The following is a 56153-nucleotide window of genomic DNA, read 5'->3' as shown; positions in this document are numbered from 1 at the left end:
GGACAGTTGGTGGATCAAATGATCGGTATAAATCAAAAGCCTATACTTCAAGCAAAAATTTCGAACCTCCTTGTAAAATAATTATAAGGAAAGATGAGCAGGAATAATCGACTTGTCTTAGGGGATATGAGGGGAGTCAATCCGTGTGGTTGGCTCTCCTTTTATATGCAGAGGGCTAAGCTCTTACCAATTTGAAAATAAGGGTGGGGATATTATGAATACAGTACCTTCAAAGCCATCCATTAAAGACCGACTATATCAGCAATATGCCCGTATTGGAAAGGGGTTGTCCAGCGATAAGCGACTTGAAATCCTGGATTTACTTTCGAATGGTCCAAAATCTGTTGAGAAATTGGCTTACGAAACCGAGATGAGTGTAGCCAACGTATCGAGACATTTGCAAATATTGCGGGATTCGCGGCTTGTAAAATGCAGAAAAAGCGGCACCTATGCCATCTATAGTCTGGAAGATCCAGTGGTGGCTAAATTTTTACTGGCTTTATGGGATCTCTGTGAGAATCGGTTATCCGACATTCCCCGAATCAAAGAAGACTTATTACAACAGTATGAAGGGGTTCATACGATTTCAAAAAAAGACTTATTGCAGAGAATGGCTGAAAACTCGATTATTGTATTGGATCTTCGTCCTAAAGACGAATACGAAGCAGGACATATTGAGGGAGCGATATCTGTTCCGCTAGAAGAGCTTGATGCGTATTTGCAAAATCTGCCACAGCGTATTGAACTTGCAGCTTATTGCCGGGGTCCCTATTGTGTGAATACCGCAGAGGCGGTTGAACACATACAGACGAGGGGATTTACCGCTTTTCGAATAGATGAAGGAGTACAGGAATGGAGTGTAACATGAATAAAAAAGATCCTGTTGTCATTATCGGTGCAGGCTTAAGTGGTCTTCGAGCAGCTTCACTACTTACCGCTCGAGGGATTCCGTGCCGAGTTCTAGAAGCAAAAGAGCGTACTGGAGGGAGAGTCTTAAGTCAGGAAATAACAGGAAAGTCCGAGCTTGGAAAATTTGACCTTGGCCCCACATGGTTCTGGCCTCAATATGAACCCGCAATTACGGAACTCGTGAATGAACTCGGTCTAGAAACGTTTACGCAATATAATCAGGGGCTCTTCGTTTCAGAACGATCACGACATGAGCCGCCCCAGCGCTATATGTTACCAGAAGGAGCTATGGAAAGCTCAGCCAGATTTGTAGGCGGCGTTCAGACACTCATAGATGCCATAGAAGCAACTTTACCTAAAGGAACCATAGAGCTTAATACAAAAGTGACCTCAATTCATACGGAAATGGACGAATCTCTTCTTATAAAAGTTCAAGGAAAAAAGGAAACCCTTCGAGCAGATGCCATTATTATAGCTCTACCACCACGAATTGTGGCCCGACATATCACCTTCGATCCGAAATTGTCGTCTGAGCTCATGATGAGCTTAATGAGTAAGCCGACATGGATGGCGGCGCAGGCAAAAGTCGTAGCCATCTATGAACGTCCATTTTGGCGTGAACAAGGCCTCTCCGGATTTGCAACTAGTTGGGTAGGTCCTTTACAGGAAATTCACGATGCATCTCCGATTACTGGCTCGGGCGCGCTCTTCGGCTTCTTTGGAACATCTGCAAAGCAGCGTATGGAAATGGGAGAGGAAGGGGTCTTGAAACTGGTTCGGGAGCAATTGATCCGACTTTTTGGACCACTTGCAGAAAATAACACAGCCTTACTGTATAAAGACTGGTCGAGTGACCCGGAAACGGCCGTTGATGAAGATGCCGAGCCCATTCAGAACTATCCAAGTTATGGACTACCAACGGGGTTGCAAAGCGAGTACGGAAAAATCTTTTTTGCAGGTACGGAAACCTCTCATATACAAGGTGGGCATCTTGAAGGTGCTCTTCAATCAACTGAACGAGCTGTGTATGAACTCATAAAACGCTTTAAGTCTAAGCATTGACTAGAGAAAAGTCTTTCATTATAATTCAATCAATTGATTGAATATAATAATTGTAAGAGGGGGATGGGAACGATGTATAAATCGGTTATTGTAGGCACAGGTCCCGCCGGACTAACCGCAGCTATCTATTTGGCTCGAGCTAACATGAACCCACTTGTTATTGAGGGACCAGAGCCAGGCGGACAATTAACGACAACGACTGAAATTGAGAATTATCCCGGCTTCTCCAAAGGGGTTTTAGGCCCGGAATTAATGGAGTTGATGCGAAAACAAGCTGAACGCTTTGGGGCAAGATTTTGTGCCGGTTGGGTTAATAAAGTGGACCTCTCCGTTCGACCTTTTAAACTTCAATTAGAAGGAAATAGTGGAATTGAAGCTGAATCGCTTATTATTTCTACAGGTGCCAGTGCCAAATATCTCGGAATACCTAATGAAAAACTAAATATTGGCCGAGGTGTCAGCACCTGTGCTACATGTGATGGTTTCTTTTTTAGAGATAAGGAATTAATCGTGGTGGGCGGGGGAGACACCGCTTTAGAAGAAGCTAATTTTCTAACGCGATTTGCATCTAAAGTGATTGTCGTTCATCGGCGTAATGAGTTAAGGGCCTCCCAAATTATGCAAGATCGGGCGCGGGCAAATCTAAAAATTGAGTGGGCACTGAACAAAACACCGACGGAAGTGATGGCTGGAGAGCGTGGGGTAATCGGTTTGAGGGTCCAGAACAACGAGACAGGTGTAGAAGAGTCCATTCATGCTGACGGAATATTTGTCGCTATCGGGCATAAGCCGAATACCGATTTTCTTGATGGGCAGCTCACTACAGATACCAATGGTTATATTGTAACGACTCCAGGTACAACGGAGACTAGCATCCCCGGGGTTTTTGCTTGCGGAGACGTTCAGGACCATCGGTATCGCCAAGCAATTACTGCAGCGGGTAGTGGAGCCATGGCAGCCTTAGATAGTGAAAAGTTTATAGAATCCCTTGACTGAGTTCGGAATTGAATATTAATACACGTATTTCCCCTTTCCGGAGGTGGTAATTTGAAGGAAATCCTAGAACTGACATCACTGAACGAAGTCGAGATATTTATAAATAAAAATAAACTGAGTTTTATTTATATATGGACGCCGGAGTGCACGGTGTGTCACGCTATTCTGCCGAAGCTACGGGAATTGCTTGTTCACTATCCCCATATCCAACTGGGTCTCATAAATGCTAATCAAGTTAAAACGGTAGCTGCTAGATTTTTGACTTTTAGTGTACCTGCCTTACTGTTGTTCTTTGTTCAAAAGGAATATGTAAGAGCGGATCAGTTTGTTCGGTTTGAGCAGTTAAAGGAGCAAATTGAGCAGGTTTACTGTTTTGCATCTTTATAATGAGTCGAAATCATTATAGGACACTACTTAAATTAAAATTGAGGAGTGAATAGTAACATGACTACGCGAACTATCCATATGAATACAGTTTGGTATCAAGATGTAAAAGGCAGCGGGTATATTCAAAGTGAAAAATTAGAAACTCAAATTGCCATACCCGTTTCAAAAGGTGGAAGTGGGAAAGGAGCAGATCCGCAAGAGATACTTATATCTTCAGCCGCTGCATGTTATACCATGACATTGACGTACATGTTTGATTTTAATAAAGTTCCGATTGCTGATTTTTCCATGGATACGGAAGGCCTCCTTACAGAGGGGGGACAACTTAGCATTGTTCACTATCCGCATATTGTTTTATCTTCTGAGGCTGCGCAAGAAGAAATGGCCAGGGTTCAAAAAATGATGGTGGAAGCCGAAGAACAATGTCATGTTGGGCAACTTTTAATTAAAGCGGGTGTTTCAATAGATATTATGGGGAAAGTATCCAAGTGATTTTAGGAAAATAATTTAATGAAGCCATAAAAGGGAATGCCCTGCTAGCGGTATTCCCTTTTATATTAGACAAAGCTGAACTGGCTTTGATGCTCTGATATAACCTGCTATAAGGATAAGGAGGGATTTAATGAAGGGGAAAAACATTCTAATTGTTGAGGATGATCCAAAACTACGTCAGTTGCTTAAAATATATCTCGAAAATGAAGGTTATGAAATTATGCTTGCGGCGGATGGGAAAGAGGGCATGGAGCTCTTTGAAAAGCTAGATCCCTGTTTTGTAATTATGGATTTAATGCTTCCTTATAGAAGCGGGGAAGAACTATGTAAATGGATCCGCTCTGATATGAAAAGCGATATCCCAATCATGATGCTAACAGCTAAGGTGGCTGAAGAGGAACGGATACAGGGCTTGTTAATGGGAGCAGATGATTACGTCATTAAACCATTCAGTCCAAGAGAAGTGGTGGCTAGGGTCGAAACAGTCTTACGCAGAACAGAGAATCGTTGCAGCAAGATTAGTTACAAGGGTCTGACAATCAAACCACTTCGTGGAGAAGTCAAGTTTAACGGAGAACCGATTATGTTAACGATGCACGAATTTAAGTTGCTATATTTTCTAATGAGACATCCCAATCAAATTGTAACAAGAGAACAAATACTTCGGGAGTTGTATCCGAATGAAGAACGTGCTGTTATTGACCGTACAGTTGATGTCCATATCAGTAAGCTTCGGGAAAAAATCGAAACTTTAGAAGGAGCCGCCCGTTTTATTGAAACAATCAGAGGAATGGGGTATCGATTTGAAGCATATTAAACGGTGGGTGTTGTGGCAAGAGCGATTGACGACAAAACTAGTTTTATTAAATGTCTTGGTCATCACCATTGTCATCTGGTTAGCTGGTGTATCGCTCAAGGATCTCGCTTGTCTGGTTGTAGGTAGATATGAATTAGTTGGGGAAGTGAGTAGCGGTTTCTTTAATGCAACTATGGAGGTTTATTTATGGAGAGCAAGTATTTTAGCTTTGCTATCTGCAGTCATCATACACTATGTCATTATTCGTAACATGCTATTTCCCTTAAAGCAGCTTACTAAATCCACGAGACTTATGATAGAAGGACAATATCCGGAACTTGTCCCGGTATACAACGATGAAATCGGCCAATTAACTCGAGATTTTAATGAACTAGCGAAAACGTTACAACGGACGGAGGAAAATCGAAAGCGCCTTCTTGGTGATATTGCTCATGAATTGCGGACTCCTCTGAGTAACTTGAATGGCTACTTGGAGGCCCTGTCCAGTGAGATCTTGGAGGGAAGTCCGCAATTGTATCAATCCTTACTTGAAGAATCTAAATACCTTACCAGTCTTGTCGAACAAATTCATGAATTGACAGTTTGGGAAGCCAAAAAATATAGTGGTCGGGTTTTGCAAAAAGTCAACATCCATGAATTATTGCTCCAGTCACTCCAGTCCTTTCAATTAGAAAGCAAAAAAAGAAGTATTTCTTTTCAGGTCTCCATAGAAGATGAAATGATCCTCGGTGAGGAGGACGGAATCAAGCAGGTTCTAAACAACTTGTTGCAAAATGCGTTCATGTATAGCACAGGGAAGGAGATTGGTATTGAGGGAAGACGTGAGCGGTCTGGTTATCGGCTTACCGTTTCCAATCAAGGGGGGGCAATTCCCGAAGAAGCACGCAACCTGATTTTCGAACGCTTTTATCGTGTTGACCAGTCAAGGCATCGGGAAAAAGGTCGAACTGGCACGGGGCTTGGACTTGCGATTGTGAAAGAAGTTATGAATAGCTTTGGTGGACAAACTGGACTCGATTCAAATGAGGATTTACATCGTTTTTGGGTTCTATTTCCGTTGGCAAAGTAAAAAGGAGTTCATCGTTAAAATCACTTAATCATTTCTTTAAATTGAAGCATTATAGTCTTAGCCAGGGGGTGGCGAGATCCATTGTACAATATCCAGATCGGTACTTATGTATTAAATGGACAACTGATTTCATACTTGATTTTTGGGGCTTCAGGTTGGTTGATGTTACGTTATCATCTTCGAAATATGGTGGAGTGGAGGATGTATTTATCAATTTTATCCAATGCGTTTTGGTTATGGATCATTGTTTGGAAGCTAGGATTCCTGATCCTCCATCCAGCCGAAGTCATTCAACGCCCCATGGCTCTTCTCTATTTTGATGGTGGAGAGCGTGGAGAGTGGATAGCAAGCATGGTAGCTGCATCTTATGTTTGGATAAAAACTAAAAAGTTAAAAAGCTCCATCGTATCATGGGCTGATATTTTAACAAAATATCTACTCGCAGGATGGTCGGCTTATCAACTTACCTTATTTATCATTGGCGGAGATCCAGCGTGGTTTCATGCGTTAAGTGCCATAATATCGGTGGCTCTTCTTTCGCTATCTTCTTTAAGAGTAATAAATTCTAATAAGAGGTTGGTTTACGTAGTCTGGTTCTCCATTGGACATGTCTTGCTGGGATTTTACATTCCTGATCGAACAGTCCTATGGCTGTCTTTTAGTAGCCAACAGTTGTTTTTTTTGCTTATTTCCACTGCTTTAATCGGATGGGGTTGGTTAAAAGAAATAAGGTCAAGAGGAGAGTTTCATGGATAACATTTCAATTTTTGCAGCTTTGGTAGCGGGTATATTATCTTTTTTATCTCCATGTGTTTTTCCACTCATCCCCGCGTACGTATCCCATCTCACCGGTTCATCCATCCAGGATGGTAAGCTAGTTGTACATCGAGGGAAGCTAATGGTTCTGTCCGTGTTTTTTATTGTTGGTTTCAGTCTTGTGTTCATTGCCATGGGTGCATCTGCAACTTTCATCGGCCGCTTTTTTGCAGAAAAACATGATTTAGTTCAAAAAATCAGCGGCATTTTAATTATTGCTTTTGGCCTTCAAATGGCCGGGATATTAAATATCAGGTGGTTATCGCAAGGGAAATCCTGGGATATAGGATCAAGAAGAAGTCATGGAGTAATTCGCTCGCTTCTTACTGGTGTAGCATTTGGTGCCGGTTGGAGTCCTTGTATTGGACTGGCATTATCTTCGATTCTGCTTCTGGCGGGATCTGCTGATACGGTGTGGAACGGAATTGGTCTACTAACGGTGTATTCGCTAGGCATGGGCTTGCCGTTTTTGTTGATATCATGGTTGTTAACCAACTCCCTCAAGCTGATGAAGAAAATGAATAGATGGATCCCTACTTTATCCAAACTGAATGGGTGGCTTCTTATCGGACTAGGATTTTTGTTGTTCACCGGACAATTACAGAAAATTAGCGCTTGGCTAGCGCAATACACCTTTTGGGAGATTACTATTTAGCGAGAGGAGATCCATTCGATGAAAAAAAATATTTTTGCTGTACTCATTTTAATCGGGCTGATTGGCTATGGCATATACGATTATTTGAAAGAATCACCTTCAGAAGCCACTCAAATAACGGTTTTGGATTCGGAAGTAGAAGTGGGCATACAAAAGGGGCAACTGGCACCGGATTTTACCCTTGTAGACTTACAGGGGAAGCTGGTCAAGCTATCTGATTATAAGGGAAAGAAGGTACTGCTCAATTTCTGGGCGACTTGGTGTCCACCATGTCGAGTGGAAATGCCCTATATGCAACAAATCTATGATGATTATCAATCGAAAGATGTAGTGATTCTTGGAGTGAATTTGACATATACAGAGGATCATCCTGATGATGTGGCGGTTTTTTTGAATGAAGAACCGTTTACATTTCCTATCGTTTTAGATGAGGATGGAGAGGCCATGATGGAATATCAGGTCTTTGCCTATCCTACGACCTATTTACTGGATTCCAACGGAGTGATACAGGAAAAAATTGTGGGAGCGATGAACTATGAGACCATGGAGAAATATATTTCCAAAGTAGAATAGGAGGGAGAGAAAATGAGAAAAAGAGTACAAAAAATTCTCTTGTTCACTCTAAGCGCTTGCTCTTTAGGGAGAACCATGGGAACTGTATTAAGAGAAGTGAAAGCGCAACAAGAAGACATCGAGTTAGAAGTGATATTTATCGATGTGCAGATCGAGATGACAAATCGGAATCGTGTGAAGAAAAATCCGACCACTCTGTTTGTGAGTGCTGCGGGAGAGGAACTTTATCGTTTGGAAGGGTTTCATGAAACCGAAGAAATTCTATTTCAGTTAGAAAGCTGCAAGAAGCAAGAAGGAGACTTAGTAGAGACTTATGAGGAGAATCAAGCCATTCAAGAACGTTACACCGTGTATCTGTATCAAGGGAAACAATTGGTACCCGTTGAAATCTGGCATGAAAACCGGACAGGAATTCTCTCGCCGAGAATTAATGCTATACAGGGGCTGCTTCAAGCTTATAAGGAGGGCTATTCAAACCCGTTTCCTAAAGCTTCTGAACTTGTACTAGTTCAGTTTAATGGAGATTTGGGGAGGGTCACGATCAAGATTCAAGGGGAAGTAACACAAGAAGGGGAAATTGAAAAAATGAAACAGTCCTTAAAGATGACGCTGTCTCATTTTGATATTCTTGATATTATACTTATTCTAGGCGATTAATAGAATCAATAAATTTAAGGGGAAAAACCATGACAGAAAATACAGCAGTGAGAAATAGGAGCATTGTCGAGGCGATAGGATATGTTGAATCGCCAGAGAAGCAGCGCAAATTATACAAAAAAACGATGATAGTAGTAATTACTTCCCAAATTTTTGGCGGAGCAGGACTGGCAGCGGGCATTACGGTTGGAGCCCTGCTTGCCCAGGATATGCTTGGGACTGAAGGTTATGCCGGAGCTCCTTCAGCATTATTTACATTAGGGTCTGCTGGTGCAGCGCTAATGGTTGGCCAACTTTCTCAGCGATTTGGGCGCCGGGTTGGGTTAACGTTTGGATTTCTTGTTGGGAGCCTAGGGGCCATAGGAGTAGTGCTTGCAGCTATTTTAAATAACATTCTTTTGCTTTTTCTTTCGCTATTGATCTATGGAGCTGGTACGGCCACAAACTTACAGGCCCGATATGCGGGTACAGATTTGGCATTACCATCACAACGTGCAAAAGCTGTTAGTATGGCTATGGTTTTCACCACATTCGGAGCAGTAGCTGGACCCAATCTCGTGGATGTTACTGGACAAATTGCGACTTCCCTCGGTGCTCCAGCATTGTCGGGGCCATTTATGTTGGGAGCAGTAGCATATATTCTAGCTGGACTGGTTCTCTTTACCTTCTTGCGTCCTGATCCATTTATCATATCCAAGGCAATTGCGAAAGAGCAACGAAAAATGGACGCTCATAACGGTAATCAAAGTGGTACAGATCAATCAGTTAGTTATAGCAATAAGGTTAATAAACCCGGTCTCATCGTCGGTGCTACGGTAATGGTATTGACCCAAATCGTGATGATTTCAATTATGACGATGACTCCCGTTCATATGACACATCATGGTCACGAGTTAGGCGTTGTAGGAATGGTTATCGGCATTCATGTTGCAGCTATGTATCTTCCCTCGCTTGTAACTGGTATTTTAGTGGATAAATATGGTCGTACGCCTATAGCTTATGCATCAGGTGTTACGCTCTTACTAGCGGGTTTACTTGCTGCATTTGCTCCTGCTGACTCAACATTTTTCCTGGTTTTGGCACTTGCGCTCCTTGGATTAGGCTGGAATTTTGGTTTGATTAGTGGAACGGCAGCAATTATTGATGCAACGCCCTTACATGTTCGAGCAAAGACACAAGGGACAGTGGATGTACTGATTGCTTTAGCTGGAGCCTCTGGAGGCGCATTGTCGGGAATAATTGTAGCCCAATCGAGTTTTTCTGTACTTTCATTGGTCGGTGGAATTCTGTCATTGCTACTTATTCCAGTCATTCTGTGGTCCCAAATAAGGCAGAAAGAATAAATCTATATTAATATGATGGGCTCGAAATGCATTTGTATTTCGAGCTTGTGGTTTATAGAGAAACCTGCTGATAGCCTGATTACCTGATTATGTTTTAAAAAATGAATTAATTATTTCTTGAAAATTAAGTGGTAGGCTTATATAACCTATATAACTGCAATCTATTAAGCACTAATTCATCAACAAATTTAAATCATTTACGTTCTATTTTTACCCAATAGGCCCCCCTGCCTCAACCAGCCAAAGTTGGCATTCATAAAACAAGGATAACAGTCTACTAGCGTCCATTAAAGCATAAAAAAGGTGACAACGGACAGAACGACCGAGGTGATTAACATAGCAATCAGTGGTCTTAAGGCCCTTGAACGTAGGTCCCGCAAATTTACATTCAATCCTAAACCGACCATCGCAGTCGATAGAATGAAGGTGGTCAGCGTAGAGATGCCGTCCATTACGCTCTGGGAAACGGGGATAGACCTTCCGAGACAATAGCTACCAAACAGGCTCATTAGGACAAATCCGATTAAGAACCAAGGGAATTCGACCTTTGTGCCGCTGTCATCTGGATTTTTCCGTTTCATCCAGAAGATTAAAATAAAGCATAAAGGGATCAGCAGCAGTACCCGGCCAAGCTTGGCCAGCAATCCAATCGCCAGCGCGTCTTCACCGGCGGGAGCTCCTGCTAGAGCAACATGAGCGATCTCGTGGAGGCTGATTCCGCTCCATATGCCATATTGGAGGGAGGATAGTGGCAGAATTGGGCGGAGAACCGTGTAAGCTATAGAAAAGACAGTACCTACCAGCGCAATAATACCTACTCCGACTGCGGTATCCTCATCGTTGGCTTTCAGGATTGGAGATACCGAGGCAATGGCAGCAGCACCGCAGACACCGGTACCTACTCCGAGAAGCAGGGACAAGGACGGTTCAGCCTTGAAAAGCTTGCCAATCCAAACCGTCGCTAGTATGGCGAAAGCTATAACGGCTGCATCCTTTAACAGCAAATTTAGCCCTTGATGTAAAACAGTGTCAATGTTTAGCTTCAATCCAAATAGAATGATGGCGAAGCGAAGCAGACGCTTTGAGGAGAATTGAATCCCGGCACGCAATGCCTCCGGATAGCCGAATAGTTGTCGATAAACGACGGCGAGTACAATTGCGCAGGCCAGCGGGCCAATATGGTCAAACCCGGGAGCCTGTGACAATACCAGACCGACTGTGGCCATAGCGGCGGTGAACAGTATGCCTACCAGCCATAGAATCGCTGTGGATCGGGGGTGCTTATCTGGATTAGGCAGGCTCTTTTTTGTGCTTTTTTCCATAGTTATTGATTGTGTCTTCATGTCATCACCTCAGGTTGAATTCGCATATTCATTTTACTCCCTGATTAATGGATAAGAAAAATAATAATATATAATAGAAGTCATAAGTATTATCATATGAACAATACGCTAGTTTTTAATTAATATAAAAAAGGGCGGGGATGAGAGTGACCCAAGGGATGGATCCGTATCTGGAAATATTTATTAAGGTTGTAGAAAAGAGAAGCTTTACAAAGGCCGCGGAGGAGCTACATATGACGCAGCCTGCGGTCAGTCAGCATATCAGGACACTGGAGCAGTCTCTGGGGGTTAGACTACTAGAACGAAGCAATAAATACGTACGAATGAATAAAGCTGGGGAGATCGTATTTCACCATGCAAAGGAAATCCTTGCGCTTTATGCAAGAATGCAGTATTTGGTGGAGGATCTGTCTAATCATGCCAGCGGACCGTTGACGATTGGCGCAAGCTATACTTTTGGAGAATATATTTTGCCACATGTGGTTGCTCGACTAAAGGAAGCTCACCCGCAAATCAGCCCCACTATCATTATTCATAACACGAAGGAAATCACCGAGCTTGTGCTAGCCAGCCAATTAGATATTGGTATTGTTGAGGGGGCGTTTAGCGGTCATCGGGTGTATTCGGAGGTTGTTTCGGAGGACCATATGGTTATCGTAGCTTCACCACGGCACCCATTACTAAGAACACCTAAGGAACTGCAGCCTTCAAAACTGGTAAAGGAGACCTGGATTTTACGTGAGGAAGGTTCCGGTACACGGCAAGCAGCAGAACACTTTTTTATAAGGCATGGCATTGTACCGCAGGCGGTCATGGAGTTTGGCAGCACACAGGTAATCAAGGAGTCGGTTGAGGCTGGGCTAGGAATCAGCTTACTATCTAAATGGACGATTGCCAAAGAACTGGCCGGAGGACATATTGGAGTACTCCGCGTAAAAGGATTGCCGTTTAAGCGGAATTTCTCGATTCTAACCAGCTCGTCTTACCAGACCAAGGCGCTTGAGATATTTATCGAAACATTAAAGCGATATTTAAAGCAGACGCAAGACAGGACTTGACGTAAAATGATCATCAAGAATCACGGTTTATTGCAGAGGCTCCTTCTACTCAGTTGCCTTGGAGGCAGCAGAATACATGCAGGAGAGGAGCTTCATAGCTTACTGCATTGTTGAGAGGCATGATTCCGAGATGATTGGGTAAACAGGGGATTGACAGCTGCTGGCTCTATAGGAGTTGGCAGAAGCAACAGCATGCACGCAGGAGTAGAATCAAGAGAAGGAGGCTCGGGGCATGATTGAGATTGATTGCTTGGGAGAGGTTTGTCCTGTGCCAGTAATGATGCTTCGGAAGCATCAGCGGGCTATTCATTGCGGTGAGAAGGTACTACTGGTTACCGATCATAGCTGTGCGAGAACTTCGATAGCAGAATACTGTCGGCAGGCTGGCCTGCATTGCTTGGCCCAGGAAGTGATTAACGGTGTATGGGAAATTCTTATTGAGGCGTGATCTTGGATTCTGAGCGTTAGCACAGTGTATCAACCAGCGTTTGTTCAATATATTGAATCAGTTGAAGCAGATCTTTGCTGCTTCGTGGAGGCTGCTGCTTCTTCACCATATGAATATCGTTATATACGTGAAAATTATGAATACGAATGGGCTTGAGCTGTTTATTATACAGCTCTTTTTTTATAGACATATAGGGAAGGAAAGCTGCGCCATGCCCTCTAGCTGCGGCAAGCTTCACGGCCTCGATGGAATCGAGACTGTACACGAAGCTGAGCATAGGCGAGCTCGTCAGAGCTTGAGCCAGCGAGTCCTGTACGCAACTAAGCTGCGGTGATCCGATCAAAGGATAACGCACAAGCTCCTCGACATGAATCTCAAGAGGGGCAGGCTTCGAGCCACCGGAGACGAGGATGACCTCATCGGAGAATACCTTATGTGACACAAGCCCACTGCTGACGGACGGTCCAGAAATAAAGCCAATCTCTGCTTCCTCCAGCAAAATATGCTCCTCGATAAGCGGACTGATTGCTTCATTCAGTGAGATGTCGCAATAAGGAAAACGATTTTTGGTTTCATATAAAGTACATGGTAGCGCATAATTGCATACCTCCGGAATGGCATAGATGGACAACTGCTGCTGTCTCGGCTTGATATGCCCGATCTCAGTAACCATATCCTCATATAGTTTGCAGATTTGTGCAGCATATCTCTGTGCGATTTCGCCTGCCTCCGTAAGCTGCGCTCCTTTGTTGCTTCTCTGTAAAAGCTCGACACCCAGCGCAGTCTCCCAGGACTTTAATTGCTGACTAAGCGCAGATTGCGTAATATGCGATTTCTGAGCTGCCTTGGAAATGCTATGGAGCCTGGAAATATCAAGAAATAATTTAAGCGTTTCCAGATTCACTGTGATTCCCTCCTTTAAGGCTATCTATCTAAACTTGATCATAACCTCTCTTCAACCAGACTGCTATAAGAAAAACTTATGTAGCATCATAAAAGGCAATAACTACAGCTTTAAAAATCATGTTACTATTTTCACATAATCATATTACTTCTAACTCTGGAGGTGTTCAAGTATGGAGCAAACGGGCAGTCTTCAAGCGAAGTCCACTCGTGTCCGGGCGCCAAGAAAGCCGAAGAAAAGCCAACTGCCTATCGGTCTTGTAGCTACAGCTATTGTGATTGGCTTCGGCTTTTACCTGAATCAGTACAACAGTAAGATGGTGATCTATCTGCTGTTCGGTCTGGCCTTTGGCGTGGTACTGCAGCGGGCGAGGTTCTGTTTCACCGCATCTATGCGCGATCCATGGATTACGGGCAGCACATCGATTACTCGAGCTGTACTAGTTGCCTGTTCCCTTGCGACAATTGGTTTTGCCGGGATTAAATACGCTGCCTTTGCTTCTGGGGGCGAGATTCCGGGAATGGGTAACGTTGGCCAGATCAGTCTGGCGCTAGCATTGGGAGCCGTTTTGTTTGGCATCGGCATGGTTATTGCCGGGGGCTGCGCCTCGGGAACGCTGATGCGTGTAGGTGAGGGGTTCACCATGCAGATGATTTCGCTGGTCTTTTTTGTAATTGGGTCTCTCTGGGGAGCGCATGATATGGGCTGGTGGCGCGCAGCAGTGATCAAGGATGCTCCGGCGGTATTTTTACCTGATGTGTTTGGCTGGCTGGGTGCGTTACTGGTGCAATTTCTTATTATTGTGTTGCTGTACATCGCTTCTGTCAAATGGCAGCAGAAGAAAATGGGAAGTATCGAGTAAGCACGTAGTGGATAAAACGAACAGTGTTTATTCAGTTTTAAGTGAAAAAAATCACAAACAAATCATAAGAAAAGGTGGTTGTTAAAATGATGGAGTATACGTTGGATTGCATGGGTGAGGCATGTCCGGTGCCTTTGATGAGAACAGAGAAGAAGATGGAAGAACTGAAGGTAGGTGATGTGCTGGTCGTATCGATCGATCACAGCTGCGCCATGAAGAATGTGCCGGAGTGGGCTAGAAAGCAAGGCCATAATGTGGAGATTGAAGAAATTGATGACGGCGAATGGGAAGTTGTAATTGAGAAGACGAAGTAGCCTCCTTAGAGGGGATGAAGATGGGAGGAATGAACAAGTGAATGCATTTTGGTTAAAGATATCCTCTAATCGTTTCTATAAGCAATTGCTGAAGGAGCCGCTTACTTATGTGACTGGTGCGGTGCTGCTGGCGGTGCTTTCAATTGCCCATCTGGCGGTATTTTCCAATGGATGGGGAGTCACCAGCACGTTTGCGGACTGGGGGGCTTGGACATATCAGCTATTTGGCGGGGATGTGAGTCAGTGGGCGTATTTCAGTTCGGAGAAATCCCAGCACAAGCTGGCAGCTGGCTTCTTGAACGATGGCGGCTCGGTCCGCAATCTTGGTATTATTCTAGGAGCTCTGCTCGCCACCCTGTACGCCTCGGAGTTCAAGATCAAGAAAATTCGCTCAGGCAAGCAGGTGTTTGCCGCAGTGCTTGGTGGACTATTGATGGGTTATGGAGCAAGACTGGCGAATGGCTGTAATATCGGAGCGCTGTTTACCGCTATATCTTCGCTGTCACTGTCCGGCTGGGTTTTCTGGCTGTTCTTGCTGGTAGGAGCTTTTATTGGCAGTAAATTGCTGGCTAAATTTTTTATGTAGAACAGAGGGGAGCTTAAGAGGTGGAGAAACGTACGGAACGCTATGATGTCGTAATTATTGGCGGCGGAGCAGCCGGATTAACGGCAGGTATTTATTGCGGACGCGCCAAACTGAAGACGCTGCTTCTGGAGAAAACGTTGGTGGGCGGGCTAGCTACCTACACGAATGAAATTGAGAATTATCCCGGATTCCCTGATGGGGCGACCGGAACGGAGCTGATGGGCCTGTTCCAAAAGCAAGCCAAGCGGTTCGGCGTTGATTTTAAGATGACCGATGTCAAGGCAGTTTCCCTAGTGGGGGAGGTTAAGGTCGTTGAAACCTTTCGCATCCGCTATGAGTGTAAGGCAGTCATTATTGCCAGTGGAGGAAAGCCGCGGCTGACAGGGGCAAGGAACGAGGAGCGCTTCCTGTACGACCAGGGAATCTCTTTCTGTGCGACCTGCGATGCGGCTGCGAATACCGGTAAGACGATTATGGTTATTGGCAGCGGGGATGCCGCTATCGAGGAAGGTATGTTCCTGACGAAGTTTGCAGACAAGGTGCTTGTCTCAGTCATGCATGACGAAGGCAAAATGGATTGCCATGAAATAGCGAGAAATCAGGCGCTGGACAATCCCAAGATGGAATTTCTGTGGAATACAGTCGTCGACTCCTTCGAGGGAGATGAACGGTTAGAGACTGTGGTACTCAACAATCTGAAAACCGGAGAGAAGCAGCAGGTCGAGGTAGATACTTGCTTCCTGTTCATTGGTTATCTTCCTAATACGGAGATTTTCAGGGATAAGGTCGAGCTTAATCCAGCCGGCTATGTCCGCGTGAATGAGAAGATGGAGACGAATGTGCCTGGTGTATTTGGTGCTGGTGATGTGTGTGACAAGTTGCTGAAGCAGGTGGCTACAGCGGTGGGTGATGGAGCTATAGCAGGCTATGGCGCGGAGAAATATATATCGGAGAGCGAAATTTACGAGAATCAGATTTTGAATCACAGCCAGCCCTCGCTGGTCTATGTGTGGAATGCTGCCGAGCCGAAATGCCGTGAGCTACTCCCGATGATCGAGCGGTTCGAACAAGCGCATGGGGGGCAAGTGAGAGTCACTAAGGTCGACGTCTACAAGTCGCCCGGCCTGGCCTGCCGATTGGGGATAGAAAGAGTGCCTGCTGTGGTCTGGCTCAATGACGCTCACATCCAGCAGGTGATTACGGAGGATATCGATGAAGAGAGACTGGAGCTCTTTCTGACTTAGAGTAGTTTTAAATCGTTATTAAAAATGAGGAAAATCGTACAAATCCGTTTTGCAAAATCAAGTCGGATTTCTTGTGCGATTTTTTCGTTATTCCAAGCCATCAAGGTTTGACTTTGAATCCGAAATCGAGTAGTTTGATTTTATACCCCTATGGGTATATTTAGATTATTTTGTAAGGAGGGTATGTTATGAAATGGGTGCTGTTGGCAGCCATCGTAATAGGTATTTACGAGCTTCGGAATTGGTGGCCGGTGAAGGGGCTCAAGTATATAGATTCGTCTAGCCTGGACAAAATGATAGTGGACCAGTTCAAATGGATAGATGTTCGAGATTTCCCGGATTATCAAAAGGGGCATCCGGAGAATGCTATCCATATTTTTGTGGGCAGGTTGCCATTTGTGTGGTCAAGCTACTTGCAACCGAACGATCAGGTTGTCTTGATCGGACGAAATCGGAGAATGATTCGTAAAGCGGCCAGAATTTTGAAGAAACAGGGGATACAGCCGCCTATGTTTGCCTGCGTCTGCCAGTCGAAGGCCGAACTTTCATCAGGCAGTTACAGAAGCTGTTGCCAGACGAACTAAGATGTTGGAGAGGAGCCTTGAAATGATTTACGATCAGCATATACGAGGACGGTTGAACAGGGTAGAAGGGCAAATTCGAGGTGTTCTCAAGATGATGGAGGAAGAAAGATGCTGTAAGGAAGTTGTCGGTCAATTGTCTGCCGTGCGCAGCGCTATTGACAAGACTATGGCATTGGTGGTGGCGGTGAACCTAGAGCAATGTATTAAGAATGAGCAAAGTACCGGTGGAGATACTGGAAAAGTAGTGCAAGAAGCGGTAGAGCTTCTGGTCAAAAGCAGGTGAGACAGAAAGATTTTGGGAGAAGGCCCAGTGCAATATATTTCTAATACACGAACGGTAGAAGAAATGCTATTCAGGACAGTAGCGCTAGGACATATCCCTCACTTGACTCCCAAAGCTATCCTAACTATCAGTTGACGTGAAGCGAGGCTAAATGAGTTCATTTATTGTAGAATTGGTCCCCAATTTCTCCGAAACATCTGTGTTATACTGTTTATCATTTCTTTGTATCAGTCTCAAGTCAAACTGGTTTTACTTCTTTTTGCTCAGTTGACTGCTAAATGGATCTTCGTATTTTTTACATTCAACTTGTTTATCGCTTGATCATGGCCTCTTGCTCACGTATAAACTTCCTTACGGTTGTTTCGTTTAACCCCACTGTACTTACATAGTAGACTTCTGCCCAAAACTTCCGATTCCGTATTTGTACTTTAATTGGGCGTGTTTTGAAGATCATCAATGAACTTTTCCCCTTCAGATAATCCATGAATGACGAGACCGAAATCTTTGGGGGGATCGCCTCTCTGTTTAAAGTATGCACGGGCTTCCTTCCGCGGTTTTTATGAATTAATCCTTGTGCTCCTCCCTCAGCGGTGTATTTCTTTTTTAGTCGAATGATTTGTCGCTCTGTTAGTCCTAGGGCTGTTGCTCCTTCTCTGTTTGTCATATGTCCATCTAGGACCATCTCCACCACAACTACCTTCTTTAATGCTGCTCTTGTCAATGTTAATGTCTCCTGTCCCATAGTGACATTATCTCAGAACAGTTATAGGGTGACATTATCACAGAAGAACAACACATCAAAATTCTTAGGACTGGACATGGAATAAACAATTAAGTATACTATTCGGGTAACACAGCTTCATAACCTCCAAGGGGAGTCGGAATAGGCCGACCGAGAGTGTATCCCTAAGATACTTACCCTTTGACCTGATCTGGATAATGCCAGCGTAGGAATCGGAGAACAGCGACAGCCCTTACGGTTGTTTGTCGTTCTCTTTTTTTCTGCAAGCGCCCAGACCAGAGGGCGTTTTTTTGTTGTGCATGGAGCATGAGTTTACGTAAAAATGTTTGGACAAGAAGCGGTGATGACCACAGCTTCATAACCTCCAAGGGGAGTCGGAATAGGCCGATCGAGAGTGTATCCCTAAGATACTTACCCTTTGACCTGATCTGGATAATGCCAGCGTAGGAATCGGAGAGCAGCGACAACCCTTACGGTTGTTTGTCGTTCTCTTTTTTTCTGCAAGCGCCCAGACCAGAGGGCGTTTTTTTGTTGTGCATGGAGCATGAGTTTACGTAAAAATGTATGGACAAGAAACGGTGATGACCACAGCTTCATAACCTCCAAGGGGAGTCGGAATAGGCCGACCGAGAGTGTATCCCTAAGATACTTACCCTTTGACCTGATCTGGATAATGCCAGCGTAGGAATCGGAGAACAGCGACAACCCTCATGGTTGTTTGTCGTTCTCTTTTTTCTGCAAGCGCCCAGATTATTGGGCGTTTTTTTATTGTAATCATCAGGTCTGTTATAACGGTTTTCCAGCTACAAAAATATAAAGCAGGAGAATTGACCGTACTACCATCGGTCGAAGAAATTGGGAGGAGAGATGAAGATGAAATGGTACAAAATGATGTATCTGTTTCTTTTGAGCATTAGCATTCTGACTGTTAGTGCTTGTGGAGACAAGGGGAATCCATCAAATACTGGGAAAGGAACGAAGTTGCGTGATGTAAAGGTGGTACTGGACTGGACGCCTAACACAAATCATACCGGTCTATATGTGGCAGTTAATCAGGGGTTTTATGAGGCAGAGGGGCTTAATGTAGAAATTATACAACCAAGCATTGCTGATTCTACGCCAATGGTGGCTGCTAACGAGGCTCCTTTTGGTGTTACTTTTCAAGAAAGTGTAACTCAAGCACGTACACAGAACGTACCGGTCGTATCCATTGCGGCGGTAATCCAACATAACACCTCAGGATTCGCTGCTCCCACAGATCGAAACATAAAATCTCCAAAGGATTTTGAAGGTAAATCTTATGGGTCTTGGGGTTCCAAGACAGAGGCAGCAGTAATGGAGTCGATTATGGAAGGGGAGGGTGCTGATATTTCCAAAGTGAAAAATATCAACATAGGCAGTACCGACTTTTTTACTGCTGTAAAACGTGACATTGACTTTTCCATGATATTTTATGGATGGATTGGTATCCAGGCCGAGTTGCGCAATGAACCTATAGATATGCTCTATTCAAAGGATTACTCGAAGGCCTTGGACTATTATACCCCTGTACTTATTAGCAATGAGACAACCATTCAGAATGATCCCGATTTAGTCAGGTCCTTCATGAGAGCCACAACCGAAGGGTATTTATATACGATTGAGCATCCGGAAGAAGCAGCCAATATGCTACTCAAAGCAGTTCCTGAATTGGATGAAGAGTTAGTTATCGCCAGTCAAAAATGGCTCAGTCCACGCTTCCAGGATGATGCTCCACGTTGGGGAGAACAGAAGCAAGAGGTTTGGCAAGATTATGCCGATTGGATGTACAATAAACAGCTACTCGATAATCCAATTGATGTTTCCAAAGCTTATACGAATGAATTTTTACCTGAATAATACAAAATTTAGTTAGGAGTGGTTAACAGATATGGCTAGCACTTTACTTAGCATCCAGGTAATTCCCAGCACAAGCAAAGGTGAACATCCCTATACGTATGTGGATCATGCAATTCATGTTATTCAGCAGTCAGGTGTGAAATATGAAGTTAATTCTCTTGAAACGACGATGGAGGGTGAACTGGATGAATTGCTTCAGGTTGTTTCAAAGATTCACTGCAAGCTAGTGGAGGAGGGAAGTCCAAGTATCATTTCCCAAATTAAAATTGCCCACAGTCCTGACGGATTTAGTATAGATAGCCTTACGGAGAAATATCGTTCGTGAACCACTACTGGAAAAGTGTGTGGCCGCCCCTCGTGGCGGCTCTTCTCTTTCTTGCTATTTGGCAAGGGGCGATATCCTTGTTCCACATTGAGAAGTGGATGCTTCCTTCTCCAACAGATATTGCTAAGGAGGCATTACTTGGAGCAGATCGGCTTGGCCTACATACTTGGGCAACGGTCAAGTTGACATTGATGGGCTTCGTAATTGGAACTATCGTTGGACTTCTTGTGGCTATACTTCTGCACCCTATTCCCTTTGTGAAATCTGGATTGTACCCTTTACTTATATTAACTCAAAATATACCAACCATTGCGCTTGCACCACTTCTAATGATTTGGTTTGGCTTTGGGCTTACCCCCAAGTTAATTACTATTGTCCTGGTTTGTTTTTTCCCTGTTGCCGTTGCCGCGATGGATGGCCTAATGCGTACGGATGGTGTCATGATGAATTACATGCGTATGGCCGGAGCCTCACGTAAACAAATTTTTTGGAAACTGGAAGTGCCCTATGCACTTCCAGTCATATTTTCAGGTGTGAAGATTGCGGCTACGTACAGTGTTATGGGGGCTGTGATTGCAGAGTGGCTGGGTTCGGACAAAGGTATCGGGTATTACATGATGATACAGAAATCTACTTTTCGAACAGATCGGATGTTTGTCGCAATCCTGATTGTTGTAGGGATGAGCTTGCTCTTATTTTTTCTGATTGTTTTATTTGAAAAGTTGCTTGTTCGCTGGCATTCAGAAAAGCGATAATTCTATGTCCAATTGAAGGGGTGAGCATTATAAATAAGTCATCTTCCTTACTGTCGGAAAATAGCTTGGACCATTCGGCTGTTAAGTTTCAGCCAGCATTAAAGGTTCAAAATGTACAAGTATCTTTTGATGATCGACGTCAAAGCCTACCGGTGATACAAAATATATCCCTAACTGTAGAACGAGGAGAATTTGTAGCTATTATTGGTCCCTCGGGTTGTGGAAAAAGCACATTATTTCATATCATTGGGGGACTATTGCAACAGCAGCAGGGAGATATATGGATAAATGGGGAGAATGTGACTGGCCAACGGGGCAAGATCAGCTATATGCCCCAATATCCGGCTCTCTTCCCCTGGCGTACCGTTGAAGAGAATGTACTACTTGCAGGAGAAGTAGCGACAGCCGCTTCGGCTAAACCAAGAAAACAAGCAATGGAGGAAACGCGCGAGTGGCTAAATAGCGTGGGGCTTAGTGGATTTGAAAAAGCATATCCGCACATGTTGTCCGGTGGAATGCAGCAGCGTGTTTCCTTTCTGCGTGCTTTACTCAGTCCCCAGGATTTGATGTTGCTTGATGAGCCATTTAGTTCACTGGATGCAATAACTTGGAGAGAGATGCAGAATTGGCTTCTTCATATTTGGGAGCAAACCCGTCGGTCCGTACTACTAATTACACATAATATTGAGGAGGCTCTATTACTTGCTGATCGAATTTATGTATTATCTGATCGTCCGTCTACCGTTTTGCACGAGGTGACAGTTCCATTTGAGCGTTCACGTCATGAGTCTATTGTAGATTTGCCTGCTTTTCTTGAAAGCAAACGTCAAATTACTGACTGGATAAAACCTCAGCCACGTATCGATTTTTCTAGTTAACTTTGATCTAATTATTTACGTATTCAGGAGGGTACATTTATGTCATTTATGGAAGAGACGATTGATCGGGCTAAACCAATATGGGATGCCTGTGTAGAGACACCTTTTTTGCAGGAGTTGAAGGCAGGAACACTCCCAATGGAGAAATTCAAGCGATTTATTGTTCAAGATAGTATTTACCTGAAGCATAATGCTCGTATTTACGGAAACGCGATTTATCAGTCCACCTCATTGCAAGATATTAAAGTTTACTATTCTATGCTTAGCTTTATTAATGAAACAGAAACGTCTGTCCGACTCAGTTATTTGAAGGAATTTGATTTAACAGATGATGACATTCACCATATTAATCCCTTAATAGAAAATCAAAATTGTATCGATTTTATTCTGGAAATTGCAAAAGAGGGCAATGTAAATAAAATGCTAATGGCAGTTATGCCTTGCTTGCTAAGCTATAGTTACATTTTTAGAAAATTAGTCTCTCAAACAGGATTACAGGAAAGTAAGTATTCGAACTTTATTGCTGATTACATTGATGAAAGCTACGCTAATGATTGTGTGTCCTGGTGTGACTTCGTAAACCAGAAATGCAATGCTTTACCAGCGTATGAAAAAGCAGAGTTAGCTCATATTTTTGAAAAGCAAAGCTTATTAGAATTAGAGTTTTGGCACATGGCCTACAGATAACTCACTAAATAAGTAGGGATATTTAGAAGTTGCAAACCGGAGTTTCTTGCACGTGTTATCGTCCATGGAGGTCCACGTTCTCTCCGCTGAAACAATCTAGTACCGCAGACAGATAGAGCTTGCCGTCTAAACAAGGCTGGTTGTTATATCTATTTGTAACAGTCACAGCAGAATACTCTGCACATGGTAATTGCTGTTGTCTTCATAATCTCCGATAAGTAAATCGAGGATAAATGAGTTGCTTTAATGAAAATTTGGTCCCCAGTTGGTCCCCAACTCATCAAAAGTGCTTGTGTTATATTGTTTATTGTTGATCTGTATCAGTCTCAAAACCCTTATATAATAAAGGGGGGGATACTGTAACAATAAAAAAAGCGGGCATCCCTTACGGGACGCCCATCATGGGAGAGGAGAAACCGGACGAAGAGCTTATGGGGAAACGTAAGTCTTCTCCGCGGTTGTCTACGACATTTGGTGATGTCGATAATCCAAGTTTGTCCCGGTGTTTGCATTTTATACCTCATGTCTCCAAAAATTCGATATGATGTTTTTCGTTTTTCATTCCGGGGTGGATTGTGGTACGATATCGACAGGAATTTCAGGTAAATAAAGGTGTGTGAGTAGAGCAATGAGAGTGATTTCGGGCAGCGCCCGAGGCAGAGCGCTGAAGGCAGTCCCTGGTATGGGGACTAGGCCCACGACCGACAAGGTCAAGGAAGCGATTTTCAGTATGATTGGCCCTTATTTTGATGGAGGAGCAGCGCTGGACTTGTTTGCCGGAACGGGTGGACTTGGCATTGAAGCGTTGAGCCGGGGCATGGACAAAGCGGTATTTATTGATAAGGATGCGAAAAGCTTGGAGACGGTTCGTCATAACTTGCAAGTGACCGGTCTGGGGGATCAGGCGGAGGTCTATAAGAACGATGCCGAGCGGGCGCTTAAAGCCCTTGCCAAACGTGAAATATTGTTTGATCTCATCTTCCTGGACCCTCCTTATCGCTTGAAGCATGGGGATGCATTGATGATGCAGATGGACGAGCTAAAGCTGCTGTCTCCGCAGGCGACAGTGGTGCTGGAGTATGAGTCGGACTATGTGTACCCGGCTAGCTTTGGCCCCTTCTTACAGACACGTAAGGCGGAGTATGGGGAGACGACAGTATCCATTTATGCATATGATCCGGAAGCATTCCCCGTTCAAGATGACGAGCAAGGAGGACAAGCAACATGAATGAACAACCAAAGCTGCGAGTGGCGGTATATCCGGGGAGCTTCGATCCCGTTACGAAAGGACATATGGATATTATTCAGCGGGCTTCCAGGCAATTCGATATTTTAGTGGTAGCTGTGCTGAACAATTTGAGTAAAAAGCCCTTATTTACCGTAGAGGAACGTAAAGAGCTATTAAGCCAGGCAACCGCCCATTTGCCGAATGTTGAAGTAGATAGCTTCCGGGACTTGTTGGTCAACTATATGGATTATAAGCAAGGAGATGTCATTGTGCGAGGCATTCGCTCTGTGACGGATTTTGAATACGAACTTCAATTGGCATCGCTTAACCATAAATTGAATAGCAATGTAGAGACGATCTTCATGATGACAAACCCGAAATACTCCTATCTTAGTTCCAGTGTAGTGAAGGAAATTGCCAGCTTCCAAGGAGATGTGAGTGATCTGGTGCCCGCTGAGGTTGAACTGGCGTTGCAGGAGAAATTTGCGAGCAAGCCGGATGAAGATACCGAATAAGTGCCTTAACGTTGGCTGGGTCGCCGCCATAGAAGTGCAATTACGGCAAAACCGAAAGTGAGCAGGGCAAGCATGGATAGTTGCCACTTCATCACCCCGAACGCCAGTTGCCAATCAGGCAGCCAGGAGGCCGGGGCATTACTATCTAAGGATAAAGAACGATTACCGCTAAATGCGGGTACAATTCCTGGCATCCAGTGGATAAATGGCTTCCATAGCAGTAGAGTAAGTACATAGGCATAAATGCCGTGCAGCAGACGGCTGATGAGAAAGGTGCGCTCAGGAATGCCCGCTGGACTTAAGAGGGCACGGACTTGCAAATATGCGCATAATCCGCTCCAGCCCAGCACTACGCCCAGTAAGGCGGCAGCCAAAGCAGGAGCTACGGGGGTCGGAGACAGTTCGGAAAGGGCAAAGGTACCCAGATGAACTTCCAGGCTGCTTTTTACAAGTGAAATGAAAAGAGGCTGGCTTGGCAAAGCAAGAAGAAGGACATGAAGGATTACGGCAAATATAAGCATATAGCCTCCAATAATCATGAGAGTCTGTACTCCGGAGGCCACGGAGTCCCCAAGCAGCTTGCCGAAGCTGCGTCCATCCTCTTGGCGGGCCTGTTCCATGCGCCTAAGGGCAAGACGAAAGAGCGGGGCGCGTTGCTGACCTTGGTGAACCTTACTGTTCTCCAGGCGTTTTGCTTCTGATTGATTGGGCGCTACTTCAAAGCGTTCAGGCCACAACTGATGCAGCGTAATTCCAGCAAGCAGTCCTGCGGCCCAGTGTATAGCCAGCAGGAGCAATCCGTATTCGGGGCGACCGACAAAGCCGGCTCCGACAACTATGACGAGCAGCATAGGACTGCAAAAGTGACTTACCGCCGCGATGCGTTCAGCTTCACGAGTAGACACCTTCCCTTGCTTGTACAGGGTCGCCGCCGCATCGGCTGCTGCCGGAAAACCGGCGGTCATCCCGAGCGCCAGTACCCATCCCGTAGAGCCGGGCAAGCCCAGTAGCCGCCTTGTGAAGGGATCAAGCAGGGTACCTAGCCCATGGGCGAAGCCGCGGGCCAGCAGAATTTTAGAGAGTACCACAAACGGCAATAAGGCGGGAAAGACGATTCGCCACCAAATGGTCAATCCAACTCCGGAGGCCTGAAAGGCTTCGCCTGGAGAATAAACCACGCAAATGACCACTAGTATAGCCAAGAGCCCGGTAACCATCGTGGAGAACGGGCTTTTTGAAAGATTTTGAAGATTTAACATGTACGATTCACCTTCTTAAGTCGTAAGATCCAGGCTGGCGTTAAGCAGCGTGTAGTACATGCTATGCGCAGGTGGCGCAGGAAAGACTAATGGTTTCAGCCAGCCGTAGTCAGTAAGGGGGCAGCAGCATGCGTCAAACAAGATCCGGAGCTATCAAGGCGAGTTTATATATTCTGACAGTGTCGATGTTGATTTATGTTGTCGTCTATATGTCTACGCCGTATATGATTAATCAACCGGGTACGGCAGAGTCAGTGAAGCCGATGGTGAGTATCCAGTCAGGGGATTCCGAGGAGGAAGGGACGTTTATGCTGACAACGGTATCGGTAAGCTATGCCAATCTGTGGATGCTGGCTACGGCCAAGCTTCATCGGCATGCCGAGGTGGTCCGCAAGGAGCCGGATCGCAATGAACGGGAGTATGAAACGCAGCAGCGTTATTTCATGAACAGCTCGCAATCTAGCGCCATTCTGGCTGCTTATAACAAGGCGAACGTGGGCTATAATATCGTGTCGCAATACGTCTTCGTGATTGGCTTGTCCAAAGAGAACAAACCGAAGGGAGACTTTCAATCGGGAGATATTATTCGCGAAGTGGATGGGCAGGAAGTGACTCGCTTTGACCAGCTTGGCAGCTTGTTACAGTCCAAGAAAGCCGGAGACCAAGTGGCTGTGGTGCTGGAGCGAGACGGGAAGCAGATTAAGCAACAAGTTGAGCTGGTACCGATTAAGACCACAGATGGAAGTCAAAGAGCCGGGCTTGGCGTAACGGTTGGTGAACTGCGTAAGGTGCAGCCGACAGACTCTACCAAAGAGGTTACTTTCGTGGATACACGCATTGGTGGGCCGTCAGCAGGCTTGATGTTCACCCTGGAGATTTACAATCAACTCACGGAGGGTGATTTGACCAAAGGACACCGAATTGCGGGAACGGGGACCATTGCTGAAGATGGCACCGTTGGCGAAATTGGAGGCGTGCAATTCAAGATCGTAGCCTCGGAGCGGGAGAAGGCGGAAATATTTTTTGTCCCCGAGGCAAATTATAAAACAGCGAAGGCCAAGGCCGATGAGATTGGTTCAGCTATGAAGCTGGTACCGGTGAAGCATCTGGACGATGCTTTGAATTATTTGGCGTCGTTGCCGGAAAAAGCTTCATAAGCCGTGAGTCTGAATCGGCGGCTGCCGATATTCGCGCAGCAGTTCTTCCATCTGACGCCGAGGCATGGCATTGGCGTAGGCCGCTGCGGCGCGGATATCAAGGTCAAGCTGAGGATGCTCCAGCCCGGCAGCTCTCGTGAGCAGGGGCAGCGTGCCAGAGCGCTTGATTTGCTTCAGCAGCCGCTGTCCGGTGTCGGTAAAGCCGAGCACCCGCAAATAAGCAGGCCCTTGGGCCAGTTGCTCCGGAACTAATGACTCACGTGGATGCTGCATTAAAATATGCAGCAGCATGCGTTGTAGCTTGGTATGGGTGTAGCGTTTGGTCTTGAGTTGTTGCAATAATGCGGCAACAGTGGGCTGTGTAAGCTGGGGCAGCGCTTTTTTGAGGCGATGCTCCAGCCCTTCGGTCACCTCATGCACGGCGCCAAGCTGCTGCGGGGTAGCCAGCAGCAGCTGGTGGAAGAGCGGCGCGGCGAAGCTCTCCCAGGTGACCGGCCCTCGCCCGGCGGCAAATTCACGGGCGAGGATGTCCGCCGTAGCGGGCGGGAGATAGGAGGCGGCGGAGTCGAGACCGCCGTCCGCCAGCAGCCGCCGAACGGCGGTAGCGCTGGCGATATGCGCGTCCTGTGGCGCAATATCGCTGTAGCCTGCGGCCCGGCGCCGTATGGTCACCGGCGCGATGCCGCTCCGAAGCCGCTGCAGCGCGATGAGGTAGTGCAGCCCCAAGCTGTTGTTGGGCTGCTCCAGCAGCGCTCGCGCTGTGGCGGCTTCGTCGCTTGCCGTGCCGTTGCCGGCAAGCGTACGGGCTGCTGCGGCGGCGTAGGCCGCGGGATAGCTCGCCCCGGTGGCGAGCTCCTCGGCGACCGCTGCCTTCAGCGCATCGCTCTCGGCGGCCAGCCGCTTGGCCAGTGGGAGCAGCGCCTCAAGGCTGCCGGCTTCGCTGCCGAAGCACAGATGCGTCGTGACGCCTGTAGCCGCCAGCAGTGAGACTGCGCCGTAGGCGAACCACTCCGCGGGCTGCACGGCATACGCAACCGGTAGCTCGAAGACCACGTCTACGCCCAGACGTAGCGCCATTTCTGTGCGTGCCCATTTATCTACCAGCGCAGGTTCGCCTCGCTGCAGGAAATTACCGCTCATGACGGCGACGATGGCATCTGCACCGGTTAACCGTCTGGCTTCGGCGATATGATGGACATGTCCGTTATGCAGCGGATTGTATTCGACGACCATTCCGACAACGTTCAATGCGTTTCGACTCCTTCGCTTTTCGTTCCATTTTATGAACAACCGCTATAAATATATCATGAAATTGACGAGAAGCAGAAATAAGAGGACCCGTCCTGTTAACGAATTACATGCTTTGTTGTTGACAAAACTTACTTAAAATCGGTATAATAATTTTTGTTTGTTTGGGGTGATGCTGATGTTTATTAATTTACGTCAGGCAATCTCATCCGAAGCTCCGGTGGAGATCCATCAGGCTTTGGATGTAAGCCGTGTCGTTGAAGGTCGCAAGGACATTATCGCAATCAGTCCACTACAGGCTGATCTGCGGGGAGAAGCTCCCGGCGAAGGCGTTGTTCAGGTTAAGGGCACGCTTAAGACGGAGCTGGATATGACCTGTTCTCGTTGTCTTAAGCCTTTGAAACGGGACATTCAAGCGGAGTTTGCAGAAAGCTTCAAGCAAGGCGAACATCCCGAGGTGGACACGCAGGCACAGGAGGAAGACGAAGACTTACACTACGTTCAGGGCGAGAAAGTCGATCTGGTACCGTATGTGGAGGAGACGCTGCTACTGAATCTGCCGTTTGCCGCTGTATGCCAGGAATCCTGCAAGGGACTTTGTCCTCACTGCGGGGCTGATCTGAACGAACAGGAATGCGGCTGCAATAAGGACGTGATTGATCCGCGGCTGGCAGCACTCGGTGATTTCTTCAAAAAGTAAGCAAGTAAACAATGAATATTACAGGTTTAGGTTTGACTTGATAAGGAGGTGGGAACCATGGCAGTACCTCAACGGAGAACGTCCAAGACGCGTCGCGACAAACGCCGCACGCATTTCAAATTGGCTGTGCCGGGCATGGTAAAATGTGAACAATGCGGAGAATTGAAGCTTGCTCACCACGTATGCAAAGTATGCGGAACATACAAATCGAGAGAAATTATCAACCAATAAGCTTGATATCTCGCACTTAAAGTAGCATCTCACTTCGGTGAGATGCTATTTTTTTGCCAGCTTCAGCTTCAGGACTTCATGTAGACGGGCGATTTTGCTTTTCTTTTGCTTCCGGATGATTTATACTAGATTTTAGTACCAGGTTCTAAAGTGATTCTGAACGAAATAGCTGTTAGAATATAATAGAAGCCGGACTGGCCAGGCAGGCTGCCCGGATTTAAATTACATAGACGCAAGACATGAAATCAATAATTTTGATTGTAAACATCTACCGGGAGGGAAGGGATATCCATCGAACGATTGCCGAAGCGGGCGAGACAGCAGCAACTCGTCCAGATGATAGAAGCGAACCCGTTCATTACGGATCAGGAATTAACGCGGCAGCTCAAGGTGAGCATACAAACCATTCGGCTGGATCGAATGGAGCTGGGGATTCCGGAGCTCCGCGAGCGGATGAAGTTGATGGCTGAACGCTCGTATGATCAGGTCCGTTCCTTGCCGTTGCATGAGGTCATCGGGGAGATTGTGGACTTGCAGCTCGACAAGAGCGGAATTTCTATTTTTGAGATTCGTGAAGAACATGTCTTCTCTCGCACGGGCATAGCCCGGGGCCACCATGTGTTTGCCCAGGCCAACTCGCTGGCGGTAGCTGTCATTAATGATGAAGTTGCCTTGACGTTTTCGGCGGATATCCGGTTCGTGCGATCCGTGCACTTGGGTGAGAAATGCATTGCCAAAGCCTACGTCAGGCCGTCTTCCGGCCAGAAGGGCAAAGCCAAGGTCGAGGTATTTACCTACGTGGGTGAAGAGATGGTGTTCCAGGGAAACTTTGTGATCTACCGGTCTACCGGGGAGGAAGGGCAAGAAGGAGGAAGTCAGCATGAGAATCGCGATTGATGCAATGGGGGGCGACCATGCGCCAGGCAGTACGGTTGAAGGCGCGTTGGCAGCAGCCAAGGAATGGACCGACACCGAGATTATTCTGGTTGGCGACGAGCAGGTATTAAAACCCTTGTTGGGAGAGGCTCCCGGCAATTTGCGAGTTCATCATGCCTCCGAGGTTATTGCTGCTGATGATGAGCCGGTCAAGGCGGTGCGGCGCAAGAAGGATGCTTCGATGGTTGTGGCAGGGCGGCTGGTCCGTGAAGGACAGGCGGAGGCCATGATCTCGGCCGGCAACACCGGCGCGCTAATGACGACGGGTCTGCTGGTCGTAGGCCGTCTGGAGGGCATCGAGCGTCCCGCGTTGGCGCCAATGATTCCGACGGTGGATCAGCGTGGTGTGCTGGCACTTGACTTGGGTGCCAACATGGATGCGAGGCCAGAGCATTTGGCCCAGTACGCGCTCATGGGTAGCATCTATCGTCAGAAGGTGCATGGGATATCCACGCCGCGTGTAGGTTTGCTCAATGTGGGCACGGAAGCCATGAAGGGCAATGAGTTGACCAAGGCCGCTTATCCGTTGTTAGAGGCCTTACCGATTGATTTTGTAGGCAATGTGGAGTCACGTGATATTTTAAGCGGGGCTTGCGACGTCATTGTCTGCGACGGCTTCGCCGGGAATATTATGCTGAAGTCGCTGGAGGGAACCGCGGGAACGATGTTCTCCATTTTGAAGCAGGAGTTCTCTAAATCCCTGAAGAATAAACTGGCCGCAGCCGTGTTGATGCCTTCGCTCCGTGGAATCAAGAAGATGATGGACTATAAGGAGCATGGCGGGGCGCCGCTTCTGGGTCTGAATGGATTGGTTGTCAAAGGACATGGTTCCTCGGACGGAGGAGCGATTAAAAATGCGGTTCGCCAGGCCAGATTAGCGTTGCAAAGCCAATTGACGGAGAATATAGCACAGGAAATTAGCAGGAAGTGAGTGACTAAATCAATGAAATTACGTTCGGTAGGAATTATCGGAACCGGTAAATATGTTCCAGAGAAAGTATTGACGAATGCGGATTTAGAGAAAATCGTAGAAACGAACGACGAGTGGATTGTCTCCCGGACGGGAATTAAGGAACGGCATATTGCTGCTCCCGATCAGGCTACATCAGATTTAGCCTACGAGGCAGGGGTTCGTGCCTTGAAGTCGGCCGGCCTTGAAGCAAGTGAGCTTGATTTGATTATTGTGGCAACGATTACGCCGGACTCGGCGTTTCCATCGACGGCATGCATTCTGCAGGATAAGCTGGGTGCCAAAAAAGCTGCCGCATTTGACTTGTCTGCTGCCTGCTCGGGTTTTGTTTACAGCATGGCCGCAGCCAATGGTTTTATTCAAACAGGAATGTACCGTAATGCGCTGGTAATCGGCGCGGATACGTTATCACGAATTACCGATTATACGGACCGTAACACCTGCGTTTTGTTTGGTGATGGCGCTGGCGCTGTCGTGATTGGCGAAGTACCGGAAGGCCGGGGCTTTTTGTCCTTCGATCTTGGTGCAGAGGGTGCTGGCGGTGAATTGCTCAAGATGGAAGCAGGCGGTTCACGGTTGCCAGCCTCGGAAGCTACCGTGGCGGAAGGCAAGCATTTCATTTATATGAATGGCCGCGAAGTGTTCAAGTTTGCAGTGCGAGTGATGGGATCGGCTACCGAAGAAGTGCTTCGCAAGGCTGGAAAGACCAAAGAAGACATCGATTTGTTTGTGCCTCATCAGGCTAATATTCGTATCATTCAATCGGCGATGCAACGCCTGGACTTGCCAGAAGAGAAATGCGTGATTAATGTGGACAAATACGCAAATACTTCTGCCGCTTCGATTCCGCTAGCTCTGGTAGAAGCCGCAGAGGAAGGTCGGATGAAAGCGGGCGACACCCTATTGCTGGTTGGCTTCGGTGGCGGCTTGACCTGGGGAGCTTCCGTACTCGTGTGGTAAGCGAGGCAGATGGAGATATTGATGAATGAGGGAGTGCAATCAATGAGCAAAATAGCTTTTGTTTTTCCCGGACAGGGGTCTCAAAGCGTAGGCATGGGTAAAGATTTGTATGACGCTCGGCCAGAGGCGCGTGAGCGCTTCGAACTGGCGGATAAGCAGCTTGGTTTTCCACTCAGCGAACTTATATTCGGTGGCCCGGAAGCGGAGCTGAAGCAAACTGCCAATACACAGCCTGCGTTGTTGACCACAAGCGTAGCTCTGGCCGAAGCCTTTGCTGCCAAAGGCCTGACACCCGATTATGTGGCGGGACATAGCTTGGGTGAATATAGCGCGTTGACTGTAGCCGGTGTCTTATCCTTCGAGGATGCGGTGTCCATCGTTCGCGCACGTGGTAAGTATATGGAGCAAGCCGTACCGGGAGGACAAGGAGCTATGGCTGCGGTTCTTGGCGGTGAACGTGAAGCGCTGGCCGCTTTATGTGCCGACATTACTGCAGGCGGCGCACTGGTTGAACTGGCCAATGTGAACTGCCCAGGGCAAATCGTGGTATCGGGCAGTAAGGAAGGCATCCAGCAGCTAGTGTCCCGTGTGAAAGAAATCGGGGCTAAACGAGCTATCCCTCTGGAGGTCAGTGGACCGTTTCATTCCTCGCTGATGAAATCGGCCGCAGAGCGATTGCAAGATCGGCTTGCCACTGCTACTTTTCATGATGCATCCGTTCCGGTAGTTGCTAACGTCACGGCTCGTCCTGTTCAGGATGGTGCCAAGATTGCGGAGTTGCTCGTACAACAGGTGTATTCCCCTGTATTATGGGAGGATACCGTCAACTGGCTGATTGCCCAAGGGGTGGATACGTTTGTCGAGATCGGCCCGGGCAGCGTGCTGACGGGACTGATCAAGAAGACCGACAAGTCGGTGCGGTTATTTAATGTAAATCATTTGGATAGCCTGGAACAAACGGCAGCGGCGCTAAAGTAAAAGCTGCAGCCATTCCAAGGCAGGCATCGCCGCAAAGGAGCCTTAGGCTTCATGAATGGCGTGCCGGATTTGTAGACTTCGGATTAACTAGGCGAAAGGAGATGGATTAATGAGCAAACCGCTTCAAGGGAAGACGGCTTTGGTCACGGGCGGCTCTCGTGGAATCGGCCGTAGCATTGCATTAGCATTGGCGGAAGCCGGGGCAGATGTAGTCGTCAACTATGCCGGGAACGAGGAGGCCGCAGCCCGCGTTGTTGCCGAAATCGAGGCGTTTGGCGTAAAAGCTTACGCTGCAAAAGCGCATGTTGGAAGCAATGAGCAGTTCGAGGGTATGGTTAAGTCCATGCTGGAAGCCTGGGGACGGATCGACATTCTGGTGAATAACGCAGGAATTACAAGAGATAATTTAATTATGCGGATGAAGGAAGAAGAGTTCGATCAGGTCATTGAGACGAACCTGAAGGGCGTGTTCAATGGCATTAAGGCCGTCACCCGTCCGATGATGAAGCAACGCTCGGGCCGGATTATCAACATTTCTTCGGTGGTTGGTGTGTTGGGTAACGCGGGTCAAGCCAACTACGTAGCGGCCAAAGCCGGAGTGATTGGTCTGACGAAAGCCTCCGCACGGGAGTTGGCTTCGCGCGGCATTACCGTGAACTGTATCGCCCCCGGATTTATCGAGACGGATATGACGGACGAGCTACCGGAAGAATACCGCCAGAAGCTGCTTGCCGACATCCCGCTGGCCCGTCTGGGACAGCCGGAAGAAATCGCGAATGCCGTATTATTCCTCGCCGGAGACAGCGCGTCCTATATGACTGGGCAAACCCTGCATGTGGATGGCGGAATGGTTATGTAAATCGCGTATTTGGCTTCTATGGCATTTTAACTTCAAATCTCTTATAATACCAAAGAGGAGGTGAACCGGATGTCCGATGTATTGGATCGCGTAAAACGCATTGTTGTGGATCGCCTTGGCGCAGATGAAGCCGAAGTGACACTTGAAGCGTCTTTCAAAGACGACTTGGGTGCGGATTCGCTTGACGTGGTTGAATTGGTCATGGAGCTCGAAGATGAATTCGATCTGGAAATTTCAGACGAAGATGCAGAGAAGATTACGACCGTAGGTGAAGTTGTAAACTACATACAATCTCATACCTAATGTCATTCCAAAGTCCCGTACCTCCTTCATAGCAGGCGGGACTTCTCCTCATCTTGAGGATCTGCGGATTTCATTATTGCATCCATGAATTTGTATAGTACACATAAGTCCAACGAGGTGAGTGTGTTTGAAGCATAGAGTAGTAGTTACAGGTATGGGAGTCGTTACGTCTCTCGGTAAGGATTTGGATACATTTTGGAACAACTTGCTAGAAGGGAAATCCGGCGTATCGTTAGTCGAAGCGTTTGATGTTAGTGATTACCCTACGAAAATTGCAGCCTCGGTGAAAGATTTCAATCCCGAGGATTATATCGAGCGCAAGGAAGCGCGGAAGATGGACCGATTTGTGCAATTTGCTGCAGCAGCGGCAAAGAATGCCATTGAGGATAGTGCGCTTAATATAGCCGAACAAGCTGACCCGGAACGGGTTGGGGTCATGATCGGTTCAGGCATCGGTGGTCTCGGAACCTTTGAAGATCAGCATAGTGCCTTGTTGGAGAAGGGGCCTAAGCGTGTTAGCCCATTCTTTATTCCTATGATGATTGCGAACATGGCCTCCGGGCATGTGTCCATTCTGCATGGAGCTAAGGGTCCGAACACAACTACGGTGACTGCGTGCGCGACCGGAACTCATTCCATTGGAGAGTCTTACCGGCTGATTCAGCGTGGTGATGCCGATGTGATGATTTGCGGCGGCGCGGAAGCAACGATCCGTCCAACGGGTATGGCAGGCTTCTGCTCCATGCGAGCCATGTCCACGCGCAATGACGAGCCGGAGAAGGCCAGTCGTCCGTTTGATACGGAGCGGGATGGCTTTGTCATGGGCGAGGGCGCTGGAGTGCTGATTCTGGAATCGCTCGAGCACGCGCAAAAACGTGGAGCTCAGATTTATGGAGAGGTTATCGGCTACGGTTTAAGCGCGGATGCGCACCATATGACGGAACCTGATCCAAACGGACCGGAGCGTTGCATGAACATGGCCATTCGTGATGCAGGTATTAAGCCAGAGCAAATTGATTACATCAACGCGCATGGCACCTCGACTCCTGTAGGAGACCGCTCGGAGACGACCGCGATCAAGAGAGCGCTTGGCGATCATGCTTACAAGGTAGCCATCAGCTCGACCAAGTCGATGACGGGTCATTTGCTGGGAGCTGCTGGCGGCGTAGAGGGCATTATTTGCGGACTAACGCTTAAGCATGGTGTTATTGCACCTACCATCAATTTGGAGCATCCTGATCCGGAATGCGATTTGGACTATGTTCCAAACGAAGCCAGACGGGCAGATGTTCAAGTGGCCATGTCGAATTCTTTTGGATTTGGCGGGCATAATGCCACAATTATTCTAAAGAAATACGAAGCATAAGGGGTTAGGTCCGGTGAATGGAGATCTGAAGCAGTTACAGCAAAAACTTGAACTGGTATTCCAAAATCGGCAGCTTCTGAAACAGGCCTTCACCCATGCATCATATGTGAACGAGCACCGTTTTAATCAATACGAGGACAACGAGCGCCTGGAGTTTCTGGGCGACGCTGTCCTCGAATTGACCGTTTCGGAGCACTTATATCGGTTATTTCCCGACCGTCCTGAGGGTGAATTGACCAAGTTGCGGGCCGCTATTGTATGCGAGCCGTCACTTGTTAAATTCGCCGAAAGCCTGGAATTCGGCCGGTATGTACTGCTCGGCAAGGGCGAGGAATTAACGGGGGGAAGAACGCGTCCGGCACTGCTTGCGGACGTGTTCGAATCCTTTATCGGTGCATTATACCTGGATCAAGGCCTGGAAGCGGCTACTGCGTTCCTTCATCGTTATGTTTTCCCTCAATTGTCTCTGGACGGCAAGCTGCAAACCAGCGACTTTAAGACGGAGCTTCAGGAACTGACGCAGCATCACGGCATGGGAACTCTGGAGTATCGTATCGTGGAAGAGCGAGGTCCTGCCCATGAACGGGAATTCGTCTCCGAGGTTTGCATGGAAGGCCGCGCGCTGGGCCGAGGCAACGGCAGATCTAAGAAAGAGGCCGAACAACAGGCGGCTGCCGTGGCGCTGGAGTTGCTTAAGAGCTCAGAGCTTGAGAGTTAAGATTAACGACTGTAAAGACCGTTTCGGGATGATGTACTCCATCGTCCGGGGCGGCCTTTTTACTTTTAGAGGTAGTTCAAAAAGTCAGCTTTTGATCACGAAGCGTCTTCTGTGAGTAGATTCGACGTCGAATCTTGAATTCAGCCGGGCCTTCCGTTGCTCACGTAGATCTATCTACGCTCCGCTACTCAGTCCCTGGCTTCATCCAAGCTTCTTGGTGCTGAAAAGCCGACTTTTTGAACCTGTATTATAAAGGTAGTTCAAAAAGTCAGCTTTTGATCACGAAGCGTCTTCTGGGAGTAGAACCGACATCGAATCTTGAACTCACCCGGTACTTCCGTTGCTCACGTACCCATGCTTTCGAAGTCGTTTTCTTACGAAAACGTGTAGCTGCGCTACTCAGTCCCTAGCTTCATCCAATCTTCTTGGTGCTGAAAAGCCGACTTTTTGAAACTCTTATTTATAAAGGTAGTTCAAAAAAAGTCAGCTTTTGAACACGAAACGGGCTAGGGAGTGGATTCTTACAATCAGGAGTTACCTCCTGGCCCCGGGCCTTACTGGATGCCTGTCCAGCAGGGCTTCCGGTATGATACAATACAGGTTAGAGGTGATAGTGAACGTATGTTTCTGAAACGGATAGAGCTAGCGGGCTTCAAATCCTTTGCCGACAAGACGGAGATGGAATTCGTACGCGGCATAACCGCCGTGGTTGGCCCGAACGGCAGCGGAAAAAGTAATATCTCCGATGGCATCCGCTGGGTGCTGGGAGAACAAAGCGCCAAGTCACTACGCGGCGGCAAAATGGAGGATATTATCTTCGCAGGGAGTGACGCGCGTAAAGCGGTCAACTTCAGTGAGGTGTCCTTGACGCTGGATAATAACGATCAGGCGCTGCCGCTTGATTTCAGCGAAGTTACGGTAACCCGCCGGGTTCACCGCAGCGGGGACAGCGAGTATTTTATCAACAAGCAGTCTTGCCGGTTGAAGGATATTACCGAGCTGTTCATGGATACCGGCATCGGGAAGGAAGCTTACTCTATCATCGGGCAGGGGCGAATTGAGGAAATTTTGAGTACGCGTTCGGAGGACCGCCGTGGTATTTTCGAAGAGGCTTCGGGAATCGTAAAATACAAGAGTCGCAAGCGTGATGCGCGTCGTAAGCTAGATGATACCGAACAAAATTTGCTGCGGATCAACGACCTTGTGGTGGAATTGGAAGACCAGATTGGACCGCTGAAGGAGCAGTCCGAGAAGGCACAGAGATATAAGGAATTGCGCGAACAGTTGAAAAATAAAGAGATCTCTCTCTACGTTCATCAAATCGAGCAAATCCACGAGACGTGGAGTGAGGCGAATGCCAAGCTGACCAAGCTCCAGGAAGAGCAGCTTGCTCTATCGACGGTCGTGTCAGCCCATGATGCCAGGCTGGAAAGTGACCGATTGGCGTTACGTCAGGTAGAGGATCAGATCGAGACACTGCAAAGACAACTTCTGGAGTACAGTGAGAGCTACGAGAAGAGTGAGGGCTATGGCGAGGTCTTGAAGGAAAGAGCTCGCAACCTGGCGCAAAACCGTGAGCAGCTTAGCCAATCCTTGGCGGTCAGCGAAGAACGTTATGCCCAGCGTTCACTGGAACTGGAGCAATTGACGGCTCAGTTCGCAGCGGCTGAAGAGCAACTGGGTATGCTTCGTACCGAGCTTGCTGCGGAAGAGGCGAAGCTCATCGGAGTGACCGGCGGAATCAGCCAGGCGCAGGAGGAAGGCTTGAAGGGCCAACTGCTGGATGTCATGAACCAGATGGCGCAATCTCGCAATGAAATCCATTACGCCGACCAGCAGAAAGAAGGCGTGAAGCGCCGGATGGAGCGTGCTGAGGAAGAAGGCGTGAAGTGGACGGATGAGCTTGATCGTCTGAAGGGACAAAAGGTAGAACTGGAAACGGTGCTGGCTAAGCTGGGTGAGGAAATTGCCGAGCTTCGCGGCCGCTACATACGCGAAAGCGAGCATAACCAGTCACTACAGAAGCTGGTCGAAGAGAGCCAGGGTGGCATCCGCAAGTGGGAGCAAAAACGTGAGGCTCTGGTGTCGCGCCGCGATACGATGAAAGAGATGGAGGACGACTACGACGGATTTGTGCTTGGGGTTAAGGAAGTTCTCAAGGCGTCCAAGAAGTCTGCGTTGTCCGGTGTACATGGCGCTGTTGCGGAATTGATTCGGGTGCCAGAGAAGCTGGAGACGGCGGTGGAAACGGCGCTTGGTGCCGCTATGCAGCATATCGTCATGGAGAACGAGGCTGTTTCGCGCCAAGCAATCGCTTTCCTGAAGCAACGGCAACTGGGCCGGGCAACCTTCCTGCCTTTGGATGTCATCCGTCCTCGTCAAATTTCTGCGGCTGACAAGCGCATCTTGGAGGAAGCGGCAGGCTTTGTTGGCATCGGGGCCGAACTGGTGGGCTATGAGCCGAGGTATGAGAGCGTCGTTGGCAGCTTGCTGGGGAATGTCGTATTTGCCAATGATCTGGAGCATGCGAACAAGATGGCAGCCAGGCTGCAATATCGCTTCCGCATTGTGACTCTGGAGGGCGATGTCGTCAACGCCGGTGGCTCGATGACCGGGGGGAGCCAGCATCGTAAGAACAATAATTTGCTGGGACGCAAGCGTCAACTTGATCAGCTTGCGGCAGACATCCGCGAAAGTGAAGAAATGCTGGACAAGCTGCGCAAGGGCCTGACGGATGTACGCAGCCAGCTTGGTAAGTCAGAGAACGAACTGGTCCGGCTGCGTGAAGCCGGAGACGCCAAGCGGGTGGAAGAGCAAGCATGTGCCGGGGACTTGAAGCAGGTGGAGCATGAATGGCGGCATGTGTCGGAGCAGTTTGAGTTGTACGGCCAGGAGAAGGGACATTACCTGAAGGAATTGGAGGACCTCGAAGCAACCAAGAAGGCGGCGCAAGAGCGGCTGGTAGACTTGGAGAAAGAGGAGATATCCGTTCAGCAGTCCATCCGGGCTGCCGAGTTCGCCCGCAAGGCAAGTGAGTCGGCCAAGGAAGAGCTGCAGGATGCCTTGACTGGACTTAAGGTGCGTGAGGGTAAGCTGGATCAGGAATGTCATTCCCTGCGAGAGCAATTACGCCGTTCCGAGTCCGAATTCAAGGTGCAGGAGCGGGAACTAACCCAGAACCGTACGATTTTGCAGTCTATCGAGGCGGATTTGGAGCAAAATGTACAGCAAGGTGTACAGCAACGTGAAGAATTAAATGATTATAAGCTGAAGAAGGAACGGACCAGTGAGCAGCTTGAATTGGAACGGGCTTCTCGTGCCGTCCTGGTCAAGAAGTTGGAGGACGGTGAAAGCGAGACAAAGGACCAGCGAGTTGCGCTGAAAGCTGTGGAGGATCAGTTGCGACAAACGGAGATTCAGGCGAATCGTCTGGATGTGGAGCTGGATAACATTTTGCGCAAGCTGTCTGAGGATTATGAACTTAGCTATGAATTGGCCAAGCAGCGTTATGCTGTGCCAGAGGATGTGCCACAGACTCAAGGCGAGGTTCGGGAGCTGAAACGGCAGATTACGATCCTCGGGGAAGTAAACCTTGGAGCTATCGATGAGTATAATCGTGTCTCCGAGCGCTATCAATTCCTTAGTGAACAGAAGGATGATCTTGTTGAGGCCAAGGCGACGCTTTATCAGGTCATTCGCGAGATGGATGAGGAGATGTCCAAGCGATTCAAAACTACCTTTGATGCCATCCGCCGGGAATTTGTTATTGTGTTCTCCAAGCTGTTCGGTGGTGGCCGGGCCGACTTGATTCTGGTCGATCCCGAGAATTTGCTGGATACTGGTATTGACGTAGTAGCACAGCCTCCAGGCAAGAAGCTGCAAAATCTGCAATTGCTGTCCGGTGGTGAACGTGCGCTGACGGCGATGGCGTTACTGTTTGCCATTTTACAAGTGAAGCCGGTGCCGTTCTGCGTGCTTGATGAAGTTGAAGCGGCGCTGGATGAAGCCAATGTCTCGCGGTTTGCTCAGTACTTACGCGAGTTCTCCGAGCAGACCCAGTTCATTGTGGTAACCCACCGCAAGGGGACGATGGAGGAAGCGGACGTGCTGTATGGCGTGACGATGGAGGAAGGCGGCGTGTCCAAGCTTGTCTCCGTCAAGTTGGAGGATGAAGAAACGGTTGAAATTGCTTAGCTTACATTTATTGGCTGGACAACCTAAGGAGGGCTAACCCTGCATGAGTTTTTTTAAGAAATTGAAGGACAGCATCGCTTCCAGAACGGAATCGGTGACGAAGCAGTTCAGAGATGGACTGGAGAAGAGCCGCAAGGGCTTCGTGGAGAAAGTAACGGAGCTGGTGACCCGGCGCAAGAAAATTGATGATGAATTTTTTGAAGAGCTGGAGGAAATCTTGATTGGTGCGGATGTCGGCGTTAATACCGTGCTGAAGTTGATTGATGAGCTACAGCAGGAGGTCAAGCAGCGGCGTATTGAGGCACCTGCCGAGCTGCAGCCGCTCCTGTCCGAGAAGCTGGTGGATTTGCTACGCGGGGATGAAGATAGCGAAATGCATCTAAGCTCTGATGGCATCAGTGTGATTTTATTTGTAGGCGTCAATGGTGTCGGCAAGACAACGACCATCGGGAAGCTGGCCCATTACTACAAGCAACAGGGCAAGAAGGTAATTCTGGCTGCAGGGGATACTTTCCGGGCGGGTGCCATTGAGCAATTGAAAGTGTGGGGCGACCGGGTAGGGGTGGACGTCATTCGGCAGCAGTCCGGGTCCGATCCAGCGGCGGTGATGTTCGACGCGGTTCAGGCAGCCAAGCAGCGTGGAGCGGATATTTTACTCTGCGATACGGCAGGCCGCTTGCAGAACAAATCCAATCTGATGGAAGAACTGAACAAAATCTTTCGGGTTATTCAGCGGGAAATTCCCGGCGCTCCTCATGAGGTGCTGATGGTGCTGGATGCAACGACTGGGCAAAACGCTTTGAGCCAGGCTAAGCTATTTGGAGAGAAAAGTGGTGTGACCGGACTGGTGCTGACCAAACTGGACGGTACGGCAAAAGGCGGTATTGTCATTGCCATTCGTCAGGAGCTGAGTCTGCCTGTGAAGTTCGTGGGCCTTGGTGAGAAGGTCGAGGATTTGCAGCCGTTTGATTCGGAGCAATTTGTCCATGGCTTGTTTGCCGGACTGATTGCGGAAGAGGAAGAGTCAGAAGAAGCTTGATTCGGTCATTGGGGTAACAAAAAGGGTGACTTTACCGTATATTATAGATATGAGCCTAGATCAATAACATGGCAAGAGGAAAGGAGGCGGAGCGAGATGGCCAATACGCATTCGTTTAACCGCAGGGAAGAAGTGGCTAACGCCATTACTCACGGCATTGGGGCATTGCTAAGTGTAGCTGGGCTGGTGCTGCTGATCGTATTCTCAAGCCTTAAGGGGACGGCATGGCATATTGTCAGCTTTACCATTTACGGGGCCAGCATGTTGCTGCTCTATATGTGCTCCACGCTGGTGCATAGCTTTAAGGAAGGACGGGTCAAGGATTTGTTTGAGATTTTTGACCATTCCTCTATCTACATTTACATTGCCGGTACGTATACCCCATTTTTGCTAGTAGCAGTTCGCGGCCCCTTGGGCTGGAGTTTGTTCGGGATTGTATGGGGGATTGCGCTGGCGGGTGTCATATTTAAAGCCTTCTTCGTGAAGCGATTCCTGGTCCTGTCAACGGTGTTCTACCTGATCATGGGCTGGTTAATCGTGATTGCATGGGGGCCGCTCACCGCTGCTATACCTTTTCAGGGAATGGCTTTACTGGTAGCGGGTGGCATTGCGTATAGTCTGGGCACGATTTTTTATGTGTGGCGTGGCTTCCCTTACCATCATGCCATCTGGCATTTGTTCGTCCTCGCCGGAAGTGTTACCCACTTCTTTGCGATTTTGCTGTATTTGCTGCCGCACTAAGCGAGAAGAACCGCTTATCTAAGGGCTGGAATTGTTCGTGATTTAGCGAGCAGTTTGCCTTTGGAGAGCGGTTTTTGCTATTGTTTGAGACGCCTTCCAACCGAGAAAAATTTCCATACCAAGATGTTAAGGGAAAATACTTGACATCTTTTTCGGGTTTCTGTATTATAGGTGGAGTTGATGCGCTGTAAAGTGTTTTTCCTTGACGGAGGGAGTGCCCATATGAGTCAGGAGAATAGGCTTGAGAAAACGAATCGGATCAACCTTTTGTTCGACTTCTATGAAGCGTTGCTGACTGAGAAGCAGCAGACGTTCTTGAAATATTATTTCCTCGATGATTTCTCGCTGGGGGAAATTGCCGCGGAATTCGAGATTAGCCGTCAGGCCGTCTATGAGCATATCAAACGTGCCGAAGGCATGCTTGAGACGTATGAGGAGAAGCTGGGACTGCTGAAGAAGCATGAGCTTCAGAGCGGTGTGTTAGCCAGGTTACAGCAAATTATTGAAGACAGTGCGATGTCTTCTGTACATAAGGAACAGGCAGGAAATTTGCTTCGCGAGGCGGAGCAATTGTAAGATGGAGCTATGAGCGGAATTGTTACGAATGGAGGTGACGATATATGGCATTCGAAGGTTTGACAAGCCGATTGCAAAACGTGTTCAGCAAGCTGCGGGGCAAAGGGAAGGTATCCGAAGATGATGTAAATGCAGCGATGCGCGAAGTGCGCCTGGCCTTGCTGGAAGCGGACGTCAACTTTAAAGTCGTGAAGGAGTTCATTGCCAAGGTCAAGGAGAAAGCGGTTGGCAAGGAAGTGATGGATAGCTTCACGCCAGGCATGGTAATCATCGATATCGTCAACAAAGAGTTGACGGAGTTGATGGGGGGAAGCCAAGCCAAGCTGGCTCGCAGCAATCGTCCACCCACGGTAATTATGATGGCGGGCTTGCAGGGTGCCGGTAAGACGACGACCTCTGCCAAGCTGGCCAAGCTATTGCTTAAGGACAACCATCGTCCCCTGCTCGTGGCGGGAGATATTTACCGTCCGGCTGCTATCAAGCAGTTGCAGGTACTAGGGGAACAGATCAAGGTACCGGTCTTCGCATTGCCGGAAGGTAACAGTCCGGTAGAGATTGCGCGTCAGGCGTTGCAGCACGCCAAGGACAACGGCAATGATTACTTGCTGATTGATACCGCTGGTCGTCTGCATATTGATGAGGAATTGATGGAGGAGCTACGGCAAATCCATGAGATTACTCAGCCGGACGAAGTGTTGCTCGTGGTCGATGCCATGACAGGGCAAGATGCGGTTAACGTGGCGGAGAGCTTCAATCAACAGCTTAGTCTTAGCGGGGTTGTCTTGACCAAGCTGGATGGCGATACTCGTGGTGGTGCGGCCTTATCCGTTAAAGCGGTGACTGGCTGTCCGATCAAGTTCGTGGCTTTGGGTGAGAAGATGGATGCCCTGGAGCCGTTCCATCCGGAACGTATGGCTTCGCGGATTCTTGGTATGGGTGACATGCTGTCGCTGATTGAGAAGGCTCAGGCTGGCATTGATGCGGATAAAGCCAAGGAAATGGAACGGAAGATGCGTAACGCGGAATTTACGTTCGACGATTTCCTGGAGCAGATGGAGCAGGTCAAGAAGCTTGGCCCGATTGATCAGATCATGGATATGATCCCGGGCATGGGCAACATGAAGCAGATGAAGGATGTCAAGGTCGATGAGAAGCAGATGGGCCGGGTAGAGGCGATTGTGCATTCCATGACCAAGGAAGAGAAGCAAAATCCTGATATGATTAATCATAGCCGACGTAAACGCATTGCCGCTGGTAGTGGAACGGTATTGGCGGACGTCAATCGACTGATCAAGCAGTTTGACGAGATGCGGCGGATGATGAAGCAGTTCTCCAGTATGATGGGGCCCAAGGGCAAGGGGAACAAAATGATGAAGCAGCTTGGCAAAGCTGGTGGCAAGGGTATGAGGTTTCCTTTCCGGTAAAGGCTTGTGAAGGGAAATGTAATTATACATGAAAGTGAATTCTTTAAAGGAGGTGAATTTCGTGGCAGTTCGTATTCGTTTGAAACGTATTGGTGCTCATAAAGCTCCTTTCTACCGTATCGTGGTATCGGATTCCCGTTCCCCGCGTGACGGCCGTTTTATCGAGGAGATTGGTTACTATAACCCGGTTGCACAACCAGCAGTAGTGAACATCGATGAAGATAAAGCATTGAAGTGGCTTCAAGATGGTGCGCAAGCATCTGATACCGTTCGCAACTTGCTTAGCAATGCAGGCGTGATGAAGAAATTCCATGAGCTTAGACAGCAGAAATAATTGCTGATTCGGAGGGTCGTATATGGAACAATTAGTCGGCGTTATTGCGAAGGCTCTTGCTGATCATCCGGACGATGTCCGTGTGGAGGTCGTGGAGAAGGAGCATCTGATTGTCTATGAATTGTCCGTGCATCCTGATGATGTAGGGAAGGTCATTGGCAAGCAGGGAAGAATCGCCAAGGCGCTCCGCACGGTTGTGGCATCGGCAGCCGTGAAGATGGATAAACGGGTGACCGTCGATATTCTATCTTAAAGAACTTTTTGATCATTCAAAAAGATATACGAAAGCGGGTTAGGATGTTTGTCCTAGCCCTTTTTCGTACATGCTGAAACATGAAATGACGGTTACATGATTAGGGAGGGTATTATGTCTGATTCTTTATTGTCTGTAGGTAAAATTGTAAATACACATGGGATTCGTGGCGAGCTGAAGGTGTTATTGCAAACGGATTTCCCTGAGGTGCGGTTCGCGCCAAAACGGCGTCTGATTATGGTGCACCCTGAGACGGGGGAGCAGTCTACGGTAGTAGTGCAGTCAGCGCGGCCGTATAAGCAAATGTATATCGTGCAATTTGCCGAATTTTCCAATATTAACGAGGTAGAGAAGTACAAGGGATATGAACTGAAGGTATCCAAGTCCGAGACCGTCGAGCTGCCGGAGAATGAATATTATTTCCATGAAATTATAGGTTGCCGGGTTGTCAGTGACGAGAATGAGGATCTGGGTGAAATTATAGAGATCTTGCGGCCAGGGGCCAATGATGTCTGGGTAGTAAAGCTACCGTCAGGCAAGCAATTGCTGTTGCCAGTCATTGATGATGTGGTCCTGGACGTTAGCATTAAGGACAAGCTGGTCCGGGTTCACGTGATGGAAGGATTGCTGTAACATGCGGGTGGATGTATTGACCTTGTTCCCCGAGATGTTTGCCGGCGTATTTGGCAGCAGCATTCTTGGCAAAGCGCAGGAGAAGGGGATCATCTCCTTGAATGCAGTCAATTTTCGCGATTACGCCGGGAACAAGCACGGCACGGTGGACGACACGCCTTATGGCGGCGGTGGGGGCATGGTGCTCAAGCCTGAGCCGATCTTCCGGGCTGTGGAGGCTTTGTTGGGTGAGGAGAGTCAGAGTACGGCAGAGGGAAGCGAAAAGACATCTATAGGCCAAGCGGGAGTTGAAGCAGGTGGGTCTGTGGACCGGCCCCGCATTATTTTGATGTGTCCCCAGGGGGAGACCTTCACACAGCAAAAAGCCGAGGAATTGGCGCGGGAAGAGCATCTGGTGTTCATCTGCGGACATTATGAGGGATATGATGAACGGATTCGTGAGCACCTGGTGACTGACGAGATCTCCATTGGCGATTATGTACTGACGGGTGGAGAACTACCGGCTATGGTTGTCATTGATAGCGTAGCCCGGCTGCTGCCGGGGGTGCTGGGCAATGAAATGAGCGCCGTCACGGATTCATTCAGCACCGGGTTGCTGGAATATCCGCACTATACGCGGCCTGTTGATTTTCGCGGCTGGCAGGTTCCGGATATCCTGCTTAGCGGGCATCATGCCAATGTCGCCGATTGGCGACGGAAGGAAGCACTTCGTCGCACCTGGGAACGCCGTCCTGATTTGCTTGAGGGAGTGGAGCTCTCTGCGAAGGAGCAGAAGTGGCTGGAGGAGCTTCAGCGGGAAGCTAATTAATCTTGTAGCGCGGAGACCGGGAAAATGAGTGTCATCATTCTGCTTGCTGTTGCATATCATGCAAAGTTGGGTAATAAAACAATGCATGATCTTAAGGCAGCAAGGAGGAAATGGAATATGGATTTGGAACACATGTACGAACCAGACGAGAAGCAGATGACGCCAGATGGCGAAGGGTTGCACGGAGGCGACGGGGCGGGCCTGCAAAAGGAATCTCGGGAGCCTGACCAACAACTGCTGACCGTAGATGACATTATTAGCTTCTATAGCCAAGGGCATTAGCCTGAAATAAATACAAGCACCCAGCAGACCAGAAATGCACAGCATGAATACTTGAAGCTAGATTGATAGGGTATGGAGCGTGTGCAATAAAAAGAGCAAGTTCGGTATTTAGTAGATCCGAAAGCATCGGAAGCGATTTTCTTTTCCATAGGGGAAAGGGGATCGCTTTTTTGTGTTGTTAGATGTTATCTTCAATGGCTATGAGCGAGGTGAAAGCTTACAAGATTCAGTTTCAACCTGAAGAATGGTTATTTCCAGGTCAACGTTCCGGGCGCCATGTGACGGAGCGTACTGTCTGTCCAGAAGGTTTTTGAAAATGCAAGAAGACGGGCAGGAATAGTTAAGAAGGTAAGTGTTCACTCGTTGCGTCATTCATTTGCAACTCATTTGCTTGAGGGCGGAACCGACCTCCGCTAAATTCAGGAACTGCTAAGTCATCAGAGCGTTCGAACCACTCAACGATATACACATGTCAGCACAAAAAACATACGGCGTATTCACAGCCCGTTTGATCGGTTGGAGCTGAAGGATGGAGAGTAGCACTGGATAAAATATACTTCGTCTATTCCTCTATATGGATTATACTTGAAGAAGATCGGAGAATTACCGATATGTGGAATATATACGAAGTTCAGATAAAAGACGTTATATGACATACTTACAAGTACTATTTTAAGAATAGATAGTAATAAATCAAGAATGTTTGACTACCTTTAAAACATTGAGGAGGAGTAATTCAAATGAATCATGGTCATCATCAATATACAGAATTGAATTCCATTTTTTATCCTCATGATATCACAGGTTCCGACAAAGATTTGATTGGCGATAGTTCAAAGACAACTTGTCTATTTTGCGGCAAAAGTCAGCCAGAGGTAACTTTTAAGAAGGAAGCACATGTGATTCCAGCGGGGCTCGGGAATAGGACTCTCTATTATCTAAATGAGTGTGATGATTGTAATAATCAATTTAGTTACTATGAGAATGAACTAGTCAACTATTTAGCATTTGACAGGATATTTATAGGCGCTCGGAAGCGACCAGGATCCGGTACTCCAAAGTACAAGCCGATAAATAAGCAATCATTTCTGAAAATGAATCCTGAAAGTAATAGCCTTAACATTAATATTGATCAGCAAGAAGGTATTTTTGAAATCGAAGAAAAAGATGGACAGAAAGTTATGACCTTCAAAATCAATAATCCTCCACCTTATAGACCTTTGGATGTCTGCAAATGTTTAGCTCATATGGGGTGGGCGCTATTAGAAGATGAAGATAAAAAAATAGTATCGTATGTTCCAGATTGGCTTTTAGGGGAAATTGATATTTTTCCGCTTTACATGGACACTGCTTTTGTTAAAGGTAATGGATATGCACATGTAATCTTGGAGGTTTTCAAAACTGTAAACGGGTTATCGAGTAACTACCCTTACTTGATTCGCTTTACTTATGGAACGAAGATTATATCTTTTTATTTACCTGCAACACCAAACATTACAGATTCACCGATTAGATTTTCTTATTGTCCTCACATTCCAAAAGACGTGACTGTTAATCCAACTACGTGGACTATTCCTTCCGATGAAAGGATATACCCAGAAAATATTATTTATACATGGGGCTATCGAGATAAAGATTCTATTACAGAAATTAAAGATGAAAAATAAGCAGTAAATTAATGAATGTAGTTCAAAAAAGTAAGTACGTCATATAACATAATATTCACGCTGCGGACATTCGTCCTTGGTCTGGCATTCGCCAGACACCCGACATACGTCGGGTCGTGAATACGGGAACGTTATCTGAAATTCATGTTAGGAGCTGATTAAATAATGATACACGACTACTTACAATATCCAACTAAAGAGCAGTGGATAGAGATAGAAGAAAATTCGAAAATAAATTCCTTATATTTAGAAGTAAAACGACCAGAAATAAATGACCTTTTTGCTATGTTTGCAGAACAAGAATTAGCTAGTTGGATCATATTATTTAATAATAGACTTGGTCAGTCGAGAATGAGTTATATCTTTTTTAAACACTATTACAATAAAGGTATTCCTGATGAAGAGTGGTACATATCACCGGGTAAAGATGGACAATCGGTTCAATACTTCCCTCATTTTAAGAAAGACGAAAACAATTAACTACAAAGTGATGTTTGATTACTACGTCGATGCTTTCTATTACAAATTTTTCTCTGCATGGGATACTATTTTTCATATCATAAATGTCCAATATCAATTTGATGTAGAGAAAGATAAAGATTTTAATCGAAACATATTAACCAACTTAAATAGTGTTAACCCAGTTTTAAAGAAACAGTTTAGTAAAACTAATTACTCTAAGGCATTTAAAAAATCAAGAATACTTAGAAACGATATCACACATAATTTTGCTCCAAATGATATTAGTTCTGGAATAAGTAAGAAGAAAGAAGATGGGCAATTGAAAGAGATAAGTTTTGGCGTTGGAAGTTATACGCCGTCAAGTGAATTTGTTCAAAACATAGATGAAGTAATAGAAGAGTTTATTAAATTTTTAAGGGTATTTAAGAGAGGGCTTGAAAGTAGTCCAAAGAAGCCATGAACTTCAGATAACATAATATTCACGCTACGGACATTCGTCCTTGGTCTGGCATTCGCCAGACACTCGACATGCGTCGAGTCGTGAATACAGGAACGTTAGACGACATGCATTAATAAATGAAAAAGGTGAATAGATGCGAATTATTGAAATTAGCAGTTTTAATGACTTTATTGACAACTTTTGCAACCCATATTATGAAGACGAAAAGGCATATCGAGGTGTCTCAAATTCTGACTATCAGTTAATTCCTTCCTTGGGGAGACTCACTCATTTTGATAGTGATCTTTTATTGGATTACGAATTGCGTGTTATGGATGAATTTAAAAGAAGAGGACTGCCATACATCAATGAATTACCAAGCAGTGAATGGGACTGGATGTTCCTCGCGCAACATCATGGATTACCTACTAGGTTATTAGATTGGACATCAAACCCATTAGTTGCACTTTATTTTGCGGTTAGTAGTAATCCTAATAATGATTTTGCGATTTATAATGGATTTTTTGAGAGACTCTATCAAAGCAGCAATAATCAAATGGAGCTATCTTTTAATAACGGAGAAAAAATTGTCTATTCAAATCCTTACAATATAAAGGGCGTTTATACAGTATATCCGAATCACAAACATGCTAGGTATATTAATCAATCTGGCTTTTTTACAATACAAGAGAATCCGATCGAACCGTTAACAAATGATATAACTATAAAATTTGTATTTAAAAAAGAATTAAAGAAGAAATTTAAAATGATATTAGAATCGTTTGGAATTACAAAGTTTTATCTCTTCCCTAGTTTAGATGAACTTGTTAATGAAATAAGAGATAAATGGGAAAACCTTTAGAGAAATTAGTAATAATATATTGGTCTACTCGAAGAAGAATACACGACGTCTAACACCCTGTTCACGCAACGTCGCATCCGCTCCTCGGTCCAGCAGAAGTTGAGAAGCATGGAAGTGTAATCAGCCGGACAACCCTGCAAGCCTAAGTCTAACGACCCGTTCCCGCTGGTCACTTAAGGCTTTCGGGCTCGTGAACAAAAAACGTTAGGCGAAAGTAATGCAAACTCAATATTAAAGGTGATGCGATGATGCCAGAAGAATTAATTGAAATAATACAATCAATACAGGATCGACAAGTTTGATTAGTTCGGTTGGCTGGGAATTCATTAATTATATATTGTGATTGCGAACCAGGTGACCTGAACCAAGGAATTAGTATTTGGTTAGAGCCGACATGGCATTTTAAGAATACAGAACGAGTGATTACCGGATCAAGAGAAGCTCAAGCCGAAGATAAAGTAGAACATTCCAATATCATAGAACAATTACAAACTCTATATTTTAAGACAATAAAGAAGTTATCTATAGAACCAATAACGAATGACGTAGTAATCGAAATAGATGAAGGGAATATATTAAAAACATTTGTATCAGATCCGAATGATGAGGAGTCATGGCAGATTAGAAACTTTAATAACGGCCTAAGAATTATAGGAAACCCAAGGGCTATACAAATTATTAAAGACCTGCTGTAAGTAATTTCAATGATGGCATTACCATCGCCTAACACCGTATTCACGCTGCGGGCCATGTGGCCCTTGGTCAGCAGAGGATTTTCGAAGAAGCGGACTCAGCAGACAACCCTGCACTGGCTAAGGGGGCTAATGCCCCTTAAGCCAGTGCAGAGTTCGTGAATAAAAGAACGTTAGACGACATAAAAACATGGAGAGATTATGGGAAGAAAGCCTATTAATGAAGTATGCCATATATGTGGAACAACCGGGCCTTTAACATTTGAACATATCCTTCCAAGAGGAGCATGTAACGATAGACCAATTATTAGTGCAGTATTTGAGGACATTTTTGAGAAAGGACCTGATCAAAAAATTAATGGTCGAATTCAACAGAAAGGTTCAGGTGCATATACACTATGCGCAAGTTGTAATAATGATACAGGTACTTGGTATGCAAATGATTTTATTGAATGGACTTATCAAGCTCTTATCTTGAATGATAAATCTAATGGAGATGGATCAATTTATTATCCATTTCATGTCTTCCCGAATAGAGTAATTAAACAAATTTTAACTATGTTTTTTTCTACGAATGGGGAAAAATTTGCTCAAAAGAATCCTGATTTAGTTAGGTTTGTTTTGAATCGAGAACATAAATATATTCAACCTTCAATAAGGATCTTTGCCTACTTGGTTGAAGGAGCTAAATTTAAACAGACAGGCGTCGCGGTATTAGGCTCTTCATCTAGCAAAGAAGTTATAGTGATGAGTGAAATTTCGTTTTCGCCAGTAGGCTATATCATGACAATTAATTCTAACCCCCCTGATTCGAGATTAGTTGAGATAACTCACTTCTCAAAATATGGATACAATGAATTCGATACTATTTTTTTAAAGCTTCATCGGTTACCTATTCATCTCTATTTCCCTGGCGATTATCGAAGTAAGGATGAGATTATGAGAGACTACAACTACAATATTGAAGACTAACCAAGAAGCTTGTTACATCGTCTAACATAATATTCAAGCTGCGGCTCCTTTGGAGCCTTGGTCTGCTGGATGAATTTTGTGGAAGCGTTTCAGCAGACACATCCGACTTCGTCGGACGTCTTGAATACAGAAACGTTAGCTGAAATCAGATTAAAGAAGGAGACGTATATGATTATTAACTCTTTAAAAGCGGCTGCCAAAAAAATGATGATAGATTTTGAAGACGTGTCTTCTCAGATAGAACATAAAGGTGAGCGCGGAACTAGTAGAGAAGAAATATTCTCTACATATTTTCGTAAGTACATCCCTCTGAAATACGAGTTTTCAAGAGGGGCAATAATAGATTTGAGTGGTAGGCAAAGCAAACAGCAAGACCTTATTATTCATGATACTTTAAGTAGCCCCATCCTTATGAATATGGATAGTACAAAAATAATACCTATTGAAAGTGTATTCGCAACAATAGAAATTAAATCATCCCTAAACAAAAGTAGACTCAATGAGTGCGTAGAAAATATCAAAAGTGTTAGAGGCTTACCAAAGTACCCCATAACTCCATTTGTATCGCCCACAGCAGGATTTGTATTTGCTTATACATCTGATACAAGCTTAGAAACACTTTTAGATAACTTAGTTGATTTAAACCTACAGGTAGATTCAGATCATCAAATTTCAGTTGTTTGTGCACTTGATAAGGGGATGATTGTAAATGTAGATAGACAAGGTTTGGACAAGATAGAATTACTTCCTTCAGTCAATACAACTAAAGCTATTATTGAAAATTCAATAGAAAATAACCTCATTATATTTTATTTGATTTTAATGCAGTTTCTAAATTCCACTGCAATAACACCTCCAGATTTATTAAAATATGTTGAGAAAGAAGATCTAGCTAAAATCCAATATTCTATCCCGAAAAAGCATGTACCTTTGGATGGTACATACAATTTTGATGGGCAAGAAATAAGTATGCAGGCGGTTACAACTCTTATTGATGATATGGATAGATTTAAACGGATTCAAACAAAAAGGGCTTCATCTACAGAAATCATGGAATATTTCAGTGATAATTTTGATTCAATCTTGTCTATGGGTAAATTTTCATCAAATAGTATATTTAATTTTTTTGGAAAGGACTATTTTATAGGACAACTTAAAATAGCTTTCGAACTGTATAAAAAGATAAAGAATGGTGAAAAGATTACAGATCAAGAAAACGAATATTGTAGAGAAATTGAAAAAGACTTATTTAAGCAGTATCAAGCAGAGTCTGACATCAGCTAACACCGTATTCACGCATCAGGGCTTTCGCCCCTCGGTTGCCAGATGTATAATCATGGAAGAAGCTCACACAACAAACGACCCAGCCTAAGATAAGAGCTATCTAAGGCTGGGTCGTTTCGTGAATACAAAACGTTAGATGAAATCGACAAGACATAATTATATTAGGGGGTCACTTCAATGAAGTACGATAAAGAAACAATTAGTGCGTTTTCGAAAAACCCATTAGGAATTATTTCTTTATTTTTATTTCTGATATACGGTGTTGCAGCATTAGTTGTTGGAACGGGTTCATTTGATGTTTTTTCACAGAGAGTGTTAATATTTTTTATTGTAATATATCCACTTATAGTATTAGCGGTCTTCGCAAAGCTAGTCATTAGCCATCACGCTAAGTTGTATGCTCCGACTGATTATAGAGATGATAGTAACTTCTTAAAGGTAATACAGAGCCCAATAAATAATGACTTGGAAGAAATTGAACGGAAAAGAAATAACGTTATTAGTGAAGTGGTTATGACAATCAGGGATGAAAAATCAATTGATAAGATGAAGAATGAAATTACTAAAGCTTTTATTAAATCAATGGTCGTCACTAATACTCCAAATATATTATTTGCGATTGCACACTCGATTAACAACAATACAAAAATCACGCCTGACCCAGAGTTTGGGCATCCACAATTGATTATTAGAGATGAAGTAATTGCAACATATGTTAGTGATTACTTGATTAAAGAGTTAGAAGACTTGCATAACAAAGGAATTATTAATCTTCAAAATACTGATCCAATTTATTTTAGGGTAACTGATTTTGCTAAACCTTTTATAATGGAAATAGCAATGGAATTGAGAGAAAATGAAAGTAATATATTTGAAAGATTAATGGAAAAAGTACAATAACATAAAGTCTTAAGTGCATATTTGAGTCTGCTCGAGATGTCGTCGACATCATCTAACATCATATCCGCACCAACTAACCGCATCGCGGCCGGCTCCTGGCGGAGCCTTAAGTCAGTGGGACGTCGTAGATACGGGAACGTTATATGAAGTCAACGGGAGGAAAGTAAATGAGTTCAAGCTTCATTTCAGAGCGTAGTGCTGAATATATCTTAGTACCCCAATTCTGTGAACTTTTAAATTTGACCTACAAAAAAGTAACACCTATATACTTCTGGAGCACAAGAGAAGGTGCTTCTCATTCGAAAGCTTCATTTAAGAATAATAAAGTATTAATTGTGGCTTTGTATGCGAGAAGACCCAAAGTCCCAAACATAAATTCTGAATATATTGAATTGAAGTTTAATGAAGAGTTATTTTCGCGTTCAACATATTTAAATGATAACGGTATCCCTGTTTTTGCTGGGGCACCATTGGTAACGATTTTGGATGATTTTTATATTGGTGCCCCATGCAAATGGTTTAATATAATGCCAGCCAAGTTATACGGTGATGAGTACTTCTATATTAGAAAGACTGGTGAAGCAGAAAAATCAGTAAAAAACGTTAAAGTTGTTTCTACTTCTGAAATAATTGAAATTATTCAGAATTCGGCGAAGAAACATACTTGGGAAACTGCAATAAATATTATTAGAAATAATAAAGATAACAATCGTATTTCTAGATGGTTTATCAGCGGGGGATATAAACCAGTATATTTTATCTTGGATATTTCATAGAAGAGTTGACCTTCATATAACACCATGTTCACGCATCGTCGCATCCGCTCCTCGGTCCGGCAGAAGTTGAGAAGCCAGGAAGCGGATTCAGCCAGACAACCCTGCAAGGCTAAGTGGCGGAGCCACCCGGCAAGGATCAATCGCTACGCTTTGATTGATGGGCATCTTAAGCCTTTCGGGCTCGTGAACAAAAAACGTTATACGAACATGAAATTCGACGGAAGAACAAGGATAGGGGAAAGAACGGAGAGAACGGGAAGTGGATTCACGTGAATCTTTGATTGGAAGTGTAGAAGCGCCAATAAGGAACGTTTCCATTCGGAAACTGATCCATGAATAAGGAATGCGGATTGACTGAAAGGGAAGGTGCGCTTCCATACGGAAGCAGACGGGATGTGAGTTTGCGGGAGCAAGCAGAGAAGCCCGGCGATTTCACGACATATAATAGAATATTCACGCGGTGAGCCATACGGCTCTGGCAGTCGCCAGACACTCGACATGCGTCGAGTCGTGAATACGGGAACGTTAAACGAAATCATCAAAGAAGGAGAAGGATTAAGCATGTTTAAGGACAGGGTATATATTTCACCAAGATACTATCTTGAAGATTATTTAGCATTGAATTTATCTTTAACAAGTGATGAGCAGACCTGGCAGCGAGCAATAAACATATTTTCAGATCGAATTGAAGGAAGATTTCTACTTCTGATACAAGAATATTCTGATAACATAACGGCAAATTATAGATACATTGATTATAGTTTTAGCACAATGGCATTATGTAGTTTGCTTATTGAAACGCTTCATCAGTTTTATAATGGGCTTGACGTTACAGTTTTTAGAGGACATAAAGAAGCATTTGTCCGATTTTTGACTAGAAGTAATTATTTCGGGAGGCATTTTACACGAAGAACAGCCGGTTTTTTTTATTCAGATATTAGAAATGGAATATTGCATCAAGCACAGACAAAAAGAAATACTCAGCTTACTTTTGATCAGGAAAATATGATTATCGAAATCGAAAACGGAATTAGTTTAGATGTAATTAAATTTAAAGATGAATTGCTTCATGAATACCAAGAATATTTAGAGAGACTCAATAACGATAGTAATCATGAACTGAGAGAAAACTTTATAAAAAAAATGGATTATACTACAAAAAGAATTTAGTAATGTAGGTACTCAAAGCAATGACTTCGTTTAACAATATATTCACGCTGCGGACATACGTCCTTGGTTCGGCATTCGCCGGACACCTGACATACGTCGGGTCGTGAATACAGGAACGTTAGATGAAATTCAAGTGAGGAGTAATGAAATGCTAGAAATTATAAAAGATCAAGATGTTTTACAAGTAAAAATTTTTAGCAGTAACGATATTCCTTTTAATCACATACTAGATAAGTTGAAAGTTATGATTCCTAAAGAAGAGCGAAAATGGAGTCCGACAGAAAAATGTTGGTTACTTTCCTCTAAATATCTAGATCAACTGAATGACTTGAACGAAGCTATTAGTGCTGGAGATTTAAGCATAGATAAAGAAGAAATAATTTTAGAAATTCAAATGTCTGGACTAAGGGATATTGAGTCTTTACCAAGGTCTATGAAAGAAAGAGCGAAGTGGACTATTAAACATTTGATTGAAGATACTGAGGAAGTTGAAAAACAGTTTTCTATTTCTCGTAGTGAATGGGGCGTTTTTAATCCAGTTGATAATTTA

Annotated in this window: 66 protein-coding genes, 1 pseudogene and 3 riboswitches (2 of these 70 running past the window's edge); of the genes and pseudogenes, 61 read left to right on the top strand and 6 right to left on the bottom strand. The window is 45.8% G+C overall.

Features of this window, described 5'->3' with window-relative positions; all coding sequences use genetic code 11:
• The 13 genes from trxA to AC1VOR_RS02410 form a co-directional block, all read left to right on the top strand.
• A protein-coding gene (gene trxA, locus AC1VOR_RS02470; RefSeq protein ID WP_482615654.1) for a thioredoxin crosses the window boundary here: on the top strand, positions 1–81 show its final stretch. 240 nt of this gene lie to the left of the window's left edge; only the last 81 of its 321 coding nucleotides appear in the window; the start codon falls outside the window, past its left edge; it ends in the stop codon at positions 79–81.
• 133 nt (positions 82–214) lie between these two features.
• Positions 215–868: an ArsR/SmtB family transcription factor gene (locus tag AC1VOR_RS02465; RefSeq protein ID WP_482615652.1), complete on the top strand. Its 654-nt coding sequence runs from the start codon at positions 215–217 to the stop codon at positions 866–868.
• Positions 865–1971 carry a flavin monoamine oxidase family protein gene (locus AC1VOR_RS02460; protein WP_482615651.1) on the top strand — a complete coding sequence of 369 codons (1107 nt, stop codon included), beginning with the start codon at positions 865–867 and terminating at the stop codon, positions 1969–1971. The genes AC1VOR_RS02465 and AC1VOR_RS02460 overlap by 4 nt, the downstream gene beginning before the upstream one ends.
• 72 nt (positions 1972–2043) lie before the next feature.
• Positions 2044–2967, top strand: a complete 924-nt coding sequence (trxB, locus tag AC1VOR_RS02455) for a thioredoxin-disulfide reductase (protein WP_482615650.1) — start codon at positions 2044–2046, stop codon at positions 2965–2967.
• A gap of 51 nt (positions 2968–3018) precedes the next feature.
• Complete coding sequence (locus tag AC1VOR_RS02450; protein ID WP_482615649.1) at positions 3019–3354, top strand: thioredoxin family protein; 336 nt, start codon at positions 3019–3021, stop codon at positions 3352–3354.
• A gap of 57 nt (positions 3355–3411) precedes the next feature.
• Entirely contained in the window at positions 3412–3846 is a 435-nt protein-coding gene (locus AC1VOR_RS02445; RefSeq protein ID WP_482615647.1) for an OsmC family protein, read from the top strand.
• Positions 3847–3976: 130 nt separating this feature from the next.
• On the top strand, positions 3977–4663 hold the full coding sequence (locus AC1VOR_RS02440) for a response regulator transcription factor (protein WP_482615646.1): 687 nt from the start codon (positions 3977–3979) through the stop codon (positions 4661–4663).
• Positions 4620–5732 (top strand): sensor histidine kinase, encoded by a 1113-nt coding sequence (locus AC1VOR_RS02435; protein ID WP_482615645.1) that lies wholly within the window; start codon positions 4620–4622, stop codon positions 5730–5732. Before AC1VOR_RS02440 ends, AC1VOR_RS02435 begins: the two co-directional genes overlap by 44 nt.
• An 81-nt stretch (positions 5733–5813) precedes the next feature.
• Positions 5814–6488, top strand: a complete 675-nt coding sequence (locus AC1VOR_RS02430) for a hypothetical protein (RefSeq protein ID WP_482615643.1) — start codon at positions 5814–5816, stop codon at positions 6486–6488.
• Positions 6481–7203, top strand: coding sequence for a cytochrome c biogenesis CcdA family protein (locus AC1VOR_RS02425; RefSeq protein WP_482615642.1), 723 nt, complete (start codon positions 6481–6483; stop codon positions 7201–7203). The genes AC1VOR_RS02430 and AC1VOR_RS02425 overlap by 8 nt, the downstream gene beginning before the upstream one ends.
• 18 nt (positions 7204–7221) lie before the next feature.
• The gene (locus AC1VOR_RS02420; protein ID WP_482615641.1) at positions 7222–7776 is read left to right on the top strand and encodes a TlpA disulfide reductase family protein; all 555 of its coding nucleotides are present in this window, start codon (positions 7222–7224) and stop codon (positions 7774–7776) included.
• A 12-nt stretch (positions 7777–7788) separates the two neighbouring features.
• On the top strand, positions 7789–8433 hold the full coding sequence (locus AC1VOR_RS02415; protein ID WP_482615639.1) for a hypothetical protein: 645 nt from the start codon (positions 7789–7791) through the stop codon (positions 8431–8433).
• Positions 8434–8462: 29 nt separating this feature from the next.
• Positions 8463–9776 (top strand): MFS transporter, encoded by a 1314-nt coding sequence (locus AC1VOR_RS02410; RefSeq protein WP_482615638.1) that lies wholly within the window; start codon positions 8463–8465, stop codon positions 9774–9776.
• 287 nt (positions 9777–10063) lie between these two features.
• Here the strand turns inward: AC1VOR_RS02410 and AC1VOR_RS02405 are convergent, their stop codons facing one another.
• Positions 10064–11119, bottom strand: coding sequence for a YeiH family protein (locus tag AC1VOR_RS02405; RefSeq protein ID WP_482615636.1), 1056 nt, complete (start codon positions 11117–11119; stop codon positions 10064–10066).
• Positions 11120–11277: 158 nt separating this feature from the next.
• Here AC1VOR_RS02405 and AC1VOR_RS02400 point away from each other — a divergent pair, with 158 nt between their 5' ends.
• Both AC1VOR_RS02400 and AC1VOR_RS02395 read left to right on the top strand, forming a co-directional pair.
• Positions 11278–12177, top strand: coding sequence for a LysR family transcriptional regulator (locus AC1VOR_RS02400; RefSeq protein WP_482616380.1), 900 nt, complete (start codon positions 11278–11280; stop codon positions 12175–12177).
• Between the two features lie 232 nt (positions 12178–12409).
• On the top strand, positions 12410–12625 hold the full coding sequence (locus AC1VOR_RS02395) for a sulfurtransferase TusA family protein (protein ID WP_482615635.1): 216 nt from the start codon (positions 12410–12412) through the stop codon (positions 12623–12625).
• A 16-nt stretch (positions 12626–12641) separates the two neighbouring features.
• Here the strand turns inward: AC1VOR_RS02395 and AC1VOR_RS02390 are convergent, their stop codons facing one another.
• Positions 12642–13529 carry a LysR family transcriptional regulator gene (locus AC1VOR_RS02390; protein WP_482615633.1) on the bottom strand — a complete coding sequence of 296 codons (888 nt, stop codon included), beginning with the start codon at positions 13527–13529 and terminating at the stop codon, positions 12642–12644.
• Positions 13530–13701: 172 nt separating this feature from the next.
• On the opposite strand from AC1VOR_RS02390, the gene AC1VOR_RS02385 reads away from it, so the two are divergent.
• The 6 genes from AC1VOR_RS02385 to AC1VOR_RS02360 all read left to right on the top strand — a co-directional run bounded on the left by AC1VOR_RS02385 (position 13702) and on the right by AC1VOR_RS02360 (position 17402).
• Positions 13702–14391, top strand: a complete 690-nt coding sequence (locus AC1VOR_RS02385; protein WP_482615632.1) for a YeeE/YedE thiosulfate transporter family protein — start codon at positions 13702–13704, stop codon at positions 14389–14391.
• An 86-nt stretch (positions 14392–14477) separates the two neighbouring features.
• On the top strand, positions 14478–14705 hold the full coding sequence (locus tag AC1VOR_RS02380; protein ID WP_482615630.1) for a sulfurtransferase TusA family protein: 228 nt from the start codon (positions 14478–14480) through the stop codon (positions 14703–14705).
• Positions 14706–14742: 37 nt separating this feature from the next.
• Positions 14743–15291: a YeeE/YedE thiosulfate transporter family protein gene (locus AC1VOR_RS02375; protein WP_482615628.1), complete on the top strand. Its 549-nt coding sequence runs from the start codon at positions 14743–14745 to the stop codon at positions 15289–15291.
• A gap of 20 nt (positions 15292–15311) precedes the next feature.
• Positions 15312–16535 carry an FAD-dependent oxidoreductase gene (locus AC1VOR_RS02370; protein WP_482615627.1) on the top strand — a complete coding sequence of 408 codons (1224 nt, stop codon included), beginning with the start codon at positions 15312–15314 and terminating at the stop codon, positions 16533–16535.
• Positions 16536–16723: 188 nt separating this feature from the next.
• On the top strand, positions 16724–17119 hold the full coding sequence (locus AC1VOR_RS02365; RefSeq protein WP_482615625.1) for a rhodanese-like domain-containing protein: 396 nt from the start codon (positions 16724–16726) through the stop codon (positions 17117–17119).
• 22 nt (positions 17120–17141) lie between these two features.
• Entirely contained in the window at positions 17142–17402 is a 261-nt protein-coding gene (locus AC1VOR_RS02360) for a metal-sensitive transcriptional regulator (protein WP_482615623.1), read from the top strand.
• Between the two features lie 310 nt (positions 17403–17712).
• Here the strand turns inward: AC1VOR_RS02360 and AC1VOR_RS02355 are convergent, their stop codons facing one another.
• Both AC1VOR_RS02355 and AC1VOR_RS02350 read right to left on the bottom strand, forming a co-directional pair.
• The gene (locus tag AC1VOR_RS02355) at positions 17713–17886 is read right to left on the bottom strand and encodes a transposase (protein WP_482616379.1); all 174 of its coding nucleotides are present in this window, start codon (positions 17884–17886) and stop codon (positions 17713–17715) included.
• Positions 17887–17919: 33 nt separating this feature from the next.
• A pseudogene (locus tag AC1VOR_RS02350) lies at positions 17920–18123 on the bottom strand (helix-turn-helix domain-containing protein); the annotation flags it as partial.
• A 140-nt stretch (positions 18124–18263) separates the two neighbouring features.
• Positions 18264–18374: riboswitch (TPP riboswitch) on the top strand.
• Between the two features lie 127 nt (positions 18375–18501).
• Positions 18502–18612: riboswitch (TPP riboswitch) on the top strand.
• Positions 18613–18739: 127 nt separating this feature from the next.
• Positions 18740–18850: riboswitch (TPP riboswitch) on the top strand.
• A 167-nt stretch (positions 18851–19017) separates the two neighbouring features.
• Here AC1VOR_RS02350 and AC1VOR_RS02345 point away from each other — a divergent pair.
• The 7 genes from AC1VOR_RS02345 to coaD all read left to right on the top strand — a co-directional run bounded on the left by AC1VOR_RS02345 (position 19018) and on the right by coaD (position 24410).
• Entirely contained in the window at positions 19018–20022 is a 1005-nt protein-coding gene (locus tag AC1VOR_RS02345) for an ABC transporter substrate-binding protein (RefSeq protein WP_482615621.1), read from the top strand.
• A 31-nt stretch (positions 20023–20053) separates the two neighbouring features.
• The gene (locus AC1VOR_RS02340) at positions 20054–20347 is read left to right on the top strand and encodes a thiamine-binding protein (protein ID WP_482615619.1); all 294 of its coding nucleotides are present in this window, start codon (positions 20054–20056) and stop codon (positions 20345–20347) included.
• The gene (locus tag AC1VOR_RS02335) at positions 20344–21102 is read left to right on the top strand and encodes an ABC transporter permease (protein ID WP_482615617.1); all 759 of its coding nucleotides are present in this window, start codon (positions 20344–20346) and stop codon (positions 21100–21102) included. The genes AC1VOR_RS02340 and AC1VOR_RS02335 overlap by 4 nt, the downstream gene beginning before the upstream one ends.
• 65 nt (positions 21103–21167) lie before the next feature.
• Positions 21168–21980 (top strand): ABC transporter ATP-binding protein, encoded by an 813-nt coding sequence (locus AC1VOR_RS02330; protein ID WP_482615615.1) that lies wholly within the window; start codon positions 21168–21170, stop codon positions 21978–21980.
• Between the two features lie 39 nt (positions 21981–22019).
• Positions 22020–22667, top strand: a complete 648-nt coding sequence (locus AC1VOR_RS02325; RefSeq protein ID WP_482615613.1) for a thiaminase II/PqqC family protein — start codon at positions 22020–22022, stop codon at positions 22665–22667.
• A gap of 628 nt (positions 22668–23295) precedes the next feature.
• On the top strand, positions 23296–23895 hold the full coding sequence (gene rsmD, locus AC1VOR_RS02320; protein ID WP_482615612.1) for a 16S rRNA (guanine(966)-N(2))-methyltransferase RsmD: 600 nt from the start codon (positions 23296–23298) through the stop codon (positions 23893–23895).
• On the top strand, positions 23892–24410 hold the full coding sequence (coaD, locus tag AC1VOR_RS02315; protein ID WP_482615610.1) for a pantetheine-phosphate adenylyltransferase: 519 nt from the start codon (positions 23892–23894) through the stop codon (positions 24408–24410). Before rsmD ends, coaD begins: the two co-directional genes overlap by 4 nt.
• A gap of 5 nt (positions 24411–24415) precedes the next feature.
• Here coaD and AC1VOR_RS02310 read toward each other — a convergent pair whose 3' ends face one another.
• Complete coding sequence (locus AC1VOR_RS02310) at positions 24416–25669, bottom strand: nucleoside recognition domain-containing protein (RefSeq protein ID WP_482615608.1); 1254 nt, start codon at positions 25667–25669, stop codon at positions 24416–24418.
• Positions 25670–25797: 128 nt separating this feature from the next.
• Here AC1VOR_RS02310 and AC1VOR_RS02305 point away from each other — a divergent pair, with 128 nt between their 5' ends.
• Positions 25798–26826 carry a SepM family pheromone-processing serine protease gene (locus AC1VOR_RS02305; protein WP_482615606.1) on the top strand — a complete coding sequence of 343 codons (1029 nt, stop codon included), beginning with the start codon at positions 25798–25800 and terminating at the stop codon, positions 26824–26826.
• Here the strand turns inward: AC1VOR_RS02305 and AC1VOR_RS02300 are convergent.
• On the bottom strand, positions 26821–28074 hold the full coding sequence (locus AC1VOR_RS02300) for a nucleotidyltransferase (RefSeq protein ID WP_482615605.1): 1254 nt from the start codon (positions 28072–28074) through the stop codon (positions 26821–26823). The two genes, AC1VOR_RS02305 and AC1VOR_RS02300, sit on opposite strands and share 6 nt — an antisense overlap.
• Positions 28075–28252: 178 nt before the next feature.
• On the opposite strand from AC1VOR_RS02300, the gene AC1VOR_RS02295 reads away from it, so the two are divergent.
• The 32 genes from AC1VOR_RS02295 to AC1VOR_RS02140 all read left to right on the top strand — a co-directional run.
• A complete protein-coding gene (locus tag AC1VOR_RS02295; RefSeq protein WP_482615604.1) occupies positions 28253–28774 on the top strand; it encodes a YceD family protein in 522 nt (173 codons plus the stop codon).
• Between the two features lie 57 nt (positions 28775–28831).
• Entirely contained in the window at positions 28832–29005 is a 174-nt protein-coding gene (gene rpmF / locus AC1VOR_RS02290) for a 50S ribosomal protein L32 (RefSeq protein WP_018750828.1), read from the top strand.
• Positions 29006–29305: 300 nt separating this feature from the next.
• Positions 29306–29902 (top strand): transcription factor FapR, encoded by a 597-nt coding sequence (gene fapR / locus AC1VOR_RS02285; RefSeq protein ID WP_482615602.1) that lies wholly within the window; start codon positions 29306–29308, stop codon positions 29900–29902.
• Complete coding sequence (gene plsX, locus AC1VOR_RS02280; RefSeq protein ID WP_482615601.1) at positions 29886–30872, top strand: phosphate acyltransferase PlsX; 987 nt, start codon at positions 29886–29888, stop codon at positions 30870–30872. The genes fapR and plsX overlap by 17 nt, the downstream gene beginning before the upstream one ends.
• A gap of 12 nt (positions 30873–30884) precedes the next feature.
• The gene (locus AC1VOR_RS02275; protein ID WP_482615600.1) at positions 30885–31871 is read left to right on the top strand and encodes a beta-ketoacyl-ACP synthase III; all 987 of its coding nucleotides are present in this window, start codon (positions 30885–30887) and stop codon (positions 31869–31871) included.
• A gap of 42 nt (positions 31872–31913) precedes the next feature.
• On the top strand, positions 31914–32849 hold the full coding sequence (fabD, locus tag AC1VOR_RS02270) for an ACP S-malonyltransferase (RefSeq protein ID WP_482615599.1): 936 nt from the start codon (positions 31914–31916) through the stop codon (positions 32847–32849).
• Between the two features lie 109 nt (positions 32850–32958).
• Positions 32959–33708 (top strand): 3-oxoacyl-ACP reductase FabG, encoded by a 750-nt coding sequence (fabG, locus tag AC1VOR_RS02265; protein WP_482615598.1) that lies wholly within the window; start codon positions 32959–32961, stop codon positions 33706–33708.
• Between the two features lie 69 nt (positions 33709–33777).
• Complete coding sequence (acpP, locus tag AC1VOR_RS02260; protein ID WP_018750834.1) at positions 33778–34011, top strand: acyl carrier protein; 234 nt, start codon at positions 33778–33780, stop codon at positions 34009–34011.
• 127 nt (positions 34012–34138) lie between these two features.
• Entirely contained in the window at positions 34139–35377 is a 1239-nt protein-coding gene (gene fabF, locus AC1VOR_RS02255) for a beta-ketoacyl-ACP synthase II (RefSeq protein ID WP_482615597.1), read from the top strand.
• A gap of 13 nt (positions 35378–35390) precedes the next feature.
• Positions 35391–36095 carry a ribonuclease III gene (gene rnc / locus AC1VOR_RS02250; protein ID WP_059053665.1) on the top strand — a complete coding sequence of 235 codons (705 nt, stop codon included), beginning with the start codon at positions 35391–35393 and terminating at the stop codon, positions 36093–36095.
• Positions 36096–36716: 621 nt separating this feature from the next.
• On the top strand, positions 36717–40289 hold the full coding sequence (gene smc / locus AC1VOR_RS02245) for a chromosome segregation protein SMC (RefSeq protein WP_482615595.1): 3573 nt from the start codon (positions 36717–36719) through the stop codon (positions 40287–40289).
• Positions 40290–40332: 43 nt separating this feature from the next.
• Positions 40333–41328: a signal recognition particle-docking protein FtsY gene (ftsY, locus tag AC1VOR_RS02240; RefSeq protein ID WP_482615594.1), complete on the top strand. Its 996-nt coding sequence runs from the start codon at positions 40333–40335 to the stop codon at positions 41326–41328.
• Between the two features lie 96 nt (positions 41329–41424).
• Positions 41425–42069 carry a PAQR family membrane homeostasis protein TrhA gene (gene trhA, locus AC1VOR_RS02235; protein ID WP_482615592.1) on the top strand — a complete coding sequence of 215 codons (645 nt, stop codon included), beginning with the start codon at positions 41425–41427 and terminating at the stop codon, positions 42067–42069.
• 222 nt (positions 42070–42291) lie between these two features.
• On the top strand, positions 42292–42645 hold the full coding sequence (locus tag AC1VOR_RS02230; RefSeq protein WP_059053658.1) for a putative DNA-binding protein: 354 nt from the start codon (positions 42292–42294) through the stop codon (positions 42643–42645).
• Positions 42646–42689: 44 nt separating this feature from the next.
• Complete coding sequence (ffh, locus tag AC1VOR_RS02225; protein WP_482615590.1) at positions 42690–44069, top strand: signal recognition particle protein; 1380 nt, start codon at positions 42690–42692, stop codon at positions 44067–44069.
• Positions 44070–44130: 61 nt separating this feature from the next.
• Entirely contained in the window at positions 44131–44403 is a 273-nt protein-coding gene (rpsP, locus tag AC1VOR_RS02220; protein WP_059053653.1) for a 30S ribosomal protein S16, read from the top strand.
• 22 nt (positions 44404–44425) lie between these two features.
• On the top strand, positions 44426–44656 hold the full coding sequence (locus AC1VOR_RS02215; protein ID WP_482615588.1) for a KH domain-containing protein: 231 nt from the start codon (positions 44426–44428) through the stop codon (positions 44654–44656).
• A 114-nt stretch (positions 44657–44770) separates the two neighbouring features.
• Positions 44771–45289: a ribosome maturation factor RimM gene (rimM, locus tag AC1VOR_RS02210; protein WP_059053650.1), complete on the top strand. Its 519-nt coding sequence runs from the start codon at positions 44771–44773 to the stop codon at positions 45287–45289.
• Between the two features lies 1 nt (position 45290).
• Complete coding sequence (gene trmD, locus AC1VOR_RS02205) at positions 45291–46097, top strand: tRNA (guanosine(37)-N1)-methyltransferase TrmD (protein ID WP_482615586.1); 807 nt, start codon at positions 45291–45293, stop codon at positions 46095–46097.
• 117 nt (positions 46098–46214) lie between these two features.
• A complete protein-coding gene (locus AC1VOR_RS02200; protein WP_482615584.1) occupies positions 46215–46379 on the top strand; it encodes a hypothetical protein in 165 nt (54 codons plus the stop codon).
• 291 nt (positions 46380–46670) lie between these two features.
• On the top strand, positions 46671–46796 hold the full coding sequence (locus tag AC1VOR_RS02195) for a tyrosine-type recombinase/integrase (protein WP_482616378.1): 126 nt from the start codon (positions 46671–46673) through the stop codon (positions 46794–46796).
• A gap of 323 nt (positions 46797–47119) precedes the next feature.
• Positions 47120–48046, top strand: a complete 927-nt coding sequence (locus tag AC1VOR_RS02190) for an HNH endonuclease (protein ID WP_482615582.1) — start codon at positions 47120–47122, stop codon at positions 48044–48046.
• A 165-nt stretch (positions 48047–48211) separates the two neighbouring features.
• The gene (locus AC1VOR_RS02185) at positions 48212–48526 is read left to right on the top strand and encodes a hypothetical protein (protein WP_482615580.1); all 315 of its coding nucleotides are present in this window, start codon (positions 48212–48214) and stop codon (positions 48524–48526) included.
• Between the two features lie 10 nt (positions 48527–48536).
• Positions 48537–48968 carry a Cthe_2314 family HEPN domain-containing protein gene (locus AC1VOR_RS02180; protein WP_482615578.1) on the top strand — a complete coding sequence of 144 codons (432 nt, stop codon included), beginning with the start codon at positions 48537–48539 and terminating at the stop codon, positions 48966–48968.
• A gap of 133 nt (positions 48969–49101) precedes the next feature.
• A complete protein-coding gene (locus AC1VOR_RS02175; protein WP_482615576.1) occupies positions 49102–49809 on the top strand; it encodes an FRG domain-containing protein in 708 nt (235 codons plus the stop codon).
• Between the two features lie 419 nt (positions 49810–50228).
• Positions 50229–50504: a hypothetical protein gene (locus AC1VOR_RS02170; protein ID WP_482615575.1), complete on the top strand. Its 276-nt coding sequence runs from the start codon at positions 50229–50231 to the stop codon at positions 50502–50504.
• 198 nt (positions 50505–50702) lie between these two features.
• Positions 50703–51473, top strand: a complete 771-nt coding sequence (locus tag AC1VOR_RS02165; protein ID WP_482615573.1) for a hypothetical protein — start codon at positions 50703–50705, stop codon at positions 51471–51473.
• Positions 51474–51641: 168 nt separating this feature from the next.
• On the top strand, positions 51642–52757 hold the full coding sequence (locus tag AC1VOR_RS02160; RefSeq protein ID WP_482615572.1) for a DUF6602 domain-containing protein: 1116 nt from the start codon (positions 51642–51644) through the stop codon (positions 52755–52757).
• 177 nt (positions 52758–52934) lie between these two features.
• On the top strand, positions 52935–53657 hold the full coding sequence (locus AC1VOR_RS02155; RefSeq protein ID WP_482615571.1) for a hypothetical protein: 723 nt from the start codon (positions 52935–52937) through the stop codon (positions 53655–53657).
• 167 nt (positions 53658–53824) lie between these two features.
• Positions 53825–54433: a hypothetical protein gene (locus AC1VOR_RS02150; RefSeq protein WP_482615570.1), complete on the top strand. Its 609-nt coding sequence runs from the start codon at positions 53825–53827 to the stop codon at positions 54431–54433.
• Positions 54434–54994: 561 nt separating this feature from the next.
• Positions 54995–55603, top strand: coding sequence for a hypothetical protein (locus tag AC1VOR_RS02145; protein WP_482615569.1), 609 nt, complete (start codon positions 54995–54997; stop codon positions 55601–55603).
• Positions 55604–55751: 148 nt separating this feature from the next.
• Positions 55752–56153: the 5' portion of an HNH endonuclease gene (locus AC1VOR_RS02140; RefSeq protein ID WP_482615567.1), read on the top strand. 363 nt of this gene lie beyond the right edge of the window; only the first 402 of its 765 coding nucleotides appear in the window; its start codon is at positions 55752–55754; its stop codon lies beyond the right edge, outside the window.

The organism is Paenibacillus sp. 1SOY10 (genome assembly GCF_056836745.1).
The sequence above is the reverse complement of the archived record's forward strand: the minus strand, read 5'-3'. Positions and strand labels throughout refer to the sequence as shown.

What these genes read in the sequence shown, in the direction of transcription:
- AC1VOR_RS02465 (WP_482615652.1), top strand. Translation starts at nt 215, where the DNA reads ATGAATACAGTACCTTCAAAGCCATCCATTAAAGACCGACTATATCAG.
- AC1VOR_RS02460 (WP_482615651.1), top strand. Translation starts at nt 865, where the DNA reads ATGAATAAAAAAGATCCTGTTGTCATTATCGGTGCAGGCTTAAGTGGT.
- trxB (WP_482615650.1), top strand. Translation starts at nt 2,044, where the DNA reads ATGTATAAATCGGTTATTGTAGGCACAGGTCCCGCCGGACTAACCGCA.
- AC1VOR_RS02445 (WP_482615647.1), top strand. Translation starts at nt 3,412, where the DNA reads ATGACTACGCGAACTATCCATATGAATACAGTTTGGTATCAAGATGTA.
- AC1VOR_RS02440 (WP_482615646.1), top strand. Translation starts at nt 3,977, where the DNA reads ATGAAGGGGAAAAACATTCTAATTGTTGAGGATGATCCAAAACTACGT.
- AC1VOR_RS02425 (WP_482615642.1), top strand. Translation starts at nt 6,481, where the DNA reads ATGGATAACATTTCAATTTTTGCAGCTTTGGTAGCGGGTATATTATCT.
- AC1VOR_RS02420 (WP_482615641.1), top strand. Translation starts at nt 7,222, where the DNA reads ATGAAAAAAAATATTTTTGCTGTACTCATTTTAATCGGGCTGATTGGC.
- AC1VOR_RS02415 (WP_482615639.1), top strand. Translation starts at nt 7,789, where the DNA reads ATGAGAAAAAGAGTACAAAAAATTCTCTTGTTCACTCTAAGCGCTTGC.
- AC1VOR_RS02410 (WP_482615638.1), top strand. Translation starts at nt 8,463, where the DNA reads ATGACAGAAAATACAGCAGTGAGAAATAGGAGCATTGTCGAGGCGATA.
- AC1VOR_RS02405 (WP_482615636.1), bottom strand. Translation starts at nt 11,119, where the DNA reads ATGAAGACACAATCAATAACTATGGAAAAAAGCACAAAAAAGAGCCTG.
- AC1VOR_RS02400 (WP_482616380.1), top strand. Translation starts at nt 11,278, where the DNA reads ATGGATCCGTATCTGGAAATATTTATTAAGGTTGTAGAAAAGAGAAGC.
- AC1VOR_RS02395 (WP_482615635.1), top strand. Translation starts at nt 12,410, where the DNA reads ATGATTGAGATTGATTGCTTGGGAGAGGTTTGTCCTGTGCCAGTAATG.
- AC1VOR_RS02385 (WP_482615632.1), top strand. Translation starts at nt 13,702, where the DNA reads ATGGAGCAAACGGGCAGTCTTCAAGCGAAGTCCACTCGTGTCCGGGCG.
- AC1VOR_RS02380 (WP_482615630.1), top strand. Translation starts at nt 14,478, where the DNA reads ATGATGGAGTATACGTTGGATTGCATGGGTGAGGCATGTCCGGTGCCT.
- AC1VOR_RS02365 (WP_482615625.1), top strand. Translation starts at nt 16,724, where the DNA reads ATGAAATGGGTGCTGTTGGCAGCCATCGTAATAGGTATTTACGAGCTT.
- AC1VOR_RS02360 (WP_482615623.1), top strand. Translation starts at nt 17,142, where the DNA reads ATGATTTACGATCAGCATATACGAGGACGGTTGAACAGGGTAGAAGGG.
- AC1VOR_RS02355 (WP_482616379.1), bottom strand. Translation starts at nt 17,886, where the DNA reads ATGGATTATCTGAAGGGGAAAAGTTCATTGATGATCTTCAAAACACGC.
- AC1VOR_RS02345 (WP_482615621.1), top strand. Translation starts at nt 19,018, where the DNA reads ATGAAATGGTACAAAATGATGTATCTGTTTCTTTTGAGCATTAGCATT.
- AC1VOR_RS02340 (WP_482615619.1), top strand. Translation starts at nt 20,054, where the DNA reads ATGGCTAGCACTTTACTTAGCATCCAGGTAATTCCCAGCACAAGCAAA.
- AC1VOR_RS02325 (WP_482615613.1), top strand. Translation starts at nt 22,020, where the DNA reads ATGTCATTTATGGAAGAGACGATTGATCGGGCTAAACCAATATGGGAT.
- rsmD (WP_482615612.1), top strand. Translation starts at nt 23,296, where the DNA reads ATGAGAGTGATTTCGGGCAGCGCCCGAGGCAGAGCGCTGAAGGCAGTC.
- coaD (WP_482615610.1), top strand. Translation starts at nt 23,892, where the DNA reads ATGAATGAACAACCAAAGCTGCGAGTGGCGGTATATCCGGGGAGCTTC.
- AC1VOR_RS02310 (WP_482615608.1), bottom strand. Translation starts at nt 25,669, where the DNA reads ATGTTAAATCTTCAAAATCTTTCAAAAAGCCCGTTCTCCACGATGGTT.
- AC1VOR_RS02305 (WP_482615606.1), top strand. Translation starts at nt 25,798, where the DNA reads ATGCGTCAAACAAGATCCGGAGCTATCAAGGCGAGTTTATATATTCTG.
- AC1VOR_RS02295 (WP_482615604.1), top strand. Translation starts at nt 28,253, where the DNA reads ATGTTTATTAATTTACGTCAGGCAATCTCATCCGAAGCTCCGGTGGAG.
- rpmF (WP_018750828.1), top strand. Translation starts at nt 28,832, where the DNA reads ATGGCAGTACCTCAACGGAGAACGTCCAAGACGCGTCGCGACAAACGC.
- plsX (WP_482615601.1), top strand. Translation starts at nt 29,886, where the DNA reads ATGAGAATCGCGATTGATGCAATGGGGGGCGACCATGCGCCAGGCAGT.
- AC1VOR_RS02275 (WP_482615600.1), top strand. Translation starts at nt 30,885, where the DNA reads ATGAAATTACGTTCGGTAGGAATTATCGGAACCGGTAAATATGTTCCA.
- fabD (WP_482615599.1), top strand. Translation starts at nt 31,914, where the DNA reads ATGAGCAAAATAGCTTTTGTTTTTCCCGGACAGGGGTCTCAAAGCGTA.
- fabG (WP_482615598.1), top strand. Translation starts at nt 32,959, where the DNA reads ATGAGCAAACCGCTTCAAGGGAAGACGGCTTTGGTCACGGGCGGCTCT.
- acpP (WP_018750834.1), top strand. Translation starts at nt 33,778, where the DNA reads ATGTCCGATGTATTGGATCGCGTAAAACGCATTGTTGTGGATCGCCTT.
- smc (WP_482615595.1), top strand. Translation starts at nt 36,717, where the DNA reads ATGTTTCTGAAACGGATAGAGCTAGCGGGCTTCAAATCCTTTGCCGAC.
- ftsY (WP_482615594.1), top strand. Translation starts at nt 40,333, where the DNA reads ATGAGTTTTTTTAAGAAATTGAAGGACAGCATCGCTTCCAGAACGGAA.
- trhA (WP_482615592.1), top strand. Translation starts at nt 41,425, where the DNA reads ATGGCCAATACGCATTCGTTTAACCGCAGGGAAGAAGTGGCTAACGCC.
- AC1VOR_RS02230 (WP_059053658.1), top strand. Translation starts at nt 42,292, where the DNA reads ATGAGTCAGGAGAATAGGCTTGAGAAAACGAATCGGATCAACCTTTTG.
- ffh (WP_482615590.1), top strand. Translation starts at nt 42,690, where the DNA reads ATGGCATTCGAAGGTTTGACAAGCCGATTGCAAAACGTGTTCAGCAAG.
- AC1VOR_RS02215 (WP_482615588.1), top strand. Translation starts at nt 44,426, where the DNA reads ATGGAACAATTAGTCGGCGTTATTGCGAAGGCTCTTGCTGATCATCCG.
- rimM (WP_059053650.1), top strand. Translation starts at nt 44,771, where the DNA reads ATGTCTGATTCTTTATTGTCTGTAGGTAAAATTGTAAATACACATGGG.
- trmD (WP_482615586.1), top strand. Translation starts at nt 45,291, where the DNA reads ATGCGGGTGGATGTATTGACCTTGTTCCCCGAGATGTTTGCCGGCGTA.
- AC1VOR_RS02200 (WP_482615584.1), top strand. Translation starts at nt 46,215, where the DNA reads ATGGATTTGGAACACATGTACGAACCAGACGAGAAGCAGATGACGCCA.
- AC1VOR_RS02190 (WP_482615582.1), top strand. Translation starts at nt 47,120, where the DNA reads ATGAATCATGGTCATCATCAATATACAGAATTGAATTCCATTTTTTAT.
- AC1VOR_RS02185 (WP_482615580.1), top strand. Translation starts at nt 48,212, where the DNA reads ATGATACACGACTACTTACAATATCCAACTAAAGAGCAGTGGATAGAG.
- AC1VOR_RS02180 (WP_482615578.1), top strand. Translation starts at nt 48,537, where the DNA reads ATGTTTGATTACTACGTCGATGCTTTCTATTACAAATTTTTCTCTGCA.
- AC1VOR_RS02175 (WP_482615576.1), top strand. Translation starts at nt 49,102, where the DNA reads ATGCGAATTATTGAAATTAGCAGTTTTAATGACTTTATTGACAACTTT.
- AC1VOR_RS02165 (WP_482615573.1), top strand. Translation starts at nt 50,703, where the DNA reads ATGGGAAGAAAGCCTATTAATGAAGTATGCCATATATGTGGAACAACC.
- AC1VOR_RS02160 (WP_482615572.1), top strand. Translation starts at nt 51,642, where the DNA reads ATGATTATTAACTCTTTAAAAGCGGCTGCCAAAAAAATGATGATAGAT.
- AC1VOR_RS02155 (WP_482615571.1), top strand. Translation starts at nt 52,935, where the DNA reads ATGAAGTACGATAAAGAAACAATTAGTGCGTTTTCGAAAAACCCATTA.
- AC1VOR_RS02150 (WP_482615570.1), top strand. Translation starts at nt 53,825, where the DNA reads ATGAGTTCAAGCTTCATTTCAGAGCGTAGTGCTGAATATATCTTAGTA.
- AC1VOR_RS02145 (WP_482615569.1), top strand. Translation starts at nt 54,995, where the DNA reads ATGTTTAAGGACAGGGTATATATTTCACCAAGATACTATCTTGAAGAT.